This is a genomic window from Candidatus Hydrogenedentota bacterium (assembly GCA_016791475.1).
Taxonomy (GTDB): domain Bacteria; phylum Hydrogenedentota; class Hydrogenedentia; order Hydrogenedentales; family JAEUWI01; genus JAEUWI01.
Genome location: JAEUWI010000023.1, coordinates 57,672 through 106,818, shown reverse-complemented (window position 1 = coordinate 106,818; position 49,147 = coordinate 57,672). Strand labels below are relative to the sequence as shown.

Here is a 49,147-nt window from a genome sequence, read left to right as displayed (position 1 = left end):
TTGCTACGTATTGGAATTTACTACATCAAGAGGCGTGGCCAGAAAATATCGGACGCCGTGGATGCACTCAAAATACTAGCCACCGCACAGGCTGCACCAAACTGGGGATAGCTCAGGATGAACCATAAATGTTGACACGATACAACGTTGCTTTTGGTATAGTATGAAATAGAGGGGCGACCTGCCCAGGACTCCGGTGACGGCACGATGCGGGGATTCTATGGTAAAAACAGGGCATAAATGGACCACCAACACCGTAAGGGATCAGTATAAAGTGCGAAATATGCTTAGCATGATGCGCGTGGGCCTCGGGCTCTGCGTTCTGGCTGCCACCAACTTGCCGGCCCTCGGAGACACCGTGGAACAGGACAAACCCAGCCGCACTACGATAGGGGGCACACCCTGGACGCCTAAGCCAGCGCCTCCCCAACCCAAGGTCGTCTACGGCACCGATGACCGGATCGATCTGTACGAAGAATCGAACCCGGATCGCCTCGAATGGGCGGCTTCGACCTGCGGGCTGGTCAACAATTCCTCCCTGCAGGAAAACAACAACGGCACCTACACATTGCGTACGTCCGCGTATGACGTGTGCGATGAAGAACCCTTTTCCAACCAGCCCACCGCGGCCTTCTGCACCGGGTTTATGGTGGGTGAAGACATTATCGCCACGGCGGGGCATTGCTACGACTCAAGCGATCTCAGCGGCACACGTTTCGTTTTCGGGTTTGCCATGGAAGACGCCAACACGCCCGTGTTGACTTTTTCCGAAGACGAGGTCTATCAGGGCGTCGAAATTCTGGGGCGCGCGCTGGCGGGGAATCAGGACTACGCGGTGATACGCGTTGATCGCCCCATCGTTGCGTCCGGCGCCCGCGCGTTTTCGATTCGCCGCGACGGCGAGATCGCCGTGGGCGCTCCCGTAGGTGTCATCGGGCACCCCGCGGGTCTTCCGCTCAAGCTGGCCTTTGGCGACAATACGGCGGTTCGCACCAACGACAACGCGGGCTTTTTTGTGGCGAATCTGGATACCTATGGCGGCAACTCCGGCTCTCCCGTCATTGATCCCCTCACCGGTCTGATCGAAGGCATACTCGTCCGAGGCGAGAACGACTTCGTCACAGTCGGCAATTGTTCCATGTCCAACGTCGTTTCCAACAGCGGCGGGCGCGGCGAGGACGTGAGCAAATCCACCAGTTTCATGCAGTTCGTTCCCGAGCTCCTATCCTCCGACGGCGCACTTTCCCTCGATCAGTCGCGCTACGGCTGTGCGGACGAGATCGTGATTGACCTGGGCGACGCGGACCTCGCCGCCAACCCCACGGCCACCGTGCAGCTTTCCACCACGGGCGGCGACGCGGAAATCGCGACGCTGAACGCCTCGGAAGAAGCGGGCGAGTTTTCCGGATCCATCGCGACCATGGCGGGTGGAGTCACCGTGGGCAATGGGAGTCTCGAAGTGGGGGAGGGTGATACCATCACCGTGAGCTATACCGACGCATCCCATGGGGAGTCCGCTCCCGACGTCGTGACCGTGGAAGCGGATGTCGATTGTACGGAACCGATCGTGACCGAAGTTACCGTGACCCAGATCGGGGCGCGCTACGCTACGGTTCAATTTGAAACCAGTGAAAGCGCACGGGGTACCGTGATCGTCGGAACCTCCTGCGGCGAAAACACCGTGCAGGCCTCCTTCGCCGCCGGGACTTCCCACAACGTACTTGTGCAGGGCTTGCTGCCCCTGACCGCCTATTTCGTTTCCATCGACGCATCGGACGACGCCGGGAATGATGTCGTGGCGGACAACGGCGGGACCTGTTTCACCTTCGCGACGGCGGAGAGCACGGAGTACTACACCCAGGTCTTCGCCAGCCAGAATCCGGACCTGGCAAACAGCACCGTGCGCTTCACACCCCGGGAGGACGGCGGCTACAGCCTCTGCCATGACGTAATCACAGGCTTGCCGGTGGACGACGACGGCGCCACAACGCTCGTGCTGGCGGATGACGGCTTCGCCCAGGTCAACCTTACCGGCGGGGCGCTCTTTCCCTACTTTGGCGTGGACTACGACCGCCTGTTCATCAACAACAACGGAAACGTGACGTTTCAGTCCGGCGATTCCTCCTACGAGGCCTCGGCCGGCACGCACTTCAGCGCGCCGCGCGTCTCCCCTTGTCTCATGGACCTCGTGCCCACCACCGCCGGCACGGTATGGTATCGCCAACTGGCGAATCGTTTCGTCGTCACCTGGGCGGGGCTCCGCCATTATCAATTGGGGGGCAGCAATACCATCCAGCTTGAACTCTATTTCGACGGCACCATCCGATTTTCTTATGGCACGCTGACGGGCCTGCCTTCGGTGGTCGGGCTCTCTGCGGGACAAGGAGCGCTATCGGATTTCGTCTCCACGGATCTGAGCGCGCTGGGGGCGTGCGGCGACGATACGGAGCGTTACCACAGCGCCGATACCGACCAGGACGCCACGATTTCCTTGCAGGAAACGCTTCGCGTAGTGCAGTTCTTCAACTTGAAGGCCTATCATTGCGATGACACTACGGACGATGGCTATGCCCCCGGTGCGGGCGCCGAGACCTGTACGCCCCATGATTCGGATTACAATCCGCAAGATTGGACGACCAGCATGTCCGAAGTGCTGCGGCTGGTTCAATTGTACAACTCGGCGGGTTATCGCTACGATGCTGCCGCAGGCACGGAGGACGGGTTCGTTTTGCTTTCAGCGCCCTGATCGGGAGGGACGCAAGCCCTTTGCATGGCCGGAGCATGATCGGTAGACTACCCTGAATGGGTCTCTATTGATATCATGGGAAGGAAGCACCGTGGGCAATGCGAAGGGTTTGACCGGGTTTCGGGCGGGGACGGTGCTGTTGACAGCCCTGTCCCTTTCCATCGGATGGGGGATTCGCGGCAATTTCGGACACGAATACGGCGCCATGATACCCGGCGCGCTGGCCGCCCTTGCGGTCTGCCTGCTCTCCGGGCGGGAAGACTGGCGGGCGCGGGCGCCCTACTTCGCCTGCTTTGGCGCGCTGGGCTGGGCCTTCGGCGGTTCCATGTCCTATATGCAGGTCGTGGCCTACACCCATTCGGGGCACCTCCCGAGCCAGTTTTTCGGTTTTTTCGGCCTCTTCGTTCTGGGATTCCTCTGGTCAATCATGGGCGGGGCCGGGACCGCGTTTGCCGCGGTGGCCGATCGGGCCAGGCTCTCCGCCGTGTTTCGGCCGCTGTGCTGGATCTTCGTGGCCTGGATCATCTACCAGAAGTTTTTCAAGCTCTACCTCGAAACCCTCTACCCCGCCAATTTTGACGACACGTGGTCACGTCAGGCCGCGCACACCTACTGGTTTGACTCCGACTGGATGGAAGCGGCCGCCGCCCTGCTGGGCCTGCTCTGCTTTGAATTGTGGGACAATCGAAAAAGGCATCTGACCCGGTTCAGCCCGATCTGGCGCCTGCTGGTCGTGCTGGCCGGAGCCTCGGCAGGCACCCTGGCCGGGTTGAATTGGGAGGCGACGCTGACCGATGGATCCCATCCCGCGGCCCATGGCGTAACACCCCTCCTGGTTCCCGCCTGCGCGCTTGCGGGCGCTCTCGGGTTCTATGTCTTGATTCTCTTTCGGCTCCTGCCGATCTTCCTGCTGCTGGGTACGACCTGCGGTTACGGCGCACAGTTGCTGGCGGATCACCTGGGCTGGAGCGCCCCGATCGCGCAGGCCCTGCTGCACTACCAGGTAAGCCCGGAATTTGTCGCGCGGGCGGCGGCCGAGCGGGGCATCAGCGAGGCGGCGGTCCTGGCCGACCAGATCATCAACTGGCCCAACCTGGTGCTCTTCTATCCCCAGTATATTGGCTGCTTCCTCGGCGGACTCGCGGGACTCTCGGCCTACTTCCTGCGCTTTGGTCGCTTCGGATCGGGCGCATCGCTCTTCATGCACATGGCCGTGGGGTGGTTTGCCTGTTTTCTCCTGCTCCCCGTCTTGCTCGGCCACCCGGTCTACGACGGGCCCATGATCTTCCGGATGACCCCGCCCCGGGGCGACAACTGGGCGGGCGTCCTCGGCGTGGCCATCGGTACGGGCGTATGGATGGTCCGCTACCGCTATATCGCCGTGCTCTACGCCATGCTTGTCACCGGTTTCCTCGGCGGCTTCGGATTCGCGGGCGGCGCGCTCATCAAGCTCATGCTCGTCCGGCCCGGCAACCCGCAGATGGAGTCGGCTCCGGGCGTGGTCGAGCGCTGGGCCCATTGGCAGGGCGCCAACTGGCACAGCGTCATGGAGCAGACCGACGGTTTCCTCTTTGGGATCGGCCTCGCCATTGCCATGGGCCTTCTGGCCGGGAAGTCGGGAAGAAACGACGGGCCACCCGTGCCCGGCTCGCGGTCGACGGTCCTCGCCACCGGCTTCACGCTCTTTGGCGTGGTCTACCTCAACATGTATAAGAACGTCGTGGAGTGGGTGACGCGGGGGCTTATGCCGGAGAATATGCCCGCGCCCCTCTTCGGGTCGTTCAGTCTGTCGGCGTGGGGCTGGTTCAATCTGCTCTTTGCGATCGCGGCCCTGGCGGGCGTGTATTTGATGTTCATGCACCAGCGCCGCTCCTTTCCTCTCGTACCCCAATGCGCACTGGGTCGGGGACAGTTGCTCTACATCGCCCTCCTCGCTGCCGTCGTCGCCATGAATTTTGAGCGGGCCATCTCGGGCTTCACCGACCAGCGTCTCATCACCGAGGGGGTGATTCTGGTCAACGGCGTGGTGGCCGTGCTGCTGGTACTGCTCCTGCCGGGACCAGATATGAACGCACCGGGCTGCGGACTCATCGACTACGGTCCATCCCTGATGCGCAGCGCGCGCCTGGGGCTTGCCCTGGTGCTGCTGGCCACCTTCGGCATGGCCGGTATTGTTCGCGCGGTCTACGGCAACGAATATGTGGGCCACGCCGGTAAGCAGTATCGTTTTGGGGACGACGCGGAGTGGCGGATTAAGCCTACGGAGAAGAGTCGCGCCCACAGTTGAGGGACGGGCTGTCCGGAATTGACAGGGACCGGAAATTTTGCTAGGATTTCCCCTGTTAGGTATGACTAAAAATTTAATTTGAAATGCAAAAATACGGCGGGTAAAAGTTGACAAAAATAATACTATGCGTCAAATTGCGCATTGCTGTATAGTGATACACAGGTTGATAGTTCGCAATTCAAAGCGGACTGCGGAGCAATCGGGACAATCGGGTTCGGAGGACCTAAGAATGAGCACCAGGTTTCGGGGTTTGGCATTGAGCGTCGCTGCGGCTTTCGCGGTCGCCACGGGAGCGGAGCTGCAGAATATGGAGGTGGGCGGTCAGATCATTGTACTGGGAGAGTACTACACGAACGTCGCACCCAGCGACGATGGACTTCGCATTCCCGCCTCATGGTTGAGGGGACGTCCCATCGGCACGGGGCTGGGGGAGGGCATTTTCAGCGGCTTCGCCTTTGACCGAGATGAGTTGGACAGCGCCGCGGTGTCACAGTGGACCCGATTCAGCGTCGAAGCGGACTTTACGGAGGGGGTGACCACCTACATCGAATTTGATCACGTTGGCGTATGGGGCACGACCTTTCGATCCAACTACGTCACGGGGGTCGACGCCGCCGGGGCGGACCCGGTGAAGCTCTACCAGGCCTATATCCAGACCAATGAAATGTTTGATCGTCCTCTTTCCCTGCGTCTGGGGCGCCAGGAACTTCGTCTGGGCAGCGAATGGCTCTCCGGCGGTAATGACGACGGCCCCGCGCCCTCGTGGGGCCTCTCTTTCGACGGCGCCCGGGCGACTTACGGTCTCGACGATATCACCATCGACGCCTGGGCCATGAAGCTTGCCGAAGACACCACGGGAGAGCAGGACGGCGACACAAACTTTTATGGCGTTTATGGGAGTTACACGGGGATCGAAAACCTCACCCTGGACGCCTACTGGATGTACATCCATGACGGCGGCTCATTGAATGACACCACCGGCTCCATTTTGACCGAAGGGATTGAAGACTTCTTCGGCGTGGATGCCTACGAGCCAACTCGCCTTCATACCGTGGGGCTTCGCACGAGTGCGGTCTTCGGTCGCTGGGATCTGGAAGCGGAACTCGCCTATCAGTTTGGCGACGCCAGCCAGGCCGGGTCATTGTTTCGTCCCGTGTTCTACGGCGACGACAGCGCCGACTACGATAATCTCGGGCTGAACCTCCAATTGGGCTATGCGCTGGATATCGCATGGGATCCGCGCGTCTACGTGGCCTTCGCCTGGCTCGAAGGGGAAGACAACCGCGACATCACCGCCTTCGATCGCGCGGCCTCGTTCCTCAATCCCTTTTATACCCGGGATGCCAGCGTCAGCTTCAACCGACTCTTCAGCAACTGGTCCTACAGCGGCGTGCTCGACGGCACGGACCTGACCAACGCCTACATTTTCCACACCGGCCTCAACCTGTTGCCCACCGAAAAGATCGAAGTGGCCTTCGATCTGGGTTACTACCTGGCCGATGAAACCTTTGACCAGCCGCGCCTCTTTCTTTTCCCCTTCTGGACGCGCGAGAGCGACGATGAGCTCGGCTTCGAGTTCGATATCTCCATGACCTACAACTACAGCGAAGATCTCTATTCCTCTATCGGTTGGGACCACCTCTTTGTGGGCGAAGGCCTCGAAGACGGCAATTTTATCGGCGGAAACGGACTCGATTTCGTCGGTGGCAGTGATGGCGACGACGTGGACTATCTTTACTTCGAGACCGGTATATTCTTCTAGCAGTGGCCACATCAGGTGGTGGGTGATCAGGGCAGCGAACCGCACGGCGGGTGAGGCGCCGCTTTGCAGGGTTCCAACAGGAAGGTAGCACCAGTTCATGAATACACATGGATTCTTTGGAAGCATTCGCGCAAAAATTATCGGCGCATTCGTTGCAATGGCGGTATTTGTGTTGGCCTGTGGCTGTGCCGGTCTCTGGGGAGCCCGCAGCCTCAAGGAAGTGCTCGACTTCTTATCCGGGCCCGCCTGGTCCACGGCCGACGGGGCGATGGAGGGGACCATCGGACTCGAACTGCAAATGCTTGCGATGCGCAACATCATGGCGGGCGTCGACCTTGAAACGAATGAGAGGCGCTTGAAGGAGGGGCAAGAGTTGGCTGCGACGGCCTACGGGCGGGCCATCGACGCAAAGCTGCTGGATCAATCCCTGAATGAGAAGTTTCAGGCGGCACTGAAGGACTACGGCGCCCGGCTCGAGGCGCTCCGCGAGGCCAACGCGGCTTTCGTGCTGGCCCAGGACGCCTTCGACGGACACACGGCAGCCTTTGTGGAGTTTCTGGTCCACATGGAGGAACTGGGCGACGGCGCCGTGGAGTCGCTGACCGCGAACCCCGATGAATCCACGACGTGGAACTCCGGGCTTTCCACGAAGTGGGCGGCGGCGGACGGCGGCATGGAGTCCACGATCGGTTATTACCAGCAGTTGTACTTCCTGGAGCAGTTGCGCGCGGGCGGGGACCCGGCGCGGTGTCAGGATGGTCTCACCCGAGGCCGTGAATTCCAGGCCGGGGCCGCGGCGGAAATGCTCGAAACCGGGTTGTTCGACGTGCCCGCGGACGGCGCGGGTTTTGCCGGGAAGACCATGGCCGAGGCGTACAACGAGTTTTTCGCGAAGCATACCGAGCTCCTGGAAGCCTATGTAACCCACTACCTCGAATTGGCGAAAGTGGACGGGGAATACAAGGCCGCCGCGACGGAGGTGCTGGGCATCGCGGAGGAATTCGAAGAAGCCGGCGATCAGGCCGTGGAAGGCCAGGAACAGGTCATTGTGGGAACGGAATCGCGGGTCTATTTCGTGATTTGCGTCATCATGCTGATCAGCCTGCTGCTGGCCGCCGTGGCGGCCTGGGCCGTATCCCACCTGGTGAGTCGCCCCATCGCCCTGGTGGTGGAGCGCCTCCGCGATATCGCCGAGGGCGAGGGAGACCTGACCCGCCGAATCGCCATGAACCGTAATGACGAAATAGGCGAGCTCGGCCACTGGTTTGACACCTTCCTCGGGAAGTTGCAGGGTATCATCCGCCAGGTGTCGGAAAGCACCAACGATCTCTCCCGTTCGTCGAGCGCGCTGGCGGCCACGTCCGAGGAGATGTCCACCGGGGCCCTGCGCATGAGCGAGCAGTCCGAGAGCGCGGCGTCAATCAGCGAGTCGACGGCGGCCCGTATCCAGAGCGTGGCCGCGAGCACGGAAGAAGTGAGCAGCAACAGCAACGTCGTGGCGTCGGCGGCGGAACAGGTGTCCTCGAATCTGACCACGGTGAGCGCGGCGGTGGAGGAGGTATCGGCGAGCATGGAAAGCATCGCGGGATCGATGGGCGAAATGTCGGGCTCCGTGGGTTCGGTGGCGGCCGCCGTGGAAGAAATGTCGTCGTCCCTGGCGGAGGTTTCCCACAGCACGGGCGCCGCGGCGCGAACGGCGGGCGAGGCGACCGAGCAGGCGAACGCCGCCGCCAAGACGGTGCACCGTCTGGGCGAAGCGGCCAACCAGATTGACAAGGTCGTGGACCTCATCAAGGGCATCGCGGCCCAGACCAATCTGCTGGCGCTTAACGCGACCATCGAAGCGGCATCCGCGGGCGAGGCGGGCAAGGGCTTCGCCGTGGTGGCCAACGAGGTGAAGGAACTGGCCAAGCAGACTTCGGCGGCGACGGAAGAAATCCGCGTGAAGATTGAAGAAATGCAGTCCAATACCGGCCAGGCGGTCACCGCGATCAATGGGATTGTGGCGACCATCACCGATCTGAATCACGCCTTCGGCACGACGGCGCGCATGGTGGAAGAGCAGAACAGCACCATCAACGAGATCGCGCGCAATATCGGCCGTGCCGCCTCCGGCGCGGACGAGGTTACCCGCACGGTTCAGCAGGCGGCCATGGGCTCTTCGGAAGTCGCCCGAAATGTTCAAGAAGCCACGGCGGGCGTCAATGAAATCGCGCGCAACGTCTCCGAGCTTGCTCAGGGCGCGAACAGTATCGCGGAGAACATCGGCGAAGCTTCGCGCGGAATGAGCGACGTGGCGGATATCGTGGTGGTGGTGAACGGCGCCGCTGCGGATACCCGGCATGGCGCCGACGAAGTAAAGCGTTCCGCCTCCGAGTTGTCGGAGCTCTCCGGGCGCTTGAAGCAGCTCATGGGTCAATTCAGCGTGTGACAGGGACGGACACGAATGGCACCAACTTCTGCGTCCGCAAAGGGTACCACGGGTGCCACGCATACACGGAGGAGCTTGCGACGGAGTTTATGGGTGCGATGGTTTAAGCATGCCTGGCCCCACAAAGGCGTCTCATTGGGGTGGTGAAAAAACGAGATCAGCCTCTCGCGCCTGAAGTCACGACACCCGCAAGCTGTTGGCCGCTTGAAGCGGCCCGCGTGTGGGTGGCGCCCGTAGTCTCCATTTGGGGTCTCGATTTCCCTGAGTTCGCGCCATTCGGGACTTACGTACAGGTGCCTGCAGTCTCTGAAGTGCCTGCAATCAGCGACGCAACCCGTCGTGACGTTCGCGCGCTCAGTCGAAGAGCACCACTTCCACGCGATGCTTGTTCTCGCCACCGGGATGGAAGATGACGAGGTCCATGCGCTCTTCGCTGCGCAGTGCGGCGGGTCGCGCCTGACCGAAACTGGGCACATTCACCACGAGGGAGGGCGTGGAACCGACCATCGACTTACCGTCGCCGAAGTAAACCGCCAGGTCGTCCGCCGTTCGGCTGAAGGCCATGTCCAGGTGCTTGTCGCCATTAAAGTCCCCCATGGCGTAGGCCGTCTGTTCCCGGCCCTCCGGCGCGTCCATCGTCAGGGATGTCTTGAAGGCGGGGGCATCGCCAAAACCGCCGTCGGCGTAAGGGTAGATATCCACATCGGCGGAGATCTTTCCGCGGGCAAAGAAGTTGACAATGTTCTTTACGCCGAAAGGGACATTGATGATTATGATGTCCATGTTGCCGTCGCCGTTCACGTCCTTCACCGCGGGACTGACCAGGGATCCCTTGGCGACGAAGGTGGCCGTGGGCTTTTCCGGGTACTGGTAGGGCGCACTGGCCAGATAGACCTGGGTCTGGGCCTCCAGCTTGGCCGTGCCCCGCGTCTGAGTGACCACCAGGTCAGGGAAGCCGTCGCCGTTCAAATCGTCCATTCGCGAGCTCGCCTCCCACTTCTCCTCCAGGTTTACCGGAATTTTGAAACGCCAGTTTTCCTTCCAGCCCTCGCCGTGGGCAAAGTCCGCAAACTCGTCACTGAGCATCGCCAGACCCTTGGTCGAGCTGTCCGGAATGTCGTAGGGAAGCATGGCGGGAAATCGATTGTATACATACATGCTGCTGCCCCGCCGCAGTTCGCTGTACATGTCGCAGGCGACCTGCGCGACCAGTTCCGCGCCGTGGCGCAGTTCGTAGCCTTCGGGCACGGGGACGAGCCACTCCTCGATGCCGTCGCCGTTCATATCGGCCGCGCCATCGGCGAGGAAGACCGGGTTCTTTGACCCGGTGGGGTAGAGGGAGAAGAACTCGGGTGCCGAAGTCTCCGAGAAGGAGCCGCCCGCATAAGAGAATACATCGGCTCCGCGCGCATGGGCCGCGACAAGCTCCCTCGGGGCCGCGCCATCGTTTTCGGCAAAAAAGAGCGCGCCGATCCGGGAATCCAGGGGCAGTACCTGCGACGGCTTGTCCGGGTACTGGCCACCGGCGGTGGCGATGAAGACCGCCAGTTCCTTCTTCAGCGGGTGACTCGTTTCGTCGCAGGCGAGCAGGATTAGATCCTTGACGCCATCGGCATTGAGGTCTTCCGTGGCCACATCCCAAACTGGGAGTCCGTTCGCGAGCGCATAGGTCGTGGGGGCGGCGGTTGCATTTCCGCAGGCAAAAAATGCGATTGCCGTGGCGATTGCCAGGGCCAACACGAGGCGAGTTGAAAAGCCAGACTGCAAGACAGGTCTCCACGGTCGCCGGATGGCGGCCTTTGCCGGGGTTTGTTCCCACTATGTACGGAGACAGGGACGAAACGTTACAGGAGCTTATTCATTTTCTGGCGGAGGGCCTCGCTCTTTTGCAGGGCGGCCTCCAGCTCTTCAATGTGCGCCTCGTCCTTCGCCTTGCGCGCGAGATTCAGGGCTTCCACCAGCATTTCCGTCATGTTTTTCATCTGGGCGGCGATAATGTCCGCCATCTGCTCTTTCGTGGGCACCCGCGAATGGAGAATGGCCCGGGGTCCCATGTTGATGCCCGCCTCGCCGAAGGTGGCCTGATCAATTTCTTCGCCCTCTTCGGGGCCGTCAACCACTTTAACGAGCGCGTGGGGGCGCAGAAAATCGAGGAGCTCCTGCCGTTCCAGCTTGCCGCATTCCGGCTCGCGGCGGCAGAATTCGAGCAGCGTGTCGACCGGTACCAGGGGATTCGGGGCCTGCCGGAGATAGTTCAGGCACTTTTCTTCGATGATTTCAAGGTTCATTCCCATTCTCCTCGGAAAGGGCACGATATTTTCTCGTCTGGATTCCATGGGGAACTCCTGGGGAAGGCGATAGTGGTCTGGGGCTGCTAGTGCGCTTCCTCCAGCAGATCCACCGGAATCAATGTCCACGTTTCGGTATTCAGGGCAAAGCTCTTAATCTCATAGGGCGCAAACACCACCCCCATCTCCTGCTCCATCAGGGGCAGGCTCAGGGTGGCGCTCGTTTCCACACCCGCGGTCTCGTAGCCGCGGAGGATCATGCCCGTGCCGTCTTCATGCTGTTTGAACACGGACAGGACCACGTTCGGGGCGTCGATCTCCAGCATGCTGCCCGCGCGCGGGCGCTTGCCCACGTGGGCCGATTCGACGTGGGGAATGCACGGCGCATTGTGGGCCCAGGCCTGCCGGGGCACGCGGGCCCCGCGCCAGCCACCGGCATGGGGCAGAATCTGCACGTGGAAACTGTGCCAACCTTGATCCATGATGGGTTGGCGCGAATCCGAAGAGTAACGAACCGGATCGTGGTGCGCATAAGCCGGACTGCGGAGCAGGGTCATGCGCATCACGTTTTCTTTCACGTCAAAGCCGTACTGCCCGTCGTTCAGGATAGCCAGACCATAAGGCGTGCCGCCCGCGTCGCCGCTCAGGTCGAACCACTGCTGGCCCGATTCTTCATAGCCCGTGGCTTCCCGCACCTGATGGGCATAGGCCGTCTCGAAAGTGGCTTCACCCCGCGCGATTCGGGTCTCGAAGCACAATTTCAGGGCGTGGTAAGCCTCTTGCCAGTTCACGCGCAGGCGAACATCGATGCGGGGGCAGTCGCGGTACAGGGTCAGTTCCTGAATCGCCTGGGATTTGCCAAAGCTGGTGGTCACTTCGATCGTCGCCAGCACATCGCCCAGCTCCACCAGCCGGAGGCGTGCCCGGCCAAACCGGCCCGCCTCGATGTTGAACTCCTTCAGCGAGTGACCCCAGGTGTCCGAGGTATCCACCATGGCCGCCAGGGTCAGGCCGCTCTGGAGCACTTCGGCGCGATTGATCTTGTCATAGAGACGTGTGATATGGCCGTCGCCCGGATCCAGTTCGATGCGCCACCAGTGGTTCTCCAGCGTGCAACGATCGGCGGTCAGCGGATTGTGCGACCGGGTGTTGGAGAGGCCCGAGCGCGCGTGGAAGCTGCGATAGCCCAGGGCCGGTATCTCCGCTACAAAGGCGTAGCGATCGCCGGCGAAGGGCATCTTGCTCAAGATCTCGCCCTTCACTTCCTGCACGGGCACCGCAACCTCGTTCTCGTCCACCAGATGGAGGGGCTCCTCCAGTTCGCGGCGGATGATACCCGAAGCCAGCAGAGGCTGGGTCACCGGCCAGGGCAGGGGATTGAAGACGACAATCGTGTTCCCCTCGGGCGTCGTGTCGATGTCCCGGGCGATGGTCTGGATCGCTTCGTTGATGATGGTCTTGGCCGCATGGCGCGCCGCGCCCATCTGATCCCGGGTGTCCTCATAGGAGGACTCCAGGCTCGTGCCCGCGAGGATGTCGTGAAAGTGATTATAGAGGAGATTGCGCCACGCCTCCGAAAGCGTTTCCCCCGGATAGGCGGTCGCCCGGAGGAGCCAGGCCATGCTTGCGAGGCGCTCCGCGTTGAGCAGCGCATGCTCCGTTGCGCGGTTCCACTTCTTCACCCCGGCGTGAACGCTGTAGCAGCCCCGGGCATGGCATTGAAGTTCGTTGCGATCCACATAAAAGGTCTCCGGGTCGAGATCCTTCTGAATCGCGTCGAAATAATTCTCCAGTGTGGAGAAAAGGGGTTTCAACGGGCCGTTTTCCGCCTGGAGCGCTTCAATCTCGGCGATGGCCGCCTTCGTCGGGCCGCCGCCGTGGTTGCCCACGCCGTAGAAGCCGAGAATTTGCGTCTGGCCCGGATTCAACTGGGGATTCCCGGGCACCGATTCCATGCGTTCCCGGGTGCTGTACCAGCAATTGTAATCCGGCCCCAGGTTGCTCGTCAGCACGCGGCTGCCGTCGGGCGCTTCCCACCAGAAGGTCGTGCCGCCTGGATAATCCCGCTCGACTACCGCCATGGGCCGCATGAACATGTAGTAGTTCAGTCCCAGCCCCCGCAGGATCTGGGGCAGGTTGCCGGGGTGGCCAAAGGTGTCGGGGTTGAAGCCGATAACGGCCCGCTTACCGAATTCCTTCAGATAAAAGCGCTGGCCGTGGAGGCCATGGCGAACCAGGGATTCTCCCGAGGGAATATTGCAGTCCGGCTCGATCCACATCCCGCCCGCAATTTCCCAGCGGCCTTCTTCCACGCGGCCCCGGATCTCCTCGAACATGTCCGGGTCGGCCGCCTTCACCCACGCATAGAAGCAGGGGCTGCTCGCCGTGAAGCGAAACTCCGGCGTCTCATTCATACGATCCAGGGCACTGCGAAAGGTCGCGCGGACTTCCTCGTAGCCTTCGGTCCAGCGCCACAGCCAGGTGGGGTCGATATGGCCGTGGCCGATCATGTGGAGGGTGAGTGGCGTGGCGTTGGCGCTCAAGAGGAACGATCTCCGGGGATGCGAATGGACAATGGACAATGGACAGCGATGACAAGATCAGATCGGTCAGATCGGTCGGATCAGTCAGATTCTTCAGCCTGAAGCCTCACGACTGGGGGAACAAATACTCCGCCAACGCCTTCGCCTCCGTGAAGTCCGGCACGATTATGTCCGCGCCGGCCTTGATCAGGCGCGTGCGTTTTTCTTCGTCGAGGCCGAAGCCTTTTTTCTCGTCCGAGGCTATACCCAGCGCTATGCCGCCCACGGCCTTCACGTTGCGCAGTTCCACGGGGCCGTCGCCGACGGCTAGCACTTCGGGGCCACTGAGGTTGTGCTGCTTCACAAGATCGTTGATGATCTGTTCCTTCGAGTATTCCGCGAAGGTACGAAGGGCGCCCCAGATTTCGATGAAATACGGCGCCACACCGAGCTTGTCGGCTTCGTTTCGCACGTCGTCGCGATCGGTGCCGCTGAAGACGTACAGCTCCAGGCCCTCGCGCTGGGAGATAATGTCAAGGAAATCCACCGAGCCGGCGACAATCGCCTTTTCGCGGGGGAGTTCGCCCGAGGCCAGGCGGGCCAGACGTTCGCGCACGGGAACCATAAGGCGGTCCAGGTAGACCTTCTTGTAATCCTGAGCGTCGAGCACTTCGGCTTCGGGCACAAAGCCATATTCCCGAACCATCTCCACGAGCCGCTCCATCTGGAGGATGGTCTGGATGCCCGTAGTTTCGTCGATCATATCGCGGACCGCGGCTTCAATTTCCGGAGTGGGGGTGGTGGACCCGCAGATCATTTCCACGCACACGGGGTGCATGATGTCCTGCCAGCCCTCGCGCAGAATGCTGATGGTGCCGTCAAAATCGAAAAGGCCGTACTTGATCTTGCCCCGCTCGATTTCATTGATGATCTCGATCTGGGTGCCGGGCAGATAATTCCTGCTCATACTGCTTCACTCCTGGTGGACTGAGTTTGAGGGTGTCGTCTGGATGCCGTCGCGTTAGCCGCAACACAAACATCAAAAATATTCGATCATATGGAGTGGGGGCTTTCAAGCCCCCTGAGACGCGCAACCAAGTTGCACTGACCCGGAGCCATTTCGGTCCGTATTCGCGGATTCCCGAAAGGGGGCTGGAACGCCCCCCTGCATACTTCCCGCAGCGACTTGGAATTGAGAAAAGTCTTAACCCGCGGAAGGGGAAAGGCCCCTAGTCTACCATGAATTCGACCAGACTGTGTACTGGCACGGGGTCGAGACGCTTCCGGCCGCCCAGCGGAGGAAGCTCCACCACGAAGGCCGCTTCGGTCACCCGACCGCCCAGACGCTCGATAAGGCGCACCACGGCCCCCACGGTCCCACCCGTGGCAAGGAGGTCGTCGATGATTACCATGGAGTCCCCCGGCTTCACGGAATCGCGGTGCATTTCCACGATGGCCGTGCCGTATTCGAGCTCGTACTCCTCCGCGATGGTGTCGGCGGGTAATTTACCCTTCTTGCGCGCGGTAATCAGGGGAAGGCCCATCTCGTGGGCCAGGGAAGCGGCAAAAATGAAGCCCCGGGCATCCACGCCCACGATGGCGTCCACCTGAAGTTCCGTGTAGCGGGCCTTGAACTGGCCGATAACGTAGCGGAAGGCTTCGGGCACCAGGAGGAGCGTGGTGATGTCTTTGAATTGGATTCCCGGCTTGGGGAAATCGGGTACATTGCGGATATGCTGGGCGAGGTCCATGGGCGTTCCTGAGGGCGTTGCGCCGCCCCGGCTCAGGGGCGGAAGTCGTCTTCGTGGGCGGAGGCGTAGACCCGGAGGCGCTTCATCACATCCTTCTCGATCTGACGAATCCGCTCCCGGGTGAGCTTGTATTTCTTGCCCGTCTCTTCGAGGGTGTGGGCCTTGCCGTCGTACAGGCCGTAACGATAGCGGATGATATTGGCTTCCCGCTCCGTCAACTGGGTCATGAGCTCCGACATCTGCTGATCCAGCTCGATTTGCTCAATGGCCCGATCCACGCGAAGCGGTTCTATACTCTCTGGAATGCCCCGGTCCCCTTCGGAATCCGTGGTCTGAATGCGCTCCAGCGGGGTGATCACGTCCGCAAACTCTTGAAGCCGACGGGCTTCGGCCACCTTGATACCCAGATTCTTCGCCACGGCGTCGATATCGGGATACTTGCCGGACTTAATGTATTCGGACTCTACAAACTTCTTGTATCGGGCCACATTGTCCGTGATGTATACGGGGATCCGCACCGTGCGTCCGTGATTGGAAAGGGAGCGGGTCACGGCCTGGCGTATCCACCAGGTCGCATAGGTGGAGAACTTGCAGCCCCGATCCGGGTCGTAGCGTTCCACCGCCTTCATGAGCCCCAGGTTGCCCTCTTCGATCAGGTCCATCAGGGGCAAACCGTAATACAGGTATTTCTTGGCGATACTCACGACAAGGCGCAAATTGGACACAATAAGTTTCTTGCGCGCCGCCGCCTCCCCGGCCAGGGCCAGCTTGGAAAGACGTATTTCCTCAGAAGGGGAGAGCAACGGAATCTTGGAGATTTCCGCCAGATAGGTGCTGAGGCCATTTTCACGCGTATCAGACATGGACGCTCTTCAGGGTAAAAGCCCGGAGTTTCGACTCGAAGTAGATGGATCTACTCAAGGAACTGAATTCATGGGACAGATTTTTTCATATCAGAGCAACATTCTTTACAAAAGCTGAGAATTATGTCTACTCTCAACTACATGATACAAAACAGGACCGGTCGGTTCAAGGCTGAGCGCGAATGAGAAATTAGATGAAGGAATAGAATTCTCAGGAACTGTCAAGGTTTTATTCGCCCCCCCAATGCCGGGCTGGGGTTTGACAACCCGCGCCGTGGCGGGGGACAATACACCGCTATGCTCGATCCCCATGAACGATATATGACCTACGCCCTCCGGGAAGCACAACGGGCCATGGACCAGGGAGAAGTCCCCGTTGGCTGCGTGATAGTCCACGAAGGCGAGATTATTGCCAAAGCCCACAACCAGCGGGAGACCCTCCAGGACCCGACGGCCCATGCCGAAGTGATTGCCATCACAGCGGCCGCCGCGCGACTGGGCAGTTGGCGGCTGGAAAATACCCAGATGTACGTGACCCTGGAGCCCTGCCCCATGTGTGCCGGGGCTATCATTCTGTCGCGTATTCCCGAGGTGCACTACGGGGCGAGCGATCCCAAGGCCGGGGCTTGTGGTAGTCTGCTTAACCTGTTGGACGACCAGCGCTTCAATCATCAGCCCGTACTGCGAAAGGGCCTGATGGCCGATCAGTGCGGTGGACTGCTGACCAGCTTCTTCCGGAGTATCCGCGACGGAAGCCGCGCCCGTCGGAACTAGCCTCGACCGAGGTGACGGCCGGTTAAAACATTTTTGTCTCGGGCAGAGTCTAACGACCGTTATATGGACCAACACCCTCGGAGAGAACCACATGTTGCGAAACCCCAAGTTTCTAATTGCCACCCTCTTGCTCGCCTTGTTGTCGGCGCTGCCTGCTTCCGCCCTCAAGGTCGGGGCGGGTGTTCGCGTCATTACCCCCAAGACCCTGATGCCCATTTCGGGCGGCGTCGGCACGCCAGAACCCGCGACGGGCATCCAGGGTGATCTCTTTGCCCGGGCCATCGCCTTTGAAGACGGCGACGTCCGCGTGGCGCTTGTCAGTCTGGACTGCCTGGGCTTTCCGGGGGTCCTGGGGGACCAGGTCCGGCCCAAGGTGACGGGTATCCCCGGCACGAATATCCTCATCGGGGCGACCCACACCCATAGCGGACCGGATCTGTACGCCTTTCCCGATGGTCAGGGCGGCCACAACGGCGATATGGAATACATCGCCTGGGTAATCGACGAGACGGCGGCCGCGATTAATGAAGCGGTGAAAAATCTGGAGCCCGCGGCCCTCAAGATCGCCGTAGGCGAGGCGAAAGGCAAAATTGCCTACAACTACTACGCGCCGGAACTCTATGATCCGCGCTGCGGCGTGATCCAGGCCGTGGATCCCGAGGCGGGCAAGGTCATCGCGACCCTGGTGAACTATGCGAGCCACCCCGAAGTCATGGGAACGGGGCGCAAGACCATCAGCCCCGACTTCTGCGGTCCCCTTTATGATCGGATCGAGGCGGCCACGGGCGCCATGGCCATGTTCATGAATGGCGCCCAGGGCGGCATGGTCACGGCCGATTGCCGCGGCGAGGACGGAGAAGACGTCCAGACCTGGGACGAGTGCATCCGCATCGGGAATCTGCTGGCGGACGAGGCCCTGCGCATCGTGAAGGACGCCCCCCGCCAGGAGACCCCCGCGCTCTACTGCGCTTCGGAGCGGCTCCAGTTTCCCATTACGAGCCCCCTTATTAAACAGTTGTTCGGCGCTTCCGGGCTGGACTACAGCAGCGTGTCCGACGGGACCACGATTTCCACCCAGATGAATCTGGTGAATATTGGAACGGCCCAGTTGGTCAACATTCCCGGAGAGGCGCTGCCCAATATCGGCTACTACCTCAAGCGAAAGATGCCCACGGAGCACCCCTTCCTGCTTGGGCTTACCAACGACGCATTTGGCTATATCTTGACCAAAGAAGACTTCGAGAGCTTCAAACGCTACGAGTATGTGTCGCGCACCAGCCTCGGCGAGGGGACGGGCCCCCTGCTGGTGGACTCCATTCTGGCGATGGTTGGGAAACACCCCCAGCCCGCGAAACCGTAATACCGCCCCAAATCGCATCGGACCGGAGCCTTCGTCGGGAGCGCTCCGGTCCTATTTTTTTGGGGCCGTGTCGGATGGACGCTAAAGTGCGAAGCGAAAACTGCCGAAACTAAGGATGTGTTAAGAAGATACAGGCCCAATGCAGAAAGGAGGCTGGTATGACTGGAGTATCCGGAAGTGTCAGCGGCGTTGGGGCCGGTGTAAGTCAGGGCCGATATCAAGGTTCTGTGCAGTCGACTCGTCTGAAGGATCAGGAACAGTCGTCTGGTGGTGCGAGGGCCGCTGCATTGCAGTTGATTCAAAGCGCCATAACAGTAACCATGGGTACGTCCGGACACGACCTCGACGTGCTGGCTTAGCACTCACAAAACTCCTTTTGAAGGAGGCGCGGCACGGATGCTGCGCCTCCTTCACTCATTTTGGGACAGATAGGAGTCTGAAGGCTGAAGGCTGAAGAATGGGTCTTATGGGTCTTATGGGTCTTATGGGTCTTATGGGTCTTATGGGGCGTATGGACAATATTGCCCGGTCCCATAACTATCAACTTTCAGCGACCAGCTAACAACTATCAACTATCAACTATCAACTATCAACTATCAACTATCAGCCCCGCGCCTTTACCCGCCTTTCCCCGCTGGGCTAAAATGCCCCGGACCTCAAGTCCACGCAGCAGCAACGGGAAATATCAAATGCCAGGTGTAGTTCGAGTCGCGGGTTGGCTGCGTATTGCGGGGGTGGACGACGAATCCAATCAATCGGTGGTGAAAGCCGCCGGCTGGATCGCCCTTGCGGCCATGCTCATCCGGATCGTCTTCTGGTGCTACACCCAGCGCTACTGGGAAGACGCTCTCATCACCTGCCTCCACGCGGAGAATATGGCCAGCGGCTTCGGCCTCACCCATGTTCGCCCCGGCGAGCCCCCGCTGCACGGATTCACCAGCCCCCTGAGCGTCCTGGTGCCGCTGATCGGCGATCTGATGCGCGTTGGCTTCGGTGTGGAGTTCCTCAAGCTCGTTTCTATTCCCGCCAGCGCCCTCACCGTGCTCTATCTGCTGGGAATCGCCATCCACCCCAGGGTTCGCCTCTCCACGCCCCTGGCCATCATTGCCATGGGCTTCGCCGCCGTGGAACACCACCAGATCCTCTGGGGCATGGCCGGCATGGAGACCCAGTTGGCCGTGCTCATCCTCATTATGTCGGTCTACTACACCATGACGCTCGACACGGTCCCGCTGGGCATTTCACTGGGCCTGTGTATGCTTGTGCGCCCGGACTATGCCTTCTGGACCATCATTTCGGGCGTCTACGTGTTGTTCAATCGCCCTAAAGCCTTCCTGCCGGTCACGGGCATCGCATTGGCCGTGTACTTGCCTTGGATCCTGTTCACCGTGCTCTACTACGGCTCGCCCATCCCCAATACCGTCCTCGCCAAGGGCCTGGGCTACACCAAGTGGTACCAGAAGGCGCCCGAGCTCAGTTTCTTCGCGATCAAGCGCCACACCTGGCTCATGATGGCCGAGCAGTTGCACGTGCACCTCGGACCCATGTTCGCCGGACACGGCGCGAGCGTCCATCTCTTCTTCACCAAGGGCGCGGAGAGCCCCATCGCCAATTTCATGTTCGGCTTCTCCGTAATCGGCACCCTCGTCGTCTTTTTCAAGCGTCAATGGGTGCTTTGGCCCCTGGTGGCCGTGGTGGTGGTCTATAGCCTCTACTACGTCTACGTCGTGCCCGTCGTCTTCGGCTGGTACAAAATGCCCTATATACTCACGCTCCTTCTGCTCAGCCTTCGTGGACTCCAATGGGCGGGGGAGTGGATCAAGAGCGCGACATGGCGCGGGCGTTGGGAGGGGGGCTTCGCCGCCGTCTACCTCGGGCTTTTCGTCAGTGTATTGCCCATCAGCTTCTACACCGAGCGCATGATCCAGCAGTACGTCGAAAACGACGTGCGCATGGCGGCCGGCCTCTACCTCAAAGAGCGCATGAAGCCCGATGAAGCCGTGGGCTGCGAACCCCTCGGCTACATGAGCTACTACTCCCGCGGCAACGTCTACGACTGGCCCGGCCTCGCCAATCGCAAGGTCGTCGCCTGGAGCGAATCCCAGCCACCCGAACGCCGCTGCCTGGAAAACATGGTCAAAGACCTGAAGCCCGAATACCTCTTCCTCCGCGATATCGAAGTGCTCTATTTCTTCAAGAGCAACGACTGGCTGAAGGAGGCCTACCACGTGGAGAAGGTCTTTCAAGTCGACCCGGAAATCGCGCCGAAGATCCCCTGGCTTGATCGCAACATGGACACCATCTTCCGCATCTACAAAAAGAACCACCCCGACGACGCACAGCCCTACGACGCATCACTATTTCCCACCCGCAGGGACTGACGCGGACTCGTGAACCAAGGTAGCGCTCACGTCATTAACGAGCCACGATCCGTCTCCGAGAACCCGTGACTGCAACGTCCGTGGCTGTCCCGTCGTGCGCGGAGGGCACGTAACCAATCGTACCATGCCCCGTGAGACGCAGTTCATCATGTTGGGGTCGTGACGCGATTGCGCAGAAGCACATTTATCATCCAGGGCTGGAAAAAAACCAACCACGAATGGATTCAGCTCATCTGTTGGCCGCAAACAAAGATTTGAACCACGGAGACACGGAGGCGCGGAGAAAAAAAGAGAGTTTCAAAGGCGCCGAGGTGTCGCTACCGCACGCTTACGTTCAAGAAAGTTTCTCCAGATTCCCTCTCTCACACCTTTTCCTCCGTGCCTCCGTGACCTCCGTGGTCACTTAGCCTCCACCTTCCTCTCCCGAAAATACCGCAGCCCCAGCAGCGCCCCCGGAACAAAAATCAGCACCTGCGGCACCAGAAAAAGCCGCGTCTCCGGCGCGTGGGCCAACGCAAAGTGGGCGGGAAACCACACCGGCACCACCGCCCAGAAGAAGCGTTGTAGCGGCGTCGGCCACCCCTTCCAGGACGACAGCGCCATGATGGGCAATAGCCCCAGCGTTGCGAAGAGAAAGACCCACGTGCGCCACCACGTGAGGTTGAACATCAACAAGGGCAGGATGGGCTCCTTGCCCGCCGTGGGCACGATGTAGGGCCGCATGCCGTAGACCAGCCGCAGGCCCCCCACGATGCACAACCAGAGCAGCAGCGACACGCCAACAATCGCGAGAATGCGTCGGGGTGGCAGTGCAAACTTCGGCGAGAGCGCCACGCTGCTGAAGAGCAGCATCATCGGAATACACCCGCTGGTCTCCCGATTGAACGGCGCAATAATCATGAGCGGAATGATCCACAGCGGTTTCTCATGGAGAATAAGCAGTCCCGCGATAAGAAAGAGGCTCATGTCCGTGTAGGTGTTGAAGGTCATGTCCGTGTCGTAGAGCCCGTGGCACATCCCCCAGACCAGGAGCGACACGCCGAGCAAGCCTTCGATGAGCGTGAGCCCGAGCTTTCGGTAATAGGCCACCGCGAGGGAAAAAGTAAGCAGACACTGCGCGAACCGGAACAGAATGAACGCGGTGCCAATGGGCCGCGCAACACCAATCTGCTCGAAGAGCTTCACCAGGCCATAGACCATACCCTCGGTAAAGAGCCGATACTGCCACGGCGTGCCGCTTTCGCCGTTGATGACCTTCAGCGTGCGTCCCCACTGCACGGTTTCATACCATTCGAGGCCCATGAAGGTGATCTGGTAGTGCACAAAGTACACGCTGACCAAGGCGACCAGCACGGCCACCAGGACGTATTGTTTGCGAGCCATCCCGCTCATGCGAGCAGTCCAGGCGTCTTGTTTTCGTGGACTTCGCGCCAGCCGGCCAGGCCGCACAACAGGCCGGGAACGAACACCAGGACCTGCGGCAACAGCAACACACGCGACTGATCCACCGGCGCACAGAAAAGCGTCCCGACACACCACAGCGGCGCCACACTCCAAAAGATGGCCTTGAGCGGCGTCGCCCAATACCGCCACGACAGCAGCGCCAGCACGGGTAGAATGCCCACCATGCCGAAGGCATGCTCCCAGGCGGCGGGGTTCGTGAGATTGTAACGAAGCAGGCCGAAGCCCGGCGCCGCGCCGGATTCGTGCAGCGCCCAGGGGCGCGCGCCGAGAACGACGTGCAACACGACGAACAGCACGCACCACACCGCGAGGGCGGCAAAGGCCGGGCCCGCGATAGTCTTGTCCAGCGTCAGGCGGGGCTTCCAGCGCACGGCAATGGCCAGCGCCATGTAGGGAATGAGAATGCTGCTCTCGCGATTGAGCGCCGCGATTACCGTGATGGGGATGAGCCAGGCGGGTCGCCCGCCCACCAGCGCCAGCGCCGCGCCGAGATAAAGCAGGACATCGGTGGACGCATTAAATCCGAGATCCGCGCCATAGTTCGCCTGCGTCATGCCCCAGGCCAATGCGCTCAGCCCCAACACCGCCGGATAAGGGTGGATGCCAAGCTTCCGATAGAAAACAAAGGCTAATACAAAGAGCAAGAGATTCTGAAATAGACGAAGCGCCACAAAAGTAAGTCCCACCGGGCGCGGAACCCCGAGGGCCCCCGCCGAATTCACCGCCACGACCACCAGACGATCCGTGAGCACGCGGTACTGATCCGGCGCGGGAGCCGTGCCGTTCGCGACGGCCTCAAGACGCGGCCAGTAGTTGGCCTCCTGCCAGGCCAGGCCCTCAGTCTTGATCTGGCTGAAGCCCGTGATGAGGCTCAGCAGGAGTAGAGCCACAACGATGGTGGCCGTTTTCAATATAGGGTTCACGTCGTCCTGGCGCTCCGATTGCCCGAGCATCCTAACATGACGCGCACCGACGGGGACAGCATCCGCCTGGCCCACGACCTTGAGCATGGAAAAGTATCGCCGATCCAGGTGGAGGCTGTACCCATGAAGAAACGTAACCCGTGTTAACGGATGTGTGTACAAGCCCGTCGGATAGCGCCAGAACCAAGGTTCCTAAAGTAAATGTGCAAGCTGGGAGCGCTGGCATCCCTGCCGGCCATGCACCGAAGGTGCATGCTGACCGTGCGGGGATCGCAAAGGACTTCCATCGACTGCGCTGCAAAATGGCGGGGGCATAATCTCATCTCTGTTGCTCAGGCACCCGATTCGTGCACCTTCGGTGCATGGTGCCGGCAGGGATGCCGGCGCTCCCAGAATCCGCGATCTTTTGGCCGCTATAAGACACGACGAGGAATGCGGATCGAAACTGGCTGAGCGTTGCCAATGCCAATGACTTCGCAAAATCAGCTAAACTATGGCTCACCGTAGGAAGGAAATGCACCCATGCCCCGATTCGGCGTCACGCCGCAAAAAGAAGCCGAACTCCTCCGCCAGATGGAGGCTTGCGGGATCCGCGAAGAAGATCTCGACGAATCCTTCGTGCGCGGCAGCGGCTCCGGTGGTCAGAAGATCAACAAGACCTCTTCCTGCGTCCAGTTGAGCCACCGCCCCAGCGGACTCGAAGTCAAGGTGCAGGAGGCGCGCTCCCAGTCGCTCAATCGCTTCTTCGCGCGGCGTCGCCTCTGCGAACTCATGGAAGAGCGCACCCTCGGCAAAAAAAGTCCCGAGGCCCTGCGTCAGGAGAAAATCCGGAAGCAGAAAAAGCGGCGGAAACGTCGGAGCGCTCCGCAGGAAGAAAAAAATAATTGATTTAGTATTATTTGTTCCGAATATGCGGGGTATGTGGTATATTCAGATTGTTGGTTGGCCTGTTAAGCGCTCGGAAGAGCAAACGGACCAAAACTAAGAATTTCGCTGGACTTTTGTCAAGTGTAATGAGATAATCAACGCGTTACGTCGACGCAAATCGCGCAAAGATCGATTTTTCGGTGGGAATACCAGGAATTCTGGCCGGGGTCGGGGGACCTCACGCCGCACAATAGAATGTTCCAGGTCGCGCGGGTCACATGTGACGTCATCCACATCATCATGGGTTCTCTGACGGGGATACCCCGACAAAGCGGGTGTGTGGAGATGGAACATCGGGTTCCGCAGGCGCTTACCGACCGACCCGAATAACATCTCAACTGAATAACGGCAGTGGAGAACGTGTGGGGAATTTCTTGCAGTACGATGCCGCCCGGTTCTGAAGGTCCACCGACCATAGAGCCGGGACCTGGTTATCGCGAATCGAGGTACCGTTGAATTCGAGTTCGTTGGTTCGAAATGGCCGATCGGATGGGTCCGATCTGGCGGCGTACCCGTCGGGGCATTTTATTCGAGATTATGAAAGCGTTGCGATGGCTGATTCAGCCGGGACGAGAGAGGCAAAAGCGGGCCGCCCACTGATACTGGTCGTGGATGATGACCGGGTTACGGTTCGCCTTTTGGATCGGCTTCTTCGCAGCACCGGCTTCAGCACCCTGCTGGCGGGTGATCTTGCGGAGGCGGAAGCGCTGCTGAGGGCGCACCCGATCACCCTCGTGCTGCTGGATGTCCATCTGCCCGACGGGAATGGTCTCGACTTTTGCGCGCGGATGAGCTCCGGGGCGGCGCCGTCCGATATCCCGGTGCTATTCATATCCTCCAACAGCGACGAGTCGACCAAGGTTCAGGGCTTTGCCTCTGGGGCGGTAGACTACATCACCAAGCCACTGGCGGCGGGCGAAGTACTGGCGCGGGTGCGCACGCACCTCCGCCTTCGCATGGCCTATGAGTCCCTGGCCCGTTTCCATGCGGAGCGCATCGAGCAGATCGCGACGACCCAGCAGTCGCTGATGCCCCTACCGGAGAGTCTTCCCGAAGCGAATTTTGAGGTGTGCATTCGCCAGTTCCACGGGGCGGGCGGTGACTTCTACGATGTATTCATGGTCGGTAATCGTACGGCGGACTATGTGGTGGCCGATGCCAGCGGGCACAACCTCGGGGTATCGCTCTGGACCGCGTCCTTCAAGGCGCTCCTGGCGGAATATGCCTCGGTCTTGAACACCCCGTCGGAAATCCTCGTCATGATCAACCGGACCCTTCGCCGGGTTCTTCCCGAGACGGCGTACTTCACGGCGATTTACGTCCGCCTCAATCGTGAGTTCAACACCCTGACGCTGGTGAGCGCCGGACATCCACCCGCCGTGCTCGTTCCGGCGAGCGGGGGGCCGGTCCAGGTGCTCCAGCAGGAGGGGGACGTGGTGGGCATTTTTCCCGATCCCGTTTTCAGCGTCCTCGAACTGCGGGTGCATCCGGGTGACCGGCTTTATCTCTGTACCGACGGGCTTATTGAGCTCACGGAATCGCGATCCGACGGGGTTGCGCGTCTGGAAGAGGCCTGCGGCGCCACCGCCCATCTGCCGATGGCGGAGGCCGTTACCACCATCGTGGAGCGGCTCTGCGCCTTCTCCGAACTCAATGATGACATCATTCTCCAGGGTATCTGTGTATGAACACCGAGGTACAAAAGCGTCGCATCGATTCCGCCGGCTTTGCCTTCGAGGTGGAGTCGCGCCTGGCGCTGGTGGACGATATTTGCGTGACGGCCCGTGAGCTGCTGGGCCGGCACGGTCTGGAGCATGTTCAGTTTGATGTGGATCTGCTGTTGCGCGAGTTTATCGTCAATGGGATGGAGCACGGGAACGGTCTGGATGGGAAGAAAAAAGTCGCGGTGGACTTCAGGATAGGGCCAAAGTGGATTGTGGTGCGGATCCAGGACGAAGGTCCGGGCTTCCGCTGGCGCACATTGAGCCGAACCCCCCCGGAAGAAGTGTCCACCTCGGGGCGCGGACTGGCCATCGGCGCGCTGTATGCCCACCGGGTTCGGTTCAACAACGCGGGGAACCAGGTTACGCTTTGGATAAGCAAGACTACGAAAAAGGAAAGCGAGGGACTATGAGCGTGTGCGAAATACTTCGAGAGGGCCCCAGGGCGCGCGTCGTCCTGGATGGGAAACTGACCGCAACGGAGGTGCCGGAGTTGCAAGCGGCGATCAAAGGCGAAGTTGCCGCCGGGGCGTCGGAATTCGTGGTGGACATGGCCGCCACCACCCACATTGATTCCACGGGCATCGGATTGCTTATCGCGACGCACAACAGTCTCGGTGCGGTTCAGGGCACGCTCCAGATAGTCAACGCCGGACCGGATATTTACGGCCTGCTGCGCAGCATGCGCCTGGTGGATCGCCTGCGGGTTACGGCGGCCGGGGAGACGAAGAATGGATGACGATCTGCTGAAGGAATTCATCAATGAATGCCGCGAGCATCTGGTGACCATCGAGACGGATCTGTTGGCGCTGGAAGAAGGCGGGGCCGATATTGACGAACCCCTCGTCAACAAGGTCTTCCGCGCGGCCCACTCCATCAAAGGGGGGAGTGGTTTCTTCGGGCTGAACAACGTGAAGGAGCTTTCGCACAAGGCGGAAACCGTGCTGGATATGATCCGGTCGCGAAAGATGGCGCCGAACTCCGAGGTGACCAACATCCTCCTCGCGGCCTTCGACAAGCTCCGGGAGCTCATCAACAGCACCGAAACCAGCGACCAGGCCGATATCGGCGACCTGCTGGTGGCCCTGACCGGGCTGGCCTCGTCCTATCTCCCGCCGGACCAGAAGGCTTCGCTCACGAGCTTTGTCGATCTGCCCGCGCCCTGCGCCAGCGGCAAAATTACGCTGCCGCAAATCGACGTGGATCGCGCCCGTGCGGCGGGTCTCTACATTTACTGGGTGGATTGTGACCTGATCCACGATATTGAAGAAAAAGGGCAAACGGTCCTGTCTGTCTTCAACACGCTGACCGTCGTGGGCGACGTGCTGGACTGCGCCGTGGATTTCGATGCCGTGGGTAATCTGGACGGGGTCGTGGGCAATCGCGTCCCCCTTCGCCTCGTGGTCGCCACCGTGCTTGAGCCCGATATGGCCGGCGGTCTCTTTGACACCATCGAAGAGTCGCGCATCCATCTGCTCCTCGATCCCCGCGCGCCCATCGCGCCGGCGGTGGCCGCCCCCGCGCCCATCGTTCACGCGGCCCCCGAGCCCGAGGCCGCCCCGGTGGTCGCTGTTCCCGCTCCACCCGCCCCGGTCGTCGCCGCCGCACCCGCCGCACCCGCCCCGCGCGGTGCCGAAGCGGCCTCCGCGCAGAGTGGAGCCTCCGACGAGACCCTTCGCATCAACGTCACCCTGCTTGAGGCGCTGATGAACCTGGCGGGCGAACTGGTGCTCAGCCGCAACCAGCTCCGCGCGGCGGTCTCCAACAACGATCAGCAAATGCTTTCGTCCGCGGACCAGCGGATTAATCAGGTGACCTCGGAACTGCAGGACGTGATCATGCAGACCCGGCTCCAGCCGATCGGCAATGTCTTTTCAAAGTTTCCACGGGTCGTCCGGGATCTCTCCCGCTCATTGGGGAAGGAGATCGATCTGGAAATCCTGGGGAAAGACGTGGCCCTCGACAAGACCATGCTGGAGGGGCTCTCCGATCCCCTCACGCATATGGTGCGCAACGCGGTGGACCACGGGATTGAAGGGGCCGCGGAGCGCGCGGCCGCCGGCAAGAAAGCCGCGGGCACCGTTCGCATCGACGCGCGCCACGAGGCCGGACAGGTGGTGGTGGAGATATCCGACGACGGCAAAGGTCTTCACCCGGATGCGATAGCGGAATCCGCCATGCGCAAGGGGCTTATCTCGGCCGAGAAAGTTCAGGGTATGTCTTCCCAGGACAAGCAGGCCCTCATCTTCCTTCCCGGCCTTTCCACCGCCCAGGTCATTTCCGATGTGTCGGGCCGCGGCGTGGGCATGGACGTGGTAAAAACCAATCTGGATCGCCTCGGCGGGCAGGTGGAGATCGACTCCGTCCCCGGCAAGGGATCCACGTTCCGCATCAAGCTGCCGCTGACCCTGGCCATCATTCCGTCCCTGCTGGTTTCCCTGGATGAAGAGCGCTTCGCCATTCCCCAGGCGAATATCGAGGAACTCTTGCGCCTCCGTGCGGAGGAAGTACAGGAGCGCATCGAGATCGTGGGCGATGCCGAAGTGCTCCTCCTGCGCGAACGCATGATCCCCCTGGCGCGCCTTTCCGAAGTCATCGGCACGGTGCCCACCTATGTGGATCCAGTCACCGAACGGGCGGAATTTGACCGCCGCTCGCGTCTGGCGGATCGTCGATCGCCCATCTACGGCGAGCGCGACGACAGGCCCGAGACCTCGGAGACTCCTGAGAGCCTGCGCCCCCGAAGTGAAAAGGGCCGGCGCCGCTCCCGCGCTTCGGCCCTGGAAATTGCCGTGCTCAATACCGGCACCCTGACCTTCGGTCTGGTGGTGGGTTCCTTCCACGCCACGGAAGAAGTGGTGGTTAAGCCCCTGGGACGGCGCTTCAAGGCGCTCCGGGAATATTCCGGGGCCACCATTCTGGGCGACGGCGCCGTTGCGCTCATCCTCGACGCATCGGGAATAGCGGCCAAGGCCGATCTGGCCTCGGTGTCGGGCACGGCCCGGGCCACGGAGCTTCAGGCCGAGGCGGAATCACAGCGTATGCAGGACGTACATTCGTTCCTGCTTTTCCAGAACGGCCCCAGCGAGTCCTGCGCCCTGCCCCTGGATGTGGTCCAGCGCATCGAGCGCATACAGCACGACCAGATCGAACGTCTGGGACGCCACCGCACCATGCAGTACCGCGGCGGATCGCTTCCTCTGGTCAGCCTCTCCGACGCCGCGAGTTTCACCTCACTGGACGAAATGGCCGACCCGGTCGTCTTCGTTTCGAGTGTCCACGGCCGCGAGATTGGCCTGATGGGCACCATGCCGGTGGATGTGATCGAGACCCGCGTAAACATTGACCAGAGCACGCACCGCCAGACCGGCATCGCGGGCTCGGCCATCATCAACGGCAAAACCACCTTCGTGGCCGATCTCCACGAACTGATCGACGTGCTCCACCCCGAATGGGGCGATCAGTCCCGGTCGACCCGTGCGAAATCCGTCGCGGCGGCTGTGGAACGGGGGGAGACCATTCTGCTGGCGGAAGATTCCGACTTCTTCCGGGCGCAGGTGAAGCGCTATCTGGAGGAGGACGGACTCACCGTGCTCGATGCGCCCGACGGCGAGGCCGCCTGGGAACTCCTGATGGAGAATCTGGACAGTGTCACCCTGGTTGTTTCCGATATTGAAATGCCGCGCCTGACCGGGCTGGGACTCGCCACGCGTATTCGGAGCGATGCCCGCACCGCGGGTCTGCCCATAATCGCCGTGTCCTCGCTCGCGGGCGAAGAGGACGCCGCCCGGGGCATCGCAGCGGGCATCACGGAATATCAGGTGAAGCTCGATCGGGAGACGCTCCTTTCGCGCGTCCACCACTTTATGACCCAGCAACGAAAACTGAAAACGAAATAGGCACGAGCGCTCCGGCGCGCCCGAGTGATGTGCGGGTGCCGAGTGACGTGTGATGCTTATAACTTGAGAGGAGGAGCGGCCATGCTGAACCTTAAAAACCTGACAATCAAAAAGAAACTATTGGGGTCCTTCGGCATCTTGGTACTGGTCAGTCTCGTACTGGGCGGAATCGCGTGGTATGAGGGGTGGGAAAATCGGAGCGTGCTTACGGAAATCGCCGACGTACGGCTGCCCAGTATCACGGGCCTGGCGGAGATGGAGCGCGGGCGCCTTACCATCGATATCGTCAAAGAGGCTCTGGGCAACAGCCTTACCGATCCGGCCGGTCGTGAAGAGTTTCACGCGGCGATGAAAGAGGCGGAAACCAGGATTTCCGCCGGGCGAACGCTATACGAGCCCCTCCCCCAAACGGTTGAGGAGGCTGCGGAGTGGAAAAAGTTTGTCCCCGCCTGGGATTCGTGGTGGAAGGCGCATACGGACTATATCGCGGCGGAGCGGAAATTTGCCGCCTTTGATGTCATGAATCCCGCCCTGGTGCAGCGCGATCTGGAGAAGTTCCGGGGCGCCCATTTCAAATTGCAGATGGACCTGCTCGAATTGATCGACGGCAGCGCCACGATGGAAGGGGGCGACGACCCCACGGTGTGCGGCCTGGGAAAATGGCTGCCCGAGTTCAGCACCACGAATGCCGATCTCGCGGCGCTCGTGGAATCCATCAAGCCCAGCCACGACAAGACCCATGAACTTGTCCGCCAGGTGAAGGCTTTGGCGACCCAGGGTGATGCCGAGGGCGCCCGCTCCCTGCTTCAGGGAGACCTGCGCACCTCCATCGGCGAGACCCTTGCAAAATTCGACGGGATCATCGCCAAGGTGGACGAGGCCAACGTTTTGCTTGCCGATATGGCGGCGGCGATGGAGGTGGTGGACAGCGTTTCGCCCGCCGTGGAAACGGGTATGGACGAGTTGTTGAGAATCAATTTCGAAGTCGCCGATGCACAGGCGGATGGCGCTCGAAATCGAGCCGAGATCCTCGAAATGGTCAGCCTCACGGCCCTGGTTCTCGGCGTGCTGATAGCGATCGTGCTGGGCCTGGTCGTCAGCCGCTCGGTGACGTTGCCGATCACGAACGCCGCCGTCATGCTGAAGGATATTTCCGAAGGCGAAGGCGACTTGACGAAGCGCCTCATCACGCCGAACAACGACGAGATCGGTGAGATGGCGAAGTATTTCAACAACTTCGTTGAAAAGCTTCAGGGCATCGTCGGACAGATGGCGAACAACGCGTACGCAGTCGCGGCCTCCGCCACCCAGTTGTCGGCGGTGAGCGAACAGACCGCCGGCAATGTGCAGGTGCTTTCCAACAAGACCTCCACCGTGGCGGCCGCCGCGGAAGAGGCGAGCGCCAACACCCTTTCGGTGGCGGCGAGCATGGAAGAGGCTTCCATCAACCTGAGTTCCGTGGCCAGCGCGACCGAAGAGATGAGCGCGACCATCGGCGAGATCGCGTCCAATTCCGAGCGCGCGCGCATGATCAGCAACGAGGCGGGTCAGCAGGCGGCCTCCGTTTCCGCCATGATGCAGGAACTTGGCCTGGCCGCCCAGGAGATCGGCAAGGTCACTGAGACGATTACGGATATCTCGTCCCAGACCAATCTCCTTGCGCTAAATGCCACGATCGAGGCGGCCCGTGCCGGTGCCGCGGGCAAGGGCTTTGCCGTGGTGGCCAACGAGATCAAGGATCTGGCCCGCCAGACGGCGCTGGCGACGGAGGACATCAAGGCGAAGATTGCGGGCGTCCAGGGTTCGTCGGGCAGCGCAATCTCGGATATCGAGAAGATCACGGGCGTCATCGGCGAGGTTGGCCACCTGGTGTCCGGCATCGCGGCGGCGATTGAAGAGCAGGCCGTGGTCACGAAAGACGTGGCGGGCAACATCGCCCAGGCCTCCGCGGGCGTACAGGAGGCCAACGAGCGGGTGGGTCAGACCGCCTCGGTGTCCAAGATGATTGCGGAGGATATCGCAGGCGTCAGCGGCGCCGCTGCGGAAATTCGCGCGGGCGGGGAGCAGGTCCAGTCCAGCGCGGCGGGTCTTTCCGAAGCGGCGGCCCAGTTGAATGCCCTCGTGGGCCAGTTCAAAGTCTGAAGTTGAATTCGGTGAACGCCGGGTCGGTCTGCTGGGAGGCGGCCGTCCCGGCGGCTCCGGAGGGGTAGGTTTTCGCCATGTGGCAGCCATGGCGCGAACCCTGTACACCACACCGCGTGTGGAGGAGATCGTCGGGACTGTGTCGCTGAAACGTACTTAAGTGTCTAAATGGAAGGAAAAAACTCAATGAAGCTCGCGTACCGAAGTTTACTGATGATCGCCGTTGCAACCTTTCCGTTGATCATCGCGTTGCTCTACTTCATGGTTACGGGCATCAACAAGGACATAGCCTTCGCGCGCCAGGAACTGCTGGGGAACGCCTATCAACGGGCGCTTGAGGGCGTGCTCGAGCCCGTGCTCAAACTCAGCCTGGCCCGAGTACATGGAGAAAAATCCGCAAGGATTGCGGGCGACATCGACGGTGCCTTTACCAACCTGATCGCCGTGGATGGCGAGTTGGGCGAGGCGCTCGATTTCACGCCCGAGGGGCTGGCCCAGCGCAAGCGCCAGCACGCGAGCGCGGCGGCGGTCGCCGCAAAATGGGACCAGATCAAAGGGGCGGGCGACGGCATGACCCCGGAACAACTCGCCGGGCTCGTTGCCGATCTGCGGACGATGATCACCCACGCGGGCGATACCTCCAATCTCATTCTGGATCCGGATCTCGACAGTTACTATCTGATGGACGTTACCCTCATCGCCATGCCCCAGATGCAGGAGCGCATCGCGCGGATCGGAGTGGACATGCGCGCGCTCTTTGAGGCCGTGGAGCTCACCCAGGAACAGCGGATTGCCCTCGCCGTCCAGGCGGCCATGCTGCGCGAAGCGGATATCGCCCGGATTCTGGCCGACATGGACACGGCGCTGAATGAGGATGCCGGCGCGAATGGGGTGAGCGAGACCCTGGCCACGAACCTGCCCACGGCACTTTCAGGCGCTGTGGATCCCGCCCTGGCCCTGGCGGAGGCCCTGGAGGCCCGCGCCGACGGCCGAGGGGATACGAGTGCCGAAGTCTTCTCGGAGCTTTGCGAGAAGGCGCTCGAGCAGAATTTTCGCGGTTGGGACGTGGCCGTCGCGGAACTGGACAGGCTCCTCGAGATCCGCATCGCGTCGCTGCGCTCCAGCGGCCTCTTCGCCCTCGTAATTCTATTGATTGGCGTTTCCGCGGCCATCGGACTGGCCGTCGTGATCAGCCGGGGCATCACGCGACCGATTCGCAATGTGGCCGAATTGCTGAAGGACATTGCTCAGGGTGAGGGGGATCTGACGAGGCGGCTCAATCTTTCGAGCCGCGACGAGATCGGTGAGCTGGCCTCTCACTTCGACAGCTTCGTCGAAAAGCTTCAGGGTATCGTCGGGAAGATGGCGTCCATGACCCACGCCGTCGCATCGTCGGCCTCGGAATTGTCCGTGGTCAGCGAGCAAACATCGCACAGTGTGCGTCTCCTTTCCGATCGGACGGCGACGGTGGCGGCGGCGGCCGAGGAGGCCAGCGCCAATACCCTCTCGGTGGCGGCGAGCATGGAGGAGGCCGCGACCAATCTGACGTCGGTGGCCGGGGCCACGGAGCAGATGAGCGCCACGGTCGGCGAGATCGCATCCAACGCGGAGCGCGCCCGATCAATCAGTCTCGACGCGGCCCAGCAGGCGGCCACGGTCTCCCGGATGATGCAGGAACTCGGGCGTGCCGCCCAGGAAATAGGCAAAGTCACGGAGACGATCACGGAGATTTCCTCCCAGACCAATCTCCTGGCCCTCAACGCGACCATCGAGGCCGCGCGCGCGGGCGCGGCGGGCAAGGGCTTTGCCGTCGTGGCCAACGAGATCAAAGAGCTTGCCCGGCAGACCTCGCAGGCGACGGAAGACATCAAAGGCAAAATAGACGGTGTCCAGGGTGCGTCGGGCACGGCCATTGCCGACATCGAGCGAATCACGGCGGTCATCGCCGAAGTGGGCAATCTGGTTAATGGAATTGCGGCGGCGATAGAAGAGCAGGCCGTCGTGACGAAGGATGTGGCGGGAAACATTTCGCAGGCCTCGGCCGGTGTACAGGAGGCCAACGAACGCGTGGGCCAGACGGCGTCCGTGTCGCGGCTCATGGCGGAAGACATTGCCGGCGTGAGTCAGGTGGCGGTGGAGATACGGGCGGGTGGCGAGCAGGTCCAGGCGAGCGCCTCCGGACTTTCCGAAGTGGCCGCCGAACTCCGCGCACTCGCGGGCCAGTTCAAGGTATAAGATCGGCGATTGGGTCCCGCACGGGGCCTGTAAGTCGCCTGGAGAAAGGAAAAGGCAAACCATGGAATACGATGGCGAAAATGGGGATGGCATGTTGATCACCGGTTTTTCGGTGAGCGATGCGTCTTTTGGCGTGGATGCGCGGCTGGTGCTCGAAGTGGTGAAGGTGGGGGAGCTCACCCACGTCCACGGCGCGCCGCGCGATGTGGTGGGAATCCGCAATCTGCGCGGCCGGATCGTGACGGTGATCGACATGGCGGCCCACCTCGGGCTGGGCAGCGTGGCCATCGGGCCGGACAGCCGCCTCTTGATCATGGAGAATCAGGGAGAGTCCTTTGGTTTTCTGGTGGAGGCGGTTACCGATGCGCTCTCTATTGAGGAGCAGGGCCTGAGCGCGCCGCCGGCCAGCCTCGATCCCGTGTTGCGCGGTCGCTTACTCGGTGTGTGGCGGGAGAACGACCGTCTCACTGCGGTGCTGGATCCCGCGACCTTGTTCCGCTGGGAGGAGTCGCCCGTGTGAGGGGGAGCGGCGCGTGATGCGCCACGCCAGTTTGAAGTTGTGATCGATGCGGGGGTCCGGCGGGCCGGGCGCCGTTGATACTGCGGGAGTGGATTGAATTGAGAGTTGTAGTTGCGGATGACGCCATACTTTTTAGACGCGTAATGGAGCAGGTGCTGGGTTCCCTGCCTGGCGTGGAGGTGGTGGGGCTCGCCCAGAACGGAAAAATCGCCCTCCAGAAGGTACAGGAGCTGAAGCCCGATTTGCTGACGCTGGACATGGAGATGCCCGAAATGGACGGGCTGGCCGTGCTGGATGCCTTGAAAGGCGTGCCGGGCGCGCCCGCCGTGATCGTGGTGAGCGCGCTTACGCTCCACGGCGGTCGCTTGACGCTTCAGGCGCTGCAACGCGGCGCGTTCGACTTTATCACCAAGCCCGACGAGGCGGGCGCGGAGAAGAGTCGAGAATCGCTGCGCCAGGAACTCACTCCCCGGGTCAAGGCCCTTTCGCTCCGCCTGGGCGTGCGCGGGATCCTGCGCGGCAACACCACGACAACACCGCCGTCTCCGCCCGCGCCCGCCATCGCCGCCCCCGTGACCGCAGTTCCGGCCCGAGGTGTTCCCGTGACCCAGAAACCGGAAGCAGTGCTAATCGGCGTTTCCACGGGTGGGCCCAATACCCTGGCCACGCTGCTGCCGGCGCTGCCGCCGACCCTGGGCGTTCCCGTACTCATCGTTCAGCATATGCCGCCCCTCTTCACCCAGTCCCTCGCGGAGAATCTGGACGCGAAGTGCGCCCTGCGCGTGCGGGAAGCGACGCACGAGGAGATCGCGGAGCCGAACACGGTCTACATCGCGCCCGGGGGACGCCAGATGCGCCTCGCACCGGGTCCGGATGGTCGGAAGATCATCCAGATTACCGATGATCCCCCCGAGAACAACTGCCGACCGGCGGTGGACTATCTTTTCCGTTCCGCAGCCATGCACTTTCCGGGGCGATCGATGGCGGTCATCCTGACGGGAATGGGGAGCGATGGCACCCTGGGCCTTCGCCTGCTCAAGCGGCACGGCTGTCATGTTATCGCGCAAGATGAATCGAGCAGCGTGGTCTGGGGCATGCCCAAGGCCGCCGTGGAGGCCGGGGTGACCGACGTCGTGCTGCCCCTGGACGCCATCGCGGGCAAGATCACGTCGCTGGTCCGTGGAGGACTTCCGTAATGGCCGTGCAACTCACGAAAGATGAACTTGCCGCGTGGAGCCGCTTCGTCATGGAGCTTTGCGGTATTTATCTGGATGGCTCCAAGGCCTATCTGATCGAGACGCGCCTCTCCGTGCTCATGCGCGAGACCGGCGCGGCCAACTGGTCCGAGCTGATGTATAAAGTCAAAGGAGACGCGTCGGGAGCCCTGAAGCGCAAGGTAATCGACGCCATCACCACCAACGAGACGTCGTTCTTTCGCGATACCTCGCCCTTCGAATTGCTGCAGCACAAGCTCTTCCCGGAACTGATAGACCGGCGGACGAAGGCCAATTTGAAGCCGATTCCCATTCGGATTCTCAGCGCGGCCTGCTCCACGGGCCAGGAGGCCTACAGCACCGTCATCGTGCTGAAGGAATTGCTGGGAGATTTCCGGGGCTATGACATCCGGATCCTGGGGCTGGATATTTCCGACGCCGCCGTGGCTCAGGCGAGCTATGCCCACTATCTGCGCTCCGACCTCGATCGGGGCATGAGTCCCGACAAGCTCAACAAGCACTTTGAGCCCGTGGGCGATCGATGGAAAGTGCGGGACGAGCTCCGCGCGACCACCACCTTTCGCCGGGCCAACCTGCTGGAGCCCGTACTCGCCACCGCCCCCTTCGACATCGTATTCTGCCGCAATGTGGCCATCTATTTTACCGAGCCCGACAAGATCAAGCTGTTCCAGAATCTGGGTCGGGCGCTGGCGCGGGATGGCGCACTCATCATCGGCTCCACGGAGTCCATTACCGGGCTCTGTCCGGAGTTCGAGCCCCAGCGCTATCTCCGCTCCGTGTTCTACCAGAAGAAGGCGTAGTCGGCGATCGCGTGGCTCACGCGATTCCTCCGGCCCGGGGGCGCCGCGTACTTGTTATTGAAGCTCGGGCTTATCAATAATTCGGGCCAATCGCGCGCTCCAAACCGACGCGCTGGTCCCCGGTCCCTGCTCGGAGCTTCACCTCGTGCCCTCATCCCACAGCCTGGCAAAACACGCCCGGGTCGTCCTGCTGCTCAATATCCTGTACAACGTCGCGGACGCGCTCTGCAGCGTATTCGTCGGCGTCTATTTCTATATTCACAGCCTGCGTTTCGAAGTCGTCTGTTACCACTACCTCGCCCTGTACTTTGTCACCCCCGTGGTGTACCTGCTCTCAGGATGGTACGCCCAGCGCTTCGACCGCCTCCACGTCTTTCGATTTGGCGTGGCGTTTCACGCCATCTACTATGGCCTCCTTCTCTACCTTCAACAGGACGCCGCCAACCACGCCGTGGCCCTCGGCTGCGTGCTCGGGGTCGCCTGGGGGCTTTTCTGGGCCGGGAACAACACCTTCAACTACGACGTGGTCAATGCCGCCCAGCGCGACTACTTCTTCGGATGGCTCAACGCCGTGACCGGCGCGTCGCGCTTTGCCGCTCCGGCGCTGAGCGCTTTGATTCTCTACCTGGTTCCCGGCGAGGAGCGCGGCTACTACGTGCTCTTTGCCACGGCGGTGGGCCTCTACCTGTGCAGCGTCGTCGCAAGCGCCTGGGTGCCGACCGACAGCCAGTGCCGCCCCTTCCACCTGGCCCGGGCGCTCTTTCCCGGGCGGGAGCAGCGGGACTGGCGACTGGTCATGTGGGCCTCCGTGACCCAGGCGGGATCCTTTCATATCTTCTACATCCTGCTCGGCCTGGCCATGTATATGAAGACGGGGAACGCGGCCACGGTGGGCGCCTTTACCTCCTTCCAGTACCTGGCGGGCATTGCCGTCTCCTTCTATGCCGGGCGCCGCGTGCGGCGGGATACCCGCAGGGCCTACATGTTCTGGGGCACCGTTTCACTGGTGGGCGCCGGAGCCATAATCGGCTGGGAAATCAGCGTTCCCTCGCTCATACTCTTTGGCTTCATCCGTTCCATCGCGGAACCGCTTTACATGATTCCCTACTCCAGCATTCGTCTCGACATCATCGATGGCAGTGTCCGCGATCCGGCCGAGCGGATTGAGTACATGTGCGCGAGCGAGGTGCCCCTGGCGATTGGGCGGGTGCTGATGATGGTACTGTTGCTGGTTCTTTCGGGTACCCTGGACGAGCTCGGGCTTCGAATCGCCCTGTTTTTACTCTGCGCGAACCGGATCGTAACGTACCTGATAATTGTGCGAACAAGTGTGGTGCAAAAGGGGGCCATAATGGTATGATATTGATGGAGGAGGGGCCTTGACAGTCCAAGGTCTTGCCGGAGCGGTGTGCTTGCCGAGCCGGTACCCAAGAACGACCTCCTGTTCCGGGAATGCTCGGACCTAGGGGGTACGGGGCGAAGCAGTGGCGACAAAACGTTCCACAATTGAGCGGTACAGTGTCACATGTAAGTGTGGCAACGTGATGCGTGTGCGTAAGCGGCATTTCGGTCGTATGTGCCGTTGTACCGTCTGCGAATTTCCCATTTATGTGACCATCAACAGCGTCACGCCGCCGGTGCACCCCGAGGACAAGAAGGAATTCCATCACTACGACGCCGCCTCCATCCCGTTTAAGTGGGAGAAGGGCGATCTGCTCATGGAGCTCTACGACGTGCGCGATGAGCTGGGGCGCGGAGGCATGGGGGTGGTTCACCGGGTCCACCATCGCGGCTGGGGCATTGATGTTGCCGTGAAGAGTCCAAAGGAGCGGCTGGTGGAGGAGCGGGGCTGGGTGGCGACTTTTGAGCACGAGTGCGAGACCTGGGTGAATCTGCCGCCCCACCCGAATACCGTCATATGCTATTGCGTGCGTCGCCTCGGCGATATTCCCCGGGTGTTTGTGGAGTATGTGGACGGCCCGGATCTGGGGAACATGATCCGGGACAAGAGCCTCTACCGGGGATCGCTGGAAGAAAAGCTGCACCGGATGTTCGACATTATCATCCAGGTGTGCAAGGGCTTGAACCACGCCCATGTCAACGGGGTGGTCCACCAGGACGTGAAACCGAAGAATATTCTGGTGGCGAAGACGGGCGAGGTCAAGGTGACGGATTTCGGCCTGGCGCGGGTGGGTGTGGCGGAGCGGGACCCCGGTTCGAGCAGCCCGGGGAAACTGATTCGCTGGGGGCCCCTGGGCGGGACGCCCGTATACAGTTCGCCCGATTATAAGCGCCTTAACGAAGTGACGGCCCAGAGCGATGTGTGGAGTCTGGGGCTCGCCATCCTGGAGATGTTCAGCGGAGAAGTTTTCTGGCACGACGGCCAGGAGGCGCGCTCCACGATGAAGACGCTGCTCCAGTATGGCGCGCGCTATCCGGAGGTGCCGCGCATCCCAAAGTCGCTGGTGCCGGTGCTCGAGCAGTGCTTCGAGGTGGAGCCGTCCGCACGTCCGGACGGGATGCTCGGGCTGGCGCGGCTGATCGAGGAGGTGTACCGCAAAGAGATCGGGCGGGTCTATCATCGATCCAGCCATGACCTGGAAGTGCACAGCTTCGATCTGATGAACAATCGGGCCGTTTCGCTGGCGGACCTGGGTCAGGCCTATGAAGCCGAGGCCCTGTGGACTGAAATCCGCGGCGCGGACCCCAATCACATCGAGGCGCGCTACAATCTGGCGCTGCACCAGTGGCGCGTCGGCAAGATTTCCGACAACGAAGTCGTCGCGAAGTTGTATCGCCTCTGCGCCCTCCACGAGGGCCACTGGATGCCGCCCTACCTGCTGGCCCGCGTGCTGGTGGAGCGGGGCGACGCGGCGGCGGCCTGCACGGTCCTGGACAATCTCAGCCCTGCGGACAAGCGGAGCCGCGAAGTGGCTTTTGGCATAGCCGTATCCCACGAGCGCATGCCCAAGGACAAAAAAAAGATCTGGGAACTCCTCGCCCATTCGACGGCGCTCACCGCGGTCCATCTTTCCAACGATGGCAGCCATTTTCTATCGGGTTGCCTGGCGGGCAGGATTCGTTACTGGGAGCGCCACGAGCACCGGCTGCTCAGGACCCTGGAAGGGCACACGGGGGCGGTCAACGCCTTCGCGGTGCGCCGCGCCGAGACGATTGCCTTTTCCGCCGGCGCGGACGGAACGATCCGCCAATGGGATCTGGCCCGGGGCGAAGGATTGCGTGTACTCGAAGGACACGAGGGGCCCGTGCTGAGCCTCGATCTCTGCGACGAGATGCGCGTGCTTATCTCGGGTGGACAGGATGGCACCGTTCGCCATTGGGATCTGGCCACCGGGGCCTGCGTGCACACGTGGCACACCCAAGACTCGCCCGTGTTCAGCCTGGCGGTAAGTTCCAACGGTGCCTACGCCATCTCGGGCCATGAGTCGGGCAATCTCGCGGTGTGGGATATTCGAGACGGGCGACTTTTAAAGCGATACACCCAGAACAAAGGCCCCGTCGTCTCCATGGCGGTGAGCCATACCCGCCCCTATGTCGTTACTACGAGCGGGCGCAATATCCGCGTGTGGAATCTGGGCCGGGGCGAGATCATCCACACCCTGCGGGGCCACAAGACCGACGTGCATGGCGTCTGCATCGACCAGATGAATCGTTACATCCTGTCGGCCTCGGCCCAGGGCACCTTGAAGATGTGGGACATGAAAACGGGTCAGTGCATTCGAAGCCTGCAGGGGACGGCTCCGGTTTCGCTGAGCCAGGACGGTCGTTATTGCCTGACCGGCGATGAAGCGGGTGTGCTCAAATGCTGGCAGGTCCATCTGGACGAAGCGCCGCTCATCGCGCCCTTCGTAATCTGCCGCGATTTCATGAAGCGATCGGAGATTCCCGAAGTGGAGGTCTGAAGGCTTCCGGCGTCAGTACCGAGCGTGCTCCAGCGCTTCAATCCGCTGGGCGGCGCGCAGGGTTTTGGGATCATCCGGGCCGCGGGTTTCGGCGTAGATGTCGCGAGCGGCCTGAAAGTAGTCCAGCGCGGACTCGTGATCCTTCATGGCCAGGTAGAGATTGCCCAGGCCGAAGGCATCCGCGGCGACCTGCTCGTGTTCCCGCCCGTAGCGCGCCTCGTTCAGCGCCATTGCGGCGCGGAGGTAGTCCGTGGCCCGCTCCAGGGCCTTCAATTCCTTCGCGATCTTTCCAACCCGAGAATACAGGCTGATCAGCGCATCGTCGTCCATCCACGGCGTGCGCTCGTGGAGCTTCAGCGCCTCGGCCATGGCTTCTTCCGCCTCGGCGAGCTGGCCGAGTCGCGCCAGGGCCCGGCCCAGATAGATATAGTCCGGCCCCAACGCGGGCGAATCCGCCCCTTCGGCCAGGCGAGTCGTCACGAGGGCTTCGTTCAGGCAGAAGACCGCTTTCTCGAAGTCATGGTCGTCCATGAAGGCCCGACCCTTGTGTCGCCACACGGCGGCCTTTTCACGGGTCGCCTGGCTGGTGAGGGCCTTGTACAGGTTCAGGGCTTCATCGAAGCACTTCTGCGCGTCGGCAAATCGGCTGAGTGCGCGGCTCGACTTGCCCATGCCGACGAGGTCCGCGGCCACATGGCGGTGGATGGGGCCGTAGTCATCCCGGTCAATGTGAAGCGCATGCTCGTAGAGGTCCCGGGCGTTCAGGATGTCATTCTGCTCCAGCAGGCACTGGGCGAGGTTGCGTGTGAACTTGCCGAGATTGCCCGGCTCCGGCTGCTCCGCATGTTCCTCCGCCTGGATCGCCTTTTGAAAGTACTGGCGCGCGGTGACGTAGTCCTTCTCCTTGAAGAACAACTGCCCCAGGCCGTTCATGCTCTCCGCGACGAGGGAGTGATTCCAGCAATAGACCTCCATGAATACCTTGATGGCGTGCTGGTAGGCCAGTTTCGCGCGGCGCACATCGCCCATGAGCTCAAGCACCTGACACAGGTTGCGGCTGGGCATGGTGAGCATGCTGCGGTGGGCCGGGCCCAGGGCGGCATCGCGCGCGGGGCCATAGACCGCCTCGCAGACGTGAAAGGCCCGTTCATAACAGGCCCGGGCTTCTTCGTAGCTGCCGAGATCCTGCAGAATAACGCCCAGGCTGTTGGCCCGGGCGGCGATGGTCGGATGCACGGGGCCATAGAGGGTCTCGGCGCAGCGAATCGAGCGTTCGAAACAATCGCGCGCCGCGGCGTGCTCTTTGCAGGCGTGGAGGTAGAGGCCCGTATGGTTCAACAGCAGGCCCGTTCCCTCGCGGAGCTGGTTGGCGTGCTCGCTGCGCAAGGTGACCGTTCGGGCATGTCGGACGAGATTCGAGCAGGCGGGGATCGGCTGGTGGTAGCGGCTTTCCACGGGGAAGGCCTCGCGGACGACACGCAGCGCGGTCATCAACCAGGCGAATTCCTGCTCGCGTCCAAGCAGATAACGGGTAGCGGTCTGAATGCAAGGGTGTACCGTGATGCTGTTTTGTTCAAACTGAACCAGGCCGAGCTTGTGCAGGAGCGTGAGCGTGGCGTTCAGTTGGTCGGGGTTGGACACGCAACCACCGAGTCGCCTGGGCAGGAAGGGAGCGCCATCGCACAGCATGGCCAGGGCAATATCTTCCGAGTCCATGTAGGCGCACAGGGCCATCATTTCCAGGGCGGAAGGGTCGCGCTCCGACAGCAGTAATAGCGACTGCTCGACCGCGGCGAGGGTTCCGTAGGCCAGCGTGGCGCCCGACTGGGGGGGATCATGCTTGGCAAGGGCCACCTCGACCCGGCGCTGGTATTCCTGGAGCGGGGTGGCGGTGACGTGGCAGTAGGCCCCCGCGAGAAAGACCGGGAGAGTCGCGTGGCCGAAGAAGCGCACGAGGGCCGAGGCGTGCTCGTCGCGCTGCTGCTGGCTCCGATGGGCCAGGAACAGACATGCGGCGGGGTGGGGAAAGGAGGGATGCTCCAGGACGGCCACGCGGTCATCGTTCAGCGATTTTTGCCCGGTAATCAGGATTCGACCATTGGGCTGGGCCGGAATGAGTTCGAGGATGGGTTCGAGCGCTTCCGCCCCGTCACAGATCAGGAGCCACCGGAGGTGGGTGCCCATCCAGTGCTTGATCGCGGCGAGCTGATCGTTTATGGGCGCGTCATCGTCCCATTTTCCGTCGAGACCGCGACCGGCACGGACCAGATCGAGCCGGGCCAGGGTGGGGTCCTTAGCGTCGATCCAGAAGGCCCCGTCGAAGTTGGCGCGCGCCCGGAACGCGTAGGCCAGGGCGGTCTGCGTGGTGCCGGAACCGAGGGGGCCGAGGAGATGAACGATCGGGTGCTTCTGAAAGGTGTTGTGCAACGTCGTCAGCAGGTTTTCCCGGCCCATGAAATAGGGGTTTGCCCGCTGCCGAAGGCGCCAGAAGCGCGGCTCGGGGCTGTGCACCGGCTGGGGCCGGCTGGCGAAACCATCGGCGGGATAGGGCGTGTCGATGGGATCGGAAGGACGGCGCCGATTTCGCTGGACTTCGCTGTCGGGGAAGGGCGTATCGATGTGTCCGCCTTCGAAGTCGTCCTCGTCACGCATGGCACTGCCTTTCCCGGCGCGCCGAGCGCGGGGATCGTGCAAGCAAGCCTGGGCCGAGGGCCGAAAGTCCCAACGAATCATTCTCCATCGCCACGGAAAGAGCGCGCTTCGTGCGCAGTGCCTCGCGACGCCATCGTCATGTAAGGTCTTACACGAATTTGGTTTCCACCCGAACTATGATACCGGCTTTTGTCGGGCGAGTAAAATCCGCACCCCCCGCGTAAAATCCAGCGACCGCGAGCAGGCCCGCGGTGGCCAGGGCCTGGAGGAGGGCCAGCGCCGATACGGACGCCGCAGGGCCGTAGTGCATGAGTGTAAAGATGCGCAGGGAGACGGGAACCCAGCCGGGCGGGGCAACGAGCACGGAGGTTTCCACTTCGCCCATGATGAGAATGGCGAGGCATGCCCAGATCGCCAGCAGGGGGCGCCGCAACTGCGGCAATACAACAGCATGGAAGGTATACCGTGGGGAAGCGCCAAGGTTGCGTGAAGCTTCCGTGGCTTCGCCCGGCAGCCAGGTGACGGCAAGGCGGCACCCGAGCCAGGCAAAAAGCATGTTGCGGCCGACTGCCGCGAGCAGGAGGATGGGAAAATGGTCGTAGACCCAGCCGAGGGGGCCGGGGTGGTTCCATACCTGGATGAGTCCGACACCGAAGACGGGGCCGGAGGCGAGCCAGGCCATTGCGCAGGGCAGAAGTATGAGACGCCCCCGGTGCGTCGGCGTTGCCCAGGCCAGGGGCAGGGCGAGGGCGATCATGAGCGTCGCACCGACCGTGGCCACGAGCAGGCTGGTGCCGATCTCGCCCGCGCCGGTGTGCCACGCGGCCAGGAGCGTTGCCGGCGGCATGCAACGCGAGGCCAGGGCCGCCAGTGGAAGCCCGATGGCCAGGAGCACAACCAATACCGCTGGTGCCCAGCCCCATACCGCCGCCTGCGTATGAAAGCAATTACGGCGGATTTGGCGCGGTGCCGACGCGGGCGGCCCGGTCCTATTGAAGCGCATGGCGAGGTACAGGGCGGCCACGCCCGTGAGGCAGAGAGGTACGGCGCTGAGCGACGCCTGGCGTTGGTCCAGGAAGCTGTTGAAGCTGGTGAAGATCTCCACGGTGAACACGGGGGTCTGCAAGAGGGACGGAATGGAAAAGCTTAGCAGGGAGAGAACAAAGACCAGGAGGGCGCCGGACAAGAGGGCCGGAAGCACCAGGGGAAACAGGAGGCCGAGACGCGCAAAGGGCCGCGCGCCCAGGTTACGGGCGGCTTCCGGAAGGGCGGGGTCGATCTGGCGCGCGGCGTTCCACAGGCACCACAGAGGGATTGGATAGAGGCTCAACGCCTGCACGAGCGCCACGCCTGCGGCGGAATAGAGGGGGAACGGATGTGGCGGCAGACTCCATCGGGCAAAGAGGCCGTTCACGATGCCCTGCTGTCCCAGCAGATCGACCCAGGCCACGGCCAGCACGTGGGGCGGCAGCAGGAGAGGGGTGGTGAGGAGCAGTCGCAACCATGCTCGTTCGCGGAAACCCGGTTGATCCAGCAGGAGGCCCAGAGGCGCGCCGATGGCGGTGGCAACAAGGGCAGTGACCAGTGCCGTGCCGCAGGTGCGCGCCCAGAGTGTCCAAAGGCGTCCTGAACTCAGCAGGTCGAAAAGATCGCGGGTCGAATCGAAGGGCGACAGCAGGAGGGGCAGGGCCATCGCCAGGAGTGGCGCGGCGCAGAGTCCATAGACGCACAGGACGCCGAAACGATAGAGCCAGCGCGGTGGCGGCTTCACCGAAGGAGGAGTTCCCTGAGTTGGGTGGCCGCCGTCTCCATCTGTGCGGCGGTGGCGGCGTAGCTCACGTCCATGACCTTGATGTCCGCAATCGCGGGCAATTTTTCGGGCGCCTTCACGGCCGGGTTCAAGGGAATCTGGATGGAACGGCCCTCGGCGAGGCGCTGCTCCACGGCTGGACTCAGCAGATACTCGATGAGCCGTTTCCCGCCTTCCCCATTGGGCGCGCCTTTGATCAGCGACACGGTGTTGGGGATAAGAAGGGTGCCCAGATCCTTCTGATCGGGGAGCAGCCACTGGACCGGGAGGCCATCCTCGATGCCGCCGTTGGCATCGTCCGTGTCTGTGAAACCAAAGGCGTACTCGCCCCGGGCCACGCGGTCGCGCACTTCGCCATTGCTGGCAAGGATAGCAATTTCGTTTTCTTTCAGTTTCTTGAAGAAGTCGAACGCTTTCTCCGGGCCCCACAGGGCATAAAGCGCGGCGGCGTGGGTGGCGGTGGTGCCAAAGAGCGGCAGGGCGATGCAGCCCTTGCCCCGGCTTTCCGGACGGATCAAATCGTGGATCGAGGCGGGTGGCATGGCCACATGGTCGGTGTTGTAGATGATGACGCGGGCCCGGGCCGCGAATCCGGTCCAGTAGCCCTCGGGATCCTTGTATTGCGCCGGGATGGCGGCGGCCGCCTCGGGGGTGAATGCTTCCAGGACGCCCTTCTCCTTCAGGCGGATGGTCTGCGCGCACTCGTTGTTCCAGAAGACATCGCAGCGCGGACGAGTCGCCTCGGAGATGAGGCGCGTCACCAGCCCCGTGGTCTTGGAGGCCTCGGTGTCGTAGACCGCCTCGACGTTAATCCCGGTTTCCGCTTCAAAAGCATCAAGGATGGGCCGGGAGTAGATCTCGTCCAGAGCCGTATAGACCACGACCGTGTTGGGGTCCCTGCCGCCGCAGGCGTGGAGCACGGTCGCGCTCAGAAGGAGGCTGAATAGCGTAAGCAATCGATTCATGGCGTGCCGCGTTTCCCATGTTGGCATTCAATGCTCAAGTCTTGAGGAAGGTTAGCGAGGGGGCCCTGCGAAATGCAACACGGCCATGGAATTTCAAGAGAGGCCATTTTCAAAGGAGCTTAGACAGTCCTGTCTGAGGCAAGGTCCACCACCTTATCGGAAAGGTGTAGTTACATGTATGGAATCGTCGCCATTCGATAACGTGACTGTGGTTACGTAGAACTCGCCAACCCATTCACCATGCCTTTTCGGCCCAAAGCGCCCCCTGTCTCGGACAAGACTCTCTAAGCTCCTTTATCAGACAATCACTTTGAAAAATGTGAAATTTGCCTCATTGCTTCACTTGGCTGAAGGGGCGCTGTCCCGATCGAGCGGGCTGAACGTGCCTGTCGCTCCCATCCGCCTCACGCGACGCCGTGCGATGCTGTAACTGGGACTTTGTCTCACTTCCAGCCGGATATCAATTTCGAGGCGAGTTTCGTCGTCGCGCTTTCCATGGCGATTCGTGCTGCAACGATGAGGAAGAAGTATTTCACCGTTTTCTGGCCGAGGAGGAACACGATTTCATATCCATCCATAGGATCGCCGAAAGAGCCCATCATCATGAAAGCGGTAACAATTGCACTTAATGTAGAGACAATAGCCCACGATATCAATATGAAGGCATAGCTCGAAAAAACCACCGCGAGCGGGCTGGAACTGGCCAAAGCTCCCGCGAGGGCGAATCTCGGGATGACCCAAAGGCAGATGAACAACTCGGCGAGGCTCAGCAGCAGGGGCGCGGGATTGATCGCGCTTAGCGGGCCACCGGGGCCGCCCTCGATCAAGCCCCATAAGGTGATGCCGCCATAGGCCAGTACGCGACCGAGAACGAAGCCCCAAACGAGCATTCTGAGAATGCGCAACGCCGCCGTTACTTTGCCTCGGGTAATTTCCTTTGCCGTGAGCAAGGTCACACCCAGACTACCGATCATATTGTCCTGATGCTCCCGGAGTACCAGCGATGAGACGACGGCGGGAAGGATGACGATGAGAAGATAGAACTCTATAAGCGGTGCAAATTGCTGTGGGAAGGTATGGGTGATCGAATAGCCGAAGCTACCGGTCGCAAGGCCGAGCGCAACCAGCAACCAGGGGCCGAGTCCCCGGGAGAAATCACTCGCGCGATAGTCTTTTGCCGCCACCGGATTCTGCGTATCCGCGATGGGAATGAATCGATACGCTGGCCTCCAGCGAAGTCGATCAAGCATGTTGGCCGGCAGGCGCTGGCCATAATCCCCTCTTCGCGGAACCACATAGTGTCGCGTCAAGACAACGCAGAAACACGCCACGCACCCCTGATACATCGCAAAGGCCAGGGGCGGTCGCCAGTCGGGTAGTCCGCTGCGCACTACGGCATAGGCGTTGAAGGGGCCAACGGACTGGAGCCAGTCCATTCGGGGAATACCGAGCGCTTCAAGGAATACCCGCGCGGCCCAGGGTAGGAGCAACATACACAGGACGCCCAGTCCTGTATGGTAGATAGCGCGGCTGTGATCTCTGGCGGAGGCGGACGCCAGCAGCCCGATGCTCGTCGTGCCCAGGGCAAGGCTGAAGCAGACGATGATTCCCTGGATCAGGGCCAGCGGTTCCACCCCGGCGAAGAAATAGATGATGCCCGTGAAGGGGAGGACTCCGGCATAGAGCCCCGCGTAGAGGCCCATGAGCGCAATCAGCTTGCTCCACACGATCCAGCCGGGCGGGATGAGCGTGGTGAGAAGGAGGGGGTAGCAGTCCTGCTTGCGCTCGTGGATGATGGCGGCGGCGGCCATGGCGGGCACTACGATGAGGGCGGCGGCGTAGAGCAGGAAAAACTGCGTGCCGAAGATGCTACGGGCAAATCCAGCCATCTGTCCATTGCGTAGGCTGGTGAATGAGAGCGATGTAAGCGCGGCCAGGGCAAGCACCGTGGTCATGCCCGCCATCAGCCCAAAGAGGCGCGGATTGCGCGCCAGAACCAGCAACTCGCGCCGCACGAGAGCGAATGCGGGAGATGGGGGACGTTCTGGATTCATGGTGTGCCGCGATGCTCCCTCGTGATGCCGCGCGTGTCGCGGCGTTGTGGGAAGGGTAGCGCAGCGGGTGGCGGAAGTCAATTTCAATGGAGCTTTGGGCTGCAGCGTGTATGGGTCTTATGGGTCTTATGGGTCTTATGGGTCTTATGGGTAGCGTCGCTGTCAACTGTCAACTGTCAACTGTTTGTGATAGCATGTTCACCGGGCTTTAGTGAACACAAAGGATTAGAATCATGCGTATTCTGGCTTGCTTGCTGGTGCTGTTAGGAGCGGCCTCTTTCCCCCCTTCTGTCTTCGCCACAGATCAGGTTAACCTCAAGGACGGCACGGTCCTGATGGGGAAGTTGGGCGGTCTTGCGGAGGGAAAACTCACCTTTGAGGCGTCATTCGGGGGGAGTCTTTCCATCCCGTGGGCGGAGGTGACGGGTCTTCAGTCGGATGGGGTTGTGTCGTTTCTCCTTCAGGACGGAACCCAACTGAAAGGCAATCCCAAAGTGGTTGAGGGTGCGCAACAAGTCCACGGCGCACCGGCCGGGGTGGTTCCATTGACTTTGGCCAACGTGAAATCGCTCTCGCTGGATGCGCCGCCGGTCGAGGCGCCCGCAGCGCCGCCCCTCACGGGCTCGGAGCCGACCCCGGCGGAGGAACGCTGGAGCGGTCGCGCGGAACTGGGGCTGAACGGCCAGACGGGGAACAAGGAACGCTTCGATGT

Annotated in this window: 32 protein-coding genes (1 of these 32 running past the window's edge); 20 read left to right on the top strand and 12 right to left on the bottom strand. The window is 61.6% G+C overall.

What is annotated here, in order from left to right:
* Positions 1 to 274 precede the first annotated feature (274 nt).
* The 4 genes from JNK74_14080 to JNK74_14065 all read left to right on the top strand — a co-directional run bounded on the left by JNK74_14080 (position 275) and on the right by JNK74_14065 (position 9,226).
* Positions 275 to 2,746 (top strand): trypsin-like peptidase domain-containing protein, encoded by a 2,472-nt coding sequence (locus JNK74_14080; GenBank protein MBL7647311.1) that lies wholly within the window; start codon positions 275 to 277, stop codon positions 2,744 to 2,746.
* 91 nt (positions 2,747 to 2,837) lie between these two features.
* Positions 2,838 to 5,033 carry a hypothetical protein gene (locus JNK74_14075; protein MBL7647310.1) on the top strand — a complete coding sequence of 732 codons (2,196 nt, stop codon included), beginning with the start codon at positions 2,838 to 2,840 and terminating at the stop codon, positions 5,031 to 5,033.
* A gap of 229 nt (positions 5,034 to 5,262) precedes the next feature.
* Positions 5,263 to 6,795, top strand: a complete 1,533-nt coding sequence (locus tag JNK74_14070) for an alginate export family protein (protein MBL7647309.1) — start codon at positions 5,263 to 5,265, stop codon at positions 6,793 to 6,795.
* Between the two features lie 97 nt (positions 6,796 to 6,892).
* Positions 6,893 to 9,226 (top strand): methyl-accepting chemotaxis protein, encoded by a 2,334-nt coding sequence (locus tag JNK74_14065; protein MBL7647308.1) that lies wholly within the window; start codon positions 6,893 to 6,895, stop codon positions 9,224 to 9,226.
* Positions 9,227 to 9,580: 354 nt separating this feature from the next.
* Here JNK74_14065 and JNK74_14060 read toward each other — a convergent pair whose 3' ends face one another.
* The 6 genes from JNK74_14060 to JNK74_14035 form a co-directional block, all read right to left on the bottom strand.
* Positions 9,581 to 10,993 carry a VCBS repeat-containing protein gene (locus tag JNK74_14060; protein MBL7647307.1) on the bottom strand — a complete coding sequence of 471 codons (1,413 nt, stop codon included), beginning with the start codon at positions 10,991 to 10,993 and terminating at the stop codon, positions 9,581 to 9,583.
* Positions 10,994 to 11,070: 77 nt separating this feature from the next.
* Positions 11,071 to 11,514 (bottom strand): hypothetical protein, encoded by a 444-nt coding sequence (locus tag JNK74_14055; GenBank protein MBL7647306.1) that lies wholly within the window; start codon positions 11,512 to 11,514, stop codon positions 11,071 to 11,073.
* 86 nt (positions 11,515 to 11,600) lie between these two features.
* Positions 11,601 to 14,057 (bottom strand): alpha-mannosidase, encoded by a 2,457-nt coding sequence (locus JNK74_14050; GenBank protein MBL7647305.1) that lies wholly within the window; start codon positions 14,055 to 14,057, stop codon positions 11,601 to 11,603.
* A 106-nt stretch (positions 14,058 to 14,163) separates the two neighbouring features.
* Positions 14,164 to 15,003 carry an HAD family hydrolase gene (locus JNK74_14045; protein ID MBL7647304.1) on the bottom strand — a complete coding sequence of 280 codons (840 nt, stop codon included), beginning with the start codon at positions 15,001 to 15,003 and terminating at the stop codon, positions 14,164 to 14,166.
* Positions 15,004 to 15,265: 262 nt separating this feature from the next.
* A complete protein-coding gene (locus tag JNK74_14040; protein ID MBL7647303.1) occupies positions 15,266 to 15,787 on the bottom strand; it encodes an adenine phosphoribosyltransferase in 522 nt (173 codons plus the stop codon).
* 32 nt (positions 15,788 to 15,819) lie between these two features.
* Complete coding sequence (locus tag JNK74_14035) at positions 15,820 to 16,650, bottom strand: RNA polymerase sigma factor RpoD/SigA (GenBank protein ID MBL7647302.1); 831 nt, start codon at positions 16,648 to 16,650, stop codon at positions 15,820 to 15,822.
* Between the two features lie 297 nt (positions 16,651 to 16,947).
* On the opposite strand from JNK74_14035, the gene JNK74_14030 reads away from it, so the two are divergent.
* The 3 genes from JNK74_14030 to JNK74_14020 all read left to right on the top strand — a co-directional run bounded on the left by JNK74_14030 (position 16,948) and on the right by JNK74_14020 (position 21,165).
* Positions 16,948 to 17,424, top strand: a complete 477-nt coding sequence (locus tag JNK74_14030; protein ID MBL7647301.1) for a nucleoside deaminase — start codon at positions 16,948 to 16,950, stop codon at positions 17,422 to 17,424.
* 208 nt (positions 17,425 to 17,632) lie between these two features.
* The gene (locus tag JNK74_14025; protein MBL7647300.1) at positions 17,633 to 18,784 is read left to right on the top strand and encodes a hypothetical protein; all 1,152 of its coding nucleotides are present in this window, start codon (positions 17,633 to 17,635) and stop codon (positions 18,782 to 18,784) included.
* Between the two features lie 689 nt (positions 18,785 to 19,473).
* A complete protein-coding gene (locus tag JNK74_14020; GenBank protein MBL7647299.1) occupies positions 19,474 to 21,165 on the top strand; it encodes a hypothetical protein in 1,692 nt (563 codons plus the stop codon).
* Between the two features lie 399 nt (positions 21,166 to 21,564).
* On the opposite strand, the gene JNK74_14015 is transcribed toward JNK74_14020, so the two are convergent.
* Both JNK74_14015 and JNK74_14010 read right to left on the bottom strand, forming a co-directional pair.
* Positions 21,565 to 22,557, bottom strand: a complete 993-nt coding sequence (locus tag JNK74_14015) for a hypothetical protein (GenBank protein MBL7647298.1) — start codon at positions 22,555 to 22,557, stop codon at positions 21,565 to 21,567.
* Positions 22,554 to 23,639: a hypothetical protein gene (locus JNK74_14010; GenBank protein ID MBL7647297.1), complete on the bottom strand. Its 1,086-nt coding sequence runs from the start codon at positions 23,637 to 23,639 to the stop codon at positions 22,554 to 22,556. The genes JNK74_14015 and JNK74_14010 overlap by 4 nt, the downstream gene beginning before the upstream one ends.
* Positions 23,640 to 24,074: 435 nt before the next feature.
* Here JNK74_14010 and JNK74_14005 point away from each other — a divergent pair, with 435 nt between their 5' ends.
* The 12 genes from JNK74_14005 (at position 24,075) to JNK74_13950 (ending at position 40,954) form a co-directional block, all read left to right on the top strand.
* The gene (locus JNK74_14005) at positions 24,075 to 24,440 is read left to right on the top strand and encodes a peptide chain release factor-like protein (protein ID MBL7647296.1); all 366 of its coding nucleotides are present in this window, start codon (positions 24,075 to 24,077) and stop codon (positions 24,438 to 24,440) included.
* Between the two features lie 590 nt (positions 24,441 to 25,030).
* Complete coding sequence (locus JNK74_14000; GenBank protein MBL7647295.1) at positions 25,031 to 26,167, top strand: SpoIIE family protein phosphatase; 1,137 nt, start codon at positions 25,031 to 25,033, stop codon at positions 26,165 to 26,167.
* On the top strand, positions 26,164 to 26,613 hold the full coding sequence (locus JNK74_13995) for an ATP-binding protein (GenBank protein ID MBL7647294.1): 450 nt from the start codon (positions 26,164 to 26,166) through the stop codon (positions 26,611 to 26,613). Before JNK74_14000 ends, JNK74_13995 begins: the two co-directional genes overlap by 4 nt.
* Complete coding sequence (locus JNK74_13990; GenBank protein MBL7647293.1) at positions 26,610 to 26,939, top strand: STAS domain-containing protein; 330 nt, start codon at positions 26,610 to 26,612, stop codon at positions 26,937 to 26,939. Before JNK74_13995 ends, JNK74_13990 begins: the two co-directional genes overlap by 4 nt.
* Positions 26,932 to 30,099: a chemotaxis protein CheW gene (locus tag JNK74_13985; GenBank protein ID MBL7647292.1), complete on the top strand. Its 3,168-nt coding sequence runs from the start codon at positions 26,932 to 26,934 to the stop codon at positions 30,097 to 30,099. The genes JNK74_13990 and JNK74_13985 overlap by 8 nt, the downstream gene beginning before the upstream one ends.
* 81 nt (positions 30,100 to 30,180) lie before the next feature.
* Positions 30,181 to 32,241 carry a methyl-accepting chemotaxis protein gene (locus JNK74_13980; protein ID MBL7647291.1) on the top strand — a complete coding sequence of 687 codons (2,061 nt, stop codon included), beginning with the start codon at positions 30,181 to 30,183 and terminating at the stop codon, positions 32,239 to 32,241.
* A 186-nt stretch (positions 32,242 to 32,427) separates the two neighbouring features.
* Entirely contained in the window at positions 32,428 to 34,476 is a 2,049-nt protein-coding gene (locus JNK74_13975) for a methyl-accepting chemotaxis protein (GenBank protein ID MBL7647290.1), read from the top strand.
* A 61-nt stretch (positions 34,477 to 34,537) separates the two neighbouring features.
* Entirely contained in the window at positions 34,538 to 34,996 is a 459-nt protein-coding gene (locus tag JNK74_13970; protein ID MBL7647289.1) for a purine-binding chemotaxis protein CheW, read from the top strand.
* Between the two features lie 92 nt (positions 34,997 to 35,088).
* Positions 35,089 to 36,192, top strand: a complete 1,104-nt coding sequence (locus JNK74_13965) for a chemotaxis response regulator protein-glutamate methylesterase (GenBank protein ID MBL7647288.1) — start codon at positions 35,089 to 35,091, stop codon at positions 36,190 to 36,192.
* Positions 36,192 to 37,031 carry a protein-glutamate O-methyltransferase CheR gene (locus JNK74_13960; protein MBL7647287.1) on the top strand — a complete coding sequence of 280 codons (840 nt, stop codon included), beginning with the start codon at positions 36,192 to 36,194 and terminating at the stop codon, positions 37,029 to 37,031. Before JNK74_13965 ends, JNK74_13960 begins: the two co-directional genes overlap by 1 nt.
* Positions 37,032 to 37,176: 145 nt before the next feature.
* Entirely contained in the window at positions 37,177 to 38,391 is a 1,215-nt protein-coding gene (locus JNK74_13955) for a hypothetical protein (GenBank protein MBL7647286.1), read from the top strand.
* A 214-nt stretch (positions 38,392 to 38,605) separates the two neighbouring features.
* Complete coding sequence (locus JNK74_13950) at positions 38,606 to 40,954, top strand: serine/threonine protein kinase (GenBank protein ID MBL7647285.1); 2,349 nt, start codon at positions 38,606 to 38,608, stop codon at positions 40,952 to 40,954.
* Positions 40,955 to 40,966: 12 nt separating this feature from the next.
* On the opposite strand, the gene JNK74_13945 is transcribed toward JNK74_13950, so the two are convergent.
* From JNK74_13945 to JNK74_13930, 4 genes are all read right to left on the bottom strand, one after another.
* Positions 40,967 to 43,606 carry a tetratricopeptide repeat protein gene (locus tag JNK74_13945; GenBank protein ID MBL7647284.1) on the bottom strand — a complete coding sequence of 880 codons (2,640 nt, stop codon included), beginning with the start codon at positions 43,604 to 43,606 and terminating at the stop codon, positions 40,967 to 40,969.
* Positions 43,607 to 43,754: 148 nt separating this feature from the next.
* Positions 43,755 to 45,377: an iron ABC transporter permease gene (locus JNK74_13940; protein ID MBL7647283.1), complete on the bottom strand. Its 1,623-nt coding sequence runs from the start codon at positions 45,375 to 45,377 to the stop codon at positions 43,755 to 43,757.
* Positions 45,374 to 46,381 carry an extracellular solute-binding protein gene (locus tag JNK74_13935; protein ID MBL7647282.1) on the bottom strand — a complete coding sequence of 336 codons (1,008 nt, stop codon included), beginning with the start codon at positions 46,379 to 46,381 and terminating at the stop codon, positions 45,374 to 45,376. Before JNK74_13935 ends, JNK74_13940 begins: the two co-directional genes overlap by 4 nt.
* A gap of 443 nt (positions 46,382 to 46,824) precedes the next feature.
* Positions 46,825 to 48,435, bottom strand: a complete 1,611-nt coding sequence (locus JNK74_13930) for a hypothetical protein (GenBank protein ID MBL7647281.1) — start codon at positions 48,433 to 48,435, stop codon at positions 46,825 to 46,827.
* A 233-nt stretch (positions 48,436 to 48,668) separates the two neighbouring features.
* Between JNK74_13930 and JNK74_13925 the strand changes: the two genes are divergently transcribed.
* A protein-coding gene (locus tag JNK74_13925; GenBank protein MBL7647280.1) for a DUF481 domain-containing protein crosses the window boundary here: on the top strand, positions 48,669 to 49,147 show its 5' end (the start). It continues 685 nt past the right edge of the window; 479 of the gene's 1,164 nt are visible here — the first part of the coding sequence; its start codon is at positions 48,669 to 48,671; its stop codon lies off the right edge, out of view.

Bases quoted from the DNA above. Each gene is read 5' to 3' on its own strand.
- JNK74_14070 (MBL7647309.1), top strand. From the start codon at position 5,263: ATGAGCACCAGGTTTCGGGGTTTGGCATTGAGCGTCGCTGCGGCTTTC.
- JNK74_14065 (MBL7647308.1), top strand. From the start codon at position 6,893: ATGAATACACATGGATTCTTTGGAAGCATTCGCGCAAAAATTATCGGC.
- JNK74_14055 (MBL7647306.1), bottom strand. From the start codon at position 11,514: ATGAACCTTGAAATCATCGAAGAAAAGTGCCTGAACTATCTCCGGCAG.
- JNK74_14045 (MBL7647304.1), bottom strand. From the start codon at position 15,003: ATGAGCAGGAATTATCTGCCCGGCACCCAGATCGAGATCATCAATGAA.
- JNK74_14040 (MBL7647303.1), bottom strand. From the start codon at position 15,787: ATGGACCTCGCCCAGCATATCCGCAATGTACCCGATTTCCCCAAGCCG.
- JNK74_14035 (MBL7647302.1), bottom strand. From the start codon at position 16,650: ATGTCTGATACGCGTGAAAATGGCCTCAGCACCTATCTGGCGGAAATC.
- JNK74_14030 (MBL7647301.1), top strand. From the start codon at position 16,948: ATGCTCGATCCCCATGAACGATATATGACCTACGCCCTCCGGGAAGCA.
- JNK74_14025 (MBL7647300.1), top strand. From the start codon at position 17,633: ATGCCCATTTCGGGCGGCGTCGGCACGCCAGAACCCGCGACGGGCATC.
- JNK74_14020 (MBL7647299.1), top strand. From the start codon at position 19,474: ATGCCAGGTGTAGTTCGAGTCGCGGGTTGGCTGCGTATTGCGGGGGTG.
- JNK74_14015 (MBL7647298.1), bottom strand. From the start codon at position 22,557: ATGAGCGGGATGGCTCGCAAACAATACGTCCTGGTGGCCGTGCTGGTC.
- JNK74_14010 (MBL7647297.1), bottom strand. From the start codon at position 23,639: ATGCTCAAGGTCGTGGGCCAGGCGGATGCTGTCCCCGTCGGTGCGCGT.
- JNK74_14005 (MBL7647296.1), top strand. From the start codon at position 24,075: ATGCCCCGATTCGGCGTCACGCCGCAAAAAGAAGCCGAACTCCTCCGC.
- JNK74_14000 (MBL7647295.1), top strand. From the start codon at position 25,031: ATGGCTGATTCAGCCGGGACGAGAGAGGCAAAAGCGGGCCGCCCACTG.
- JNK74_13995 (MBL7647294.1), top strand. From the start codon at position 26,164: ATGAACACCGAGGTACAAAAGCGTCGCATCGATTCCGCCGGCTTTGCC.
- JNK74_13990 (MBL7647293.1), top strand. From the start codon at position 26,610: ATGAGCGTGTGCGAAATACTTCGAGAGGGCCCCAGGGCGCGCGTCGTC.
- JNK74_13985 (MBL7647292.1), top strand. From the start codon at position 26,932: ATGGATGACGATCTGCTGAAGGAATTCATCAATGAATGCCGCGAGCAT.
- JNK74_13980 (MBL7647291.1), top strand. From the start codon at position 30,181: ATGCTGAACCTTAAAAACCTGACAATCAAAAAGAAACTATTGGGGTCC.
- JNK74_13975 (MBL7647290.1), top strand. From the start codon at position 32,428: ATGAAGCTCGCGTACCGAAGTTTACTGATGATCGCCGTTGCAACCTTT.
- JNK74_13970 (MBL7647289.1), top strand. From the start codon at position 34,538: ATGGAATACGATGGCGAAAATGGGGATGGCATGTTGATCACCGGTTTT.
- JNK74_13960 (MBL7647287.1), top strand. From the start codon at position 36,192: ATGGCCGTGCAACTCACGAAAGATGAACTTGCCGCGTGGAGCCGCTTC.
- JNK74_13950 (MBL7647285.1), top strand. From the start codon at position 38,606: ATGTGCCGTTGTACCGTCTGCGAATTTCCCATTTATGTGACCATCAAC.
- JNK74_13945 (MBL7647284.1), bottom strand. From the start codon at position 43,606: ATGCGTGACGAGGACGACTTCGAAGGCGGACACATCGATACGCCCTTC.
- JNK74_13935 (MBL7647282.1), bottom strand. From the start codon at position 46,381: ATGAATCGATTGCTTACGCTATTCAGCCTCCTTCTGAGCGCGACCGTG.
- JNK74_13930 (MBL7647281.1), bottom strand. From the start codon at position 48,435: ATGAATCCAGAACGTCCCCCATCTCCCGCATTCGCTCTCGTGCGGCGC.